Source organism: Brevibacterium iodinum ATCC 49514 (genome assembly GCF_900169265.1).
GTDB classification, from domain to species: Bacteria; Actinomycetota; Actinomycetes; order Actinomycetales; family Brevibacteriaceae; genus Brevibacterium; species Brevibacterium iodinum.
In genome coordinates this window covers 1-54,902 of record NZ_FXYX01000017.1, presented here as the reverse complement: position 1 = coordinate 54,902, position 54,902 = coordinate 1, and the positions used below count along the sequence as shown (strand labels likewise).

At 61.8% G+C, this 54,902-nt stretch carries 53 protein-coding genes, 4 tRNA genes, 1 other RNA gene and 5 pseudogenes; 27 read left to right on the top strand and 36 right to left on the bottom strand.

Annotation, left to right across the window (positions count from 1 at the left end; all coding sequences use genetic code 11):
• The first annotated feature begins 37 nt into the window (after positions 1-37).
• Positions 38-113, top strand: a tRNA-Asn gene (locus tag BI49514_RS11765).
• A 107-nt stretch (positions 114-220) separates the two neighbouring features.
• Positions 221-463, top strand: a complete 243-nt coding sequence (locus BI49514_RS11760) for an LLM class flavin-dependent oxidoreductase (RefSeq protein WP_101546721.1) — start codon at positions 221-223, stop codon at positions 461-463.
• A gap of 229 nt (positions 464-692) precedes the next feature.
• On the opposite strand, the gene BI49514_RS11750 is transcribed toward BI49514_RS11760, so the two are convergent.
• Positions 693-1,979, bottom strand: a complete 1,287-nt coding sequence (locus BI49514_RS11750; RefSeq protein WP_244195093.1) for an MFS transporter — start codon at positions 1,977-1,979, stop codon at positions 693-695.
• Between the two features lie 117 nt (positions 1,980-2,096).
• Here BI49514_RS11750 and BI49514_RS11745 point away from each other — a divergent pair, with 117 nt between their 5' ends.
• The gene (locus BI49514_RS11745) at positions 2,097-2,414 is read left to right on the top strand and encodes an ArsR/SmtB family transcription factor (RefSeq protein ID WP_101546719.1); all 318 of its coding nucleotides are present in this window, start codon (positions 2,097-2,099) and stop codon (positions 2,412-2,414) included.
• A gap of 78 nt (positions 2,415-2,492) precedes the next feature.
• On the opposite strand, the pseudogene BI49514_RS17400 reads toward BI49514_RS11745, so the two are convergent.
• The 7 genes and pseudogenes from BI49514_RS17400 to BI49514_RS11710 all read right to left on the bottom strand — a co-directional run bounded on the left by BI49514_RS17400 (position 2,493) and on the right by BI49514_RS11710 (position 8,727).
• Positions 2,493-3,396: pseudogene (locus tag BI49514_RS17400) on the bottom strand (hypothetical protein).
• 412 nt (positions 3,397-3,808) lie between these two features.
• Positions 3,809-4,270: pseudogene (locus tag BI49514_RS17395) on the bottom strand (relaxase/mobilization nuclease domain-containing protein); the annotation flags it as partial.
• Positions 4,267-4,857, bottom strand: a complete 591-nt coding sequence (locus BI49514_RS11730; protein WP_101546717.1) for a hypothetical protein — start codon at positions 4,855-4,857, stop codon at positions 4,267-4,269. The gene BI49514_RS11730 and the pseudogene BI49514_RS17395, both read right to left, overlap by 4 nt.
• Positions 4,854-6,266 carry a Rep family protein gene (locus BI49514_RS11725; RefSeq protein ID WP_180954382.1) on the bottom strand — a complete coding sequence of 471 codons (1,413 nt, stop codon included), beginning with the start codon at positions 6,264-6,266 and terminating at the stop codon, positions 4,854-4,856. Before BI49514_RS11725 ends, BI49514_RS11730 begins: the two co-directional genes overlap by 4 nt.
• A 382-nt stretch (positions 6,267-6,648) precedes the next feature.
• Positions 6,649-6,897 carry a hypothetical protein gene (locus BI49514_RS11720; protein WP_101546715.1) on the bottom strand — a complete coding sequence of 83 codons (249 nt, stop codon included), beginning with the start codon at positions 6,895-6,897 and terminating at the stop codon, positions 6,649-6,651.
• Entirely contained in the window at positions 6,897-7,109 is a 213-nt protein-coding gene (locus BI49514_RS11715; protein ID WP_101546714.1) for a hypothetical protein, read from the bottom strand. The genes BI49514_RS11720 and BI49514_RS11715 overlap by 1 nt, the downstream gene beginning before the upstream one ends.
• Positions 7,110-7,290: 181 nt before the next feature.
• The gene (locus BI49514_RS11710; RefSeq protein WP_101546713.1) at positions 7,291-8,727 is read right to left on the bottom strand and encodes a recombinase family protein; all 1,437 of its coding nucleotides are present in this window, start codon (positions 8,725-8,727) and stop codon (positions 7,291-7,293) included.
• A 38-nt stretch (positions 8,728-8,765) separates the two neighbouring features.
• On the opposite strand from BI49514_RS11710, the gene BI49514_RS11705 reads away from it, so the two are divergent.
• Positions 8,766-9,575 carry an LLM class flavin-dependent oxidoreductase gene (locus BI49514_RS11705; RefSeq protein ID WP_101546712.1) on the top strand — a complete coding sequence of 270 codons (810 nt, stop codon included), beginning with the start codon at positions 8,766-8,768 and terminating at the stop codon, positions 9,573-9,575.
• A 176-nt stretch (positions 9,576-9,751) separates the two neighbouring features.
• Here BI49514_RS11705 and BI49514_RS16575 read toward each other — a convergent pair whose 3' ends face one another.
• Together BI49514_RS16575 and BI49514_RS11695 are read right to left on the bottom strand one after the other, a co-directional pair.
• Complete coding sequence (locus BI49514_RS16575; RefSeq protein ID WP_101546711.1) at positions 9,752-10,273, bottom strand: hypothetical protein; 522 nt, start codon at positions 10,271-10,273, stop codon at positions 9,752-9,754.
• Positions 10,274-10,297: 24 nt separating this feature from the next.
• A complete protein-coding gene (locus BI49514_RS11695; protein WP_101546710.1) occupies positions 10,298-10,924 on the bottom strand; it encodes a hypothetical protein in 627 nt (208 codons plus the stop codon).
• Between the two features lie 196 nt (positions 10,925-11,120).
• Here BI49514_RS11695 and BI49514_RS11690 point away from each other — a divergent pair, with 196 nt between their 5' ends.
• The 3 genes from BI49514_RS11690 (at position 11,121) to BI49514_RS11680 (ending at position 15,878) form a co-directional block, all read left to right on the top strand.
• On the top strand, positions 11,121-12,200 hold the full coding sequence (locus tag BI49514_RS11690) for an MFS transporter (protein WP_101546709.1): 1,080 nt from the start codon (positions 11,121-11,123) through the stop codon (positions 12,198-12,200).
• Positions 12,201-12,449: 249 nt separating this feature from the next.
• The gene (locus BI49514_RS11685; RefSeq protein ID WP_101546708.1) at positions 12,450-14,945 is read left to right on the top strand and encodes an N-6 DNA methylase; all 2,496 of its coding nucleotides are present in this window, start codon (positions 12,450-12,452) and stop codon (positions 14,943-14,945) included.
• Between the two features lie 393 nt (positions 14,946-15,338).
• The gene (locus tag BI49514_RS11680) at positions 15,339-15,878 is read left to right on the top strand and encodes an NYN domain-containing protein (RefSeq protein WP_219618454.1); all 540 of its coding nucleotides are present in this window, start codon (positions 15,339-15,341) and stop codon (positions 15,876-15,878) included.
• A 162-nt stretch (positions 15,879-16,040) separates the two neighbouring features.
• On the opposite strand, the gene BI49514_RS11675 is transcribed toward BI49514_RS11680, so the two are convergent.
• Genes BI49514_RS11675 through BI49514_RS11665 form a run of 3 tightly spaced genes read right to left on the bottom strand, consistent with a single transcriptional unit; the run spans position 16,041 to position 17,310 of the window.
• A complete protein-coding gene (locus BI49514_RS11675; protein WP_101546706.1) occupies positions 16,041-16,361 on the bottom strand; it encodes a hypothetical protein in 321 nt (106 codons plus the stop codon).
• On the bottom strand, positions 16,358-16,642 hold the full coding sequence (locus BI49514_RS11670) for a hypothetical protein (protein WP_101546705.1): 285 nt from the start codon (positions 16,640-16,642) through the stop codon (positions 16,358-16,360). The genes BI49514_RS11675 and BI49514_RS11670 overlap by 4 nt, the downstream gene beginning before the upstream one ends.
• Positions 16,639-17,310, bottom strand: coding sequence for a recombinase family protein (locus BI49514_RS11665; RefSeq protein WP_101546704.1), 672 nt, complete (start codon positions 17,308-17,310; stop codon positions 16,639-16,641). Before BI49514_RS11665 ends, BI49514_RS11670 begins: the two co-directional genes overlap by 4 nt.
• Positions 17,311-17,531: 221 nt before the next feature.
• Between BI49514_RS11665 and BI49514_RS11660 the strand changes: the two genes are divergently transcribed.
• Positions 17,532-18,401, top strand: coding sequence for a hypothetical protein (locus tag BI49514_RS11660; RefSeq protein ID WP_101546703.1), 870 nt, complete (start codon positions 17,532-17,534; stop codon positions 18,399-18,401).
• A 64-nt stretch (positions 18,402-18,465) separates the two neighbouring features.
• Here the strand turns inward: BI49514_RS11660 and BI49514_RS11655 are convergent, their stop codons facing one another.
• From BI49514_RS11655 to BI49514_RS11640, 4 genes are all read right to left on the bottom strand, one after another.
• Entirely contained in the window at positions 18,466-20,151 is a 1,686-nt protein-coding gene (locus BI49514_RS11655) for an FtsK/SpoIIIE domain-containing protein (RefSeq protein WP_101546702.1), read from the bottom strand.
• Positions 20,152-20,205: 54 nt separating this feature from the next.
• Positions 20,206-21,279, bottom strand: a complete 1,074-nt coding sequence (locus BI49514_RS11650; protein WP_101546701.1) for a hypothetical protein — start codon at positions 21,277-21,279, stop codon at positions 20,206-20,208.
• 1,704 nt (positions 21,280-22,983) lie between these two features.
• Positions 22,984-23,193: a hypothetical protein gene (locus tag BI49514_RS11645; protein ID WP_101546700.1), complete on the bottom strand. Its 210-nt coding sequence runs from the start codon at positions 23,191-23,193 to the stop codon at positions 22,984-22,986.
• A 321-nt stretch (positions 23,194-23,514) separates the two neighbouring features.
• Positions 23,515-23,787: a hypothetical protein gene (locus BI49514_RS11640; protein ID WP_101546699.1), complete on the bottom strand. Its 273-nt coding sequence runs from the start codon at positions 23,785-23,787 to the stop codon at positions 23,515-23,517.
• Positions 23,788-23,911: 124 nt separating this feature from the next.
• On the opposite strand from BI49514_RS11640, the gene BI49514_RS11635 reads away from it, so the two are divergent.
• Complete coding sequence (locus BI49514_RS11635; RefSeq protein WP_101546698.1) at positions 23,912-24,154, top strand: hypothetical protein; 243 nt, start codon at positions 23,912-23,914, stop codon at positions 24,152-24,154.
• Between the two features lie 207 nt (positions 24,155-24,361).
• Here the strand turns inward: BI49514_RS11635 and BI49514_RS11630 are convergent, their stop codons facing one another.
• Positions 24,362-25,831 carry a recombinase family protein gene (locus tag BI49514_RS11630; protein WP_167443944.1) on the bottom strand — a complete coding sequence of 490 codons (1,470 nt, stop codon included), beginning with the start codon at positions 25,829-25,831 and terminating at the stop codon, positions 24,362-24,364.
• A gap of 44 nt (positions 25,832-25,875) precedes the next feature.
• Between BI49514_RS11630 and BI49514_RS17020 the strand changes: the two are divergent.
• From BI49514_RS17020 to BI49514_RS11615, 4 genes and pseudogenes are all read left to right on the top strand, one after another.
• Positions 25,876-25,971: pseudogene (locus BI49514_RS17020) on the top strand (LLM class flavin-dependent oxidoreductase); the annotation flags it as partial.
• 98 nt (positions 25,972-26,069) lie between these two features.
• Positions 26,070-27,491, top strand: a complete 1,422-nt coding sequence (locus BI49514_RS11625) for an MFS transporter (RefSeq protein ID WP_167444025.1) — start codon at positions 26,070-26,072, stop codon at positions 27,489-27,491.
• Between the two features lie 135 nt (positions 27,492-27,626).
• Positions 27,627-28,895 carry an EAL domain-containing protein gene (locus BI49514_RS11620; protein WP_257904125.1) on the top strand — a complete coding sequence of 423 codons (1,269 nt, stop codon included), beginning with the start codon at positions 27,627-27,629 and terminating at the stop codon, positions 28,893-28,895.
• Between the two features lie 93 nt (positions 28,896-28,988).
• Positions 28,989-29,062: transfer RNA gene (locus BI49514_RS11615), tRNA-Ile, on the top strand.
• Positions 29,063-29,134: 72 nt separating this feature from the next.
• Here the strand turns inward: BI49514_RS11615 and BI49514_RS11610 are convergent.
• Positions 29,135-29,662, bottom strand: coding sequence for a hypothetical protein (locus BI49514_RS11610; RefSeq protein WP_101546694.1), 528 nt, complete (start codon positions 29,660-29,662; stop codon positions 29,135-29,137).
• Between the two features lie 158 nt (positions 29,663-29,820).
• On the opposite strand from BI49514_RS11610, the gene BI49514_RS11605 reads away from it, so the two are divergent.
• Positions 29,821-30,312, top strand: coding sequence for a DUF3145 domain-containing protein (locus BI49514_RS11605; RefSeq protein ID WP_101546746.1), 492 nt, complete (start codon positions 29,821-29,823; stop codon positions 30,310-30,312).
• Between the two features lie 316 nt (positions 30,313-30,628).
• On the opposite strand, the gene BI49514_RS11600 is transcribed toward BI49514_RS11605, so the two are convergent.
• From BI49514_RS11600 to aceE, 6 genes are all read right to left on the bottom strand, one after another.
• Entirely contained in the window at positions 30,629-31,873 is a 1,245-nt protein-coding gene (locus BI49514_RS11600) for a beta-ketoacyl-[acyl-carrier-protein] synthase family protein (protein ID WP_101546693.1), read from the bottom strand.
• Positions 31,874-31,940: 67 nt separating this feature from the next.
• On the bottom strand, positions 31,941-32,192 hold the full coding sequence (locus BI49514_RS11595; protein WP_025776743.1) for an acyl carrier protein: 252 nt from the start codon (positions 32,190-32,192) through the stop codon (positions 31,941-31,943).
• A 119-nt stretch (positions 32,193-32,311) separates the two neighbouring features.
• Complete coding sequence (locus BI49514_RS11590) at positions 32,312-33,313, bottom strand: beta-ketoacyl-ACP synthase III (RefSeq protein ID WP_101546692.1); 1,002 nt, start codon at positions 33,311-33,313, stop codon at positions 32,312-32,314.
• A gap of 17 nt (positions 33,314-33,330) precedes the next feature.
• Entirely contained in the window at positions 33,331-34,236 is a 906-nt protein-coding gene (locus BI49514_RS11585) for an ACP S-malonyltransferase (RefSeq protein ID WP_101546691.1), read from the bottom strand.
• Positions 34,237-34,270: 34 nt separating this feature from the next.
• Complete coding sequence (locus tag BI49514_RS11580) at positions 34,271-35,491, bottom strand: PucR family transcriptional regulator (RefSeq protein WP_101546690.1); 1,221 nt, start codon at positions 35,489-35,491, stop codon at positions 34,271-34,273.
• Positions 35,492-35,617: 126 nt separating this feature from the next.
• Positions 35,618-38,380, bottom strand: a complete 2,763-nt coding sequence (aceE, locus tag BI49514_RS11575; RefSeq protein ID WP_101546689.1) for a pyruvate dehydrogenase (acetyl-transferring), homodimeric type — start codon at positions 38,378-38,380, stop codon at positions 35,618-35,620.
• A gap of 293 nt (positions 38,381-38,673) precedes the next feature.
• Between aceE and BI49514_RS11570 the strand changes: the two genes are divergently transcribed.
• The 3 genes from BI49514_RS11570 (at position 38,674) to BI49514_RS11560 (ending at position 40,050) form a co-directional block, all read left to right on the top strand.
• Complete coding sequence (locus tag BI49514_RS11570) at positions 38,674-39,117, top strand: DUF3052 domain-containing protein (RefSeq protein ID WP_101546688.1); 444 nt, start codon at positions 38,674-38,676, stop codon at positions 39,115-39,117.
• Positions 39,114-39,581 carry a redoxin domain-containing protein gene (locus BI49514_RS11565; protein ID WP_101546687.1) on the top strand — a complete coding sequence of 156 codons (468 nt, stop codon included), beginning with the start codon at positions 39,114-39,116 and terminating at the stop codon, positions 39,579-39,581. The genes BI49514_RS11570 and BI49514_RS11565 overlap by 4 nt, the downstream gene beginning before the upstream one ends.
• 64 nt (positions 39,582-39,645) lie before the next feature.
• Positions 39,646-40,050, top strand: a complete 405-nt coding sequence (locus BI49514_RS11560) for an HIT family protein (protein ID WP_101546686.1) — start codon at positions 39,646-39,648, stop codon at positions 40,048-40,050.
• Between the two features lie 95 nt (positions 40,051-40,145).
• Here the strand turns inward: BI49514_RS11560 and BI49514_RS11555 are convergent, their stop codons facing one another.
• The 3 genes from BI49514_RS11555 to BI49514_RS11550 form a co-directional block, all read right to left on the bottom strand.
• Positions 40,146-40,496, bottom strand: coding sequence for a TipAS antibiotic-recognition domain-containing protein (locus tag BI49514_RS11555; RefSeq protein WP_420808573.1), 351 nt, complete (start codon positions 40,494-40,496; stop codon positions 40,146-40,148).
• Positions 40,405-40,608, bottom strand: coding sequence for a MerR family transcriptional regulator (locus BI49514_RS17300; RefSeq protein ID WP_420808559.1), 204 nt, complete (start codon positions 40,606-40,608; stop codon positions 40,405-40,407). The genes BI49514_RS11555 and BI49514_RS17300 overlap by 92 nt, the downstream gene beginning before the upstream one ends.
• A 71-nt stretch (positions 40,609-40,679) precedes the next feature.
• A complete protein-coding gene (locus BI49514_RS11550) occupies positions 40,680-41,861 on the bottom strand; it encodes a trans-sulfuration enzyme family protein (RefSeq protein WP_101546685.1) in 1,182 nt (393 codons plus the stop codon).
• Between the two features lie 109 nt (positions 41,862-41,970).
• On the opposite strand from BI49514_RS11550, the gene BI49514_RS11545 reads away from it, so the two are divergent.
• Complete coding sequence (locus BI49514_RS11545; protein WP_101546684.1) at positions 41,971-42,447, top strand: Lrp/AsnC family transcriptional regulator; 477 nt, start codon at positions 41,971-41,973, stop codon at positions 42,445-42,447.
• A 74-nt stretch (positions 42,448-42,521) separates the two neighbouring features.
• On the top strand, positions 42,522-42,893 hold the full coding sequence (locus tag BI49514_RS11540) for a DUF1801 domain-containing protein (protein WP_338063775.1): 372 nt from the start codon (positions 42,522-42,524) through the stop codon (positions 42,891-42,893).
• 28 nt (positions 42,894-42,921) lie between these two features.
• Here the strand turns inward: BI49514_RS11540 and BI49514_RS11535 are convergent, their stop codons facing one another.
• Positions 42,922-43,512, bottom strand: a complete 591-nt coding sequence (locus BI49514_RS11535; protein ID WP_244195095.1) for a DUF2249 domain-containing protein — start codon at positions 43,510-43,512, stop codon at positions 42,922-42,924.
• Between the two features lie 122 nt (positions 43,513-43,634).
• Here BI49514_RS11535 and BI49514_RS11530 point away from each other — a divergent pair, with 122 nt between their 5' ends.
• Positions 43,635-43,982 carry a cupin domain-containing protein gene (locus BI49514_RS11530; protein WP_101546681.1) on the top strand — a complete coding sequence of 116 codons (348 nt, stop codon included), beginning with the start codon at positions 43,635-43,637 and terminating at the stop codon, positions 43,980-43,982.
• A 134-nt stretch (positions 43,983-44,116) separates the two neighbouring features.
• Here the strand turns inward: BI49514_RS11530 and BI49514_RS11525 are convergent.
• Together BI49514_RS11525 and BI49514_RS11520 are read right to left on the bottom strand one after the other, a co-directional pair.
• Positions 44,117-44,190: transfer RNA gene (locus tag BI49514_RS11525), tRNA-Val, on the bottom strand.
• Between the two features lie 94 nt (positions 44,191-44,284).
• A complete protein-coding gene (locus BI49514_RS11520; RefSeq protein WP_101546680.1) occupies positions 44,285-44,782 on the bottom strand; it encodes a TetR family transcriptional regulator in 498 nt (165 codons plus the stop codon).
• 82 nt (positions 44,783-44,864) lie between these two features.
• Between BI49514_RS11520 and BI49514_RS11515 the strand changes: the two genes are divergently transcribed.
• Positions 44,865-44,941, top strand: a tRNA-Pro gene (locus tag BI49514_RS11515).
• A gap of 310 nt (positions 44,942-45,251) precedes the next feature.
• Here the strand turns inward: BI49514_RS11515 and BI49514_RS11510 are convergent.
• Positions 45,252-46,718 carry a uracil-xanthine permease family protein gene (locus tag BI49514_RS11510; protein ID WP_244195096.1) on the bottom strand — a complete coding sequence of 489 codons (1,467 nt, stop codon included), beginning with the start codon at positions 46,716-46,718 and terminating at the stop codon, positions 45,252-45,254.
• 361 nt (positions 46,719-47,079) lie between these two features.
• Here BI49514_RS11510 and BI49514_RS16700 point away from each other — a divergent pair.
• Both BI49514_RS16700 and BI49514_RS11500 read left to right on the top strand, forming a co-directional pair.
• Positions 47,080-47,226: pseudogene (locus tag BI49514_RS16700) on the top strand (biotin synthase BioB); the annotation flags it as partial.
• Positions 47,220-47,495, top strand: a pseudogene (locus BI49514_RS11500) (biotin synthase BioB); the annotation flags it as partial. The pseudogenes BI49514_RS16700 and BI49514_RS11500, both read left to right, overlap by 7 nt.
• Before the next feature lie 14 nt (positions 47,496-47,509).
• Here the strand turns inward: BI49514_RS11500 and BI49514_RS11495 are convergent.
• Positions 47,510-49,051 carry a fatty acyl-CoA synthetase gene (locus BI49514_RS11495; protein WP_101546678.1) on the bottom strand — a complete coding sequence of 514 codons (1,542 nt, stop codon included), beginning with the start codon at positions 49,049-49,051 and terminating at the stop codon, positions 47,510-47,512.
• Between the two features lie 118 nt (positions 49,052-49,169).
• Between BI49514_RS11495 and BI49514_RS11490 the strand changes: the two genes are divergently transcribed.
• Both BI49514_RS11490 and BI49514_RS11485 read left to right on the top strand, forming a co-directional pair.
• Complete coding sequence (locus BI49514_RS11490) at positions 49,170-50,024, top strand: Nif3-like dinuclear metal center hexameric protein (RefSeq protein ID WP_101546677.1); 855 nt, start codon at positions 49,170-49,172, stop codon at positions 50,022-50,024.
• Between the two features lie 14 nt (positions 50,025-50,038).
• A complete protein-coding gene (locus BI49514_RS11485) occupies positions 50,039-50,767 on the top strand; it encodes a zinc ribbon domain-containing protein (protein WP_101546676.1) in 729 nt (242 codons plus the stop codon).
• Positions 50,768-50,824: 57 nt separating this feature from the next.
• Here the strand turns inward: BI49514_RS11485 and BI49514_RS11480 are convergent, their stop codons facing one another.
• A complete protein-coding gene (locus BI49514_RS11480) occupies positions 50,825-51,601 on the bottom strand; it encodes a YaaA family protein (RefSeq protein WP_101546745.1) in 777 nt (258 codons plus the stop codon).
• Positions 51,602-51,742: 141 nt separating this feature from the next.
• On the opposite strand from BI49514_RS11480, the gene rnpB reads away from it, so the two are divergent.
• Positions 51,743-52,110: RNase P RNA component class A (rnpB, locus tag BI49514_RS11475), an RNA gene on the top strand.
• A gap of 28 nt (positions 52,111-52,138) precedes the next feature.
• Here rnpB and ppgK read toward each other — a convergent pair.
• Positions 52,139-52,972, bottom strand: coding sequence for a polyphosphate--glucose phosphotransferase (ppgK, locus tag BI49514_RS11470; protein ID WP_101546675.1), 834 nt, complete (start codon positions 52,970-52,972; stop codon positions 52,139-52,141).
• 1 nt (position 52,973) lies between these two features.
• Positions 52,974-53,882 (bottom strand): type I methionyl aminopeptidase, encoded by a 909-nt coding sequence (gene map / locus BI49514_RS11465; protein ID WP_101546674.1) that lies wholly within the window; start codon positions 53,880-53,882, stop codon positions 52,974-52,976.
• 125 nt (positions 53,883-54,007) lie between these two features.
• Between map and BI49514_RS11460 the strand changes: the two genes are divergently transcribed.
• On the top strand, positions 54,008-54,748 hold the full coding sequence (locus tag BI49514_RS11460) for a FadR/GntR family transcriptional regulator (protein ID WP_101546673.1): 741 nt from the start codon (positions 54,008-54,010) through the stop codon (positions 54,746-54,748).
• Positions 54,749-54,902: the final 154 nt, after the last annotated feature.

Here is a 54,902-nt window from a genome sequence, read left to right as displayed (position 1 = left end):
CTAAGCTTGAACACACGTCCGCAGGAAACTGCGGCATTCCTCCGTAGCTCAGTTGGCAGAGCATTCGACTGTTAATCGAAGGGTCGCTGGTTCGAGCCCAGCCGGGGGAGCCACCAAGGCCCCGTCCGTTAGGACGGGGCCTTCGTCGTTGCCCGACACCACGCTCGGTGCCGTCGACGTGGCTGGGGAATAGGCTCTGCGCGCGGCGGGTTCATCTGGCATGAAGTCTTTCGGATTCCTCAGTTTCGGTCACTACGACATCGGCGGCGACCTCGACGCCGGGCGGATGCTGAGCGATGCGGTAGAGATCTCCGTCGGTGCCGACGAGCTCGGCGTCAACGGCGCCTACTTCCGAGTCCACCATTTCGCGACCCAGGCGGCCTCTCCCATTCCGCTGCTGTCGACGATCGCCGCGAAGACCAATTGGATCGAGGTAGGCACCGGGGTCATCGATATGAGGTAGCGCATGTCGTGGCTATGACACCGGCCACTTCCCTTGGCCGACAGCAGTGGTGAGCTGGAGGCTGCTGTCCCGAAGCGAGCTCGTGCCAACGGTGGTCAGCTTGACCGCCCTGGTCTGATGGATACGCTCCATCCAGCCGCGCGCGAAGAAGCCGTCGCCCAGTGCTTGGCCGAGCGGGCCAAATAGGTGAAACCGGCGCTCAGTCAAGTCCAAGGAGGTTGCCCTAACCTCAAGCTTTCATAGCGGTCTGGTCCTGAGTGGCAGCAGCGCTTTTGCTGGCAGACCGGCTGAAAACGAGGAACGCGACCCCCGCTGCCACAACAAGTGCGATCATCGCCCCAGCTGCTACGACGAGTCCGTCACGGTAGATCGATGGCTCACCTGCGCCCCCGGTGGCGATCAGTTCGCCGACTTTGCCGGGTAGGGCGGCGGTGATGACGGTTGTCAGGATCGTTGCGTAAACCGCGACGAACACCGCCTCGGAACCGATGCGGAAGAGGTTGATGACCCCGGATGCGGCTCCAGCCCGCTCGGCGGGTACGGCGGCGAGTGCTTCAGCGTCAACGAAGCCAAGTGGTAGACCGAATCCCAGGCCGAGCAGGATCATCGGTGCCACCCCAGCCATGACCGGCAGATCGGGCCGGAGCAGAAGGAGCACTCCAGTGCCGCCGAGGAGCAGGCAGGCAAACGAGGTGACGACCATGGCGGTCGGAGTGATCCGCGTTCGCTCCAGGATCCGGTGGACGATGATCGGAGCGATGAGCACCGGGATGGTCATGACCAGCATGAGTATGCCGGTGGTGCCAGCTGCGAGGCCGTGAATCGCGCCAAGCGCGCTGGGCAGGTAGGTCAGGAAAGTGACGAACCCGATCGCCCCCGCCACCGGAACGAGCGTCATGGCAAGGAACCCCGGTGCCTTGAGAGCGGAGAAGTCCAGAGTCTCTCGCAGCGAGGTGCCGCCGCGGCCGAGCAGGGGCAGTCTCACTGTCCCGATGAGTGCGACGAGCAGCACGATCGTGTGCGCAGCGAAGATGCCCCGCCACCCCCAGGCCGACAGCAGTAGTCCGGACAGGGCGGGGCCGGCGGCGAGTCCGAGGCCGTTGATGGTGCCGAACAGGGCGAACGCCTGCGCCTTGGCCTTGCCCTGGAACAAGTGGCTCAGGATCGGGGCCGCGCCGGTGAGCACCGCCGCCGAGCCGATGCCGGCAATGACGCGGCCGGCATCGAGCAGTCCGATCGTGGGGGCGAAGGCGCTGATCGCGCCGCCCGCCGCGGCGATGACGATACCAATTTGGAATGAACGGGTGTAGCCGATCTTGTCGGACCAGACACCCCAGGCGATCGTGCAGATGGCGAAGGCGACGTTGAAGCCGTTGACCACCCATTGCAGGGGAGTCGGATCGGACCCCAGTTCGCCCGCAATCGTGGGGAGTGCGACGGCGGTGCCGGAGATAGACAGCGGGATGACGAACTGGGCAAGCAGGATCACGGTGAGCAACAGTCTGGGGCGGGGCACGGGCACTCCCTAGGTTCGACGGGCCTCTTAGGTTCTATATGGAACGAACCTAGATTGTCATGCCGTTGAGGTACGATGCAAGTAGAACCTTAGGGTCGTGCTGAGTAGGAGGTCGAGATGACTAGCACAGCCAGCGGCGTGGAGCCGGGCGAGATCGAGCTCGGTGCGGTGTTATCAGCGCTTGCAGATCCGCATCGCCGTCGAGTCATTCGAGACCTGGTCAACGATGCGGACGGTATTGAGCGGTCCTGCACGAGTTTCGGGCTGGACTTGTCGAAGTCCACCCGCAGCCATCACTTCAAGGTGCTCCGGGAAGCGGGGCTGGTCCACCAGGTCGATCGGGGAAACCGCAGTGGAGTGACGCTGCGCAGAGATGATCTTGACCGTCGCTTCCCCGGTCTTCTCGCTCTCATCGGACGTCAGAGCAGCGACTGACTCGCATCTCACTGGACTGCATCACTCGTCGAGAAGCTACCCACCCGTAGTCTGCGCAACGTATGTCCACGCGCGTTGTCACCTCTTCCTGCGTGGCCACTTCGGCACCCCACAGTCCTTCCAGACTTCCACCAGACCTGCAACCCAGCGGAGGGACGCGAAGAGCCCGTAGCCGGCCCCGGCCAGGCCCACGGCGACGACGAGCCAGCGCCCGATCCCGAGCCACACGCTCCCGTCCCACGTCCAGCGCCCACTGAGCGCCCGTGATGAGCCCGGCGATGCCCATCCAGAGCCCGGCGACGACCACGACCACCGGCAGGAGGGCGAGGCACATCGCCGCAGCGGCCGACCAGAGCTGACGGGCCTCCAGCTTCGCCGTTGCGGCGATGATCCGCTCGGCGCGCTCGTTCGACGCGTCGATGTTCGCCGTCAACGTGGCTGAGGCCTCCCCGGCGACCTGCTCGGCGGCCTTCTCGACCCGCTCCTCGGTGCGCTTCTCGATCCGCTGCACCGCGCCGCCGACCCTGCTCACGAGCGCCCGGTTCTCGTCAGCCTGCGCCTTGAGCTTCTCAATCGCCGAAACCGTAGCCGCGCGATTCTTCTGCGACTCCGCGACCAAGCTCCGCGACGCGGCGTTCAAGCTCTCGCCGTTGAGACTCTGCGCGAACTCGCCGAGCGTGCTCGCGATCTCGTTCTGCCTGCTCGCGATACTCGCGATCCTCTCGGACACGTCGCTGGAGGGCGAGGAGGTCGACGGCGGGGCCGTGATCCGCTCCAGCCGCCTCGTCGTCTCCTCGTCCATGACCTTCACGAACCCCGCGAGCTTCTTCTGCTGCTCCGCCAACGTCGTGATCCTCGTGTTCTGTGCCTCGACGGCGGCGAGAATCGAGGTCAACGCCTCCATCGTCTCCGGACTGCCGAGCTGCTGCCGCTGCTCGTCCTGCGCGTTCTGCTGCTTCAGCCTGTCGAGCGCTGCGCTCATATTCCTGCTCCTTCTGCTGCTGGTGGTAGTCGAAGAACGCCTGCGCGCCCTCCGGTGTGAAGTCCGCCGAGAGGGCACTCGTGCGCTTGCGGCGCTCGGCGCGCCCGGACTCGCCACGGCGGTCCTCGATGTAGAGCGTCCACGTCTCCTTGCCGACGTTCTTCCCTCGCGTGCTGACTGCGGTGTGCAGGCGCATCCTCGGCACCCGCTCACCGTCGTCGCCGAGCTGCTGGTTCTGCTCCTCGATCACCGCTTCAAGGCAGGCCTTGTCCACCGTCCGGGGGTCGGCCAGGGCTGCGCTCATCCGGTCGCCCATCTCGCGGTCGAGCCCGCCCTGGGCGAAGTCCTCGCGGCGCAGCTCCCAGTCCCTCGACGCGTGCTCCAACCGCTTGACGACCGAGAGGCCGTGCTCGCGCATCAGCTCGTCGTTCGCCGACTGCACGCCCAGCTGGTTCCCGGCCTTGCGGTCGTGGAACGTGCGGTAGTCGCTGAGCGCCTTCCCCGTCCGGTTGGTGTGGTTGATCACGAGGATGTGGTTGTGCGGCTTCTTCCCGCGTCCATCCACATGGCTGACCACGAGGCAGTCCGAGTCGGGGTGCATCTTCTTCGCGAGCTGGTAGCCGAGATCGTTCACCCGTTGCACGTCCTCCGGGTACTTCGGGTCGAACTCCTCGTCGCTGAACGACTGCCGGTAGTGCAGCGCCTCGACGTCACGCTTTGTGTTCTGCGTCAGTGCCCGGGCACGCGCCGAGAACGCGCCGGGGCCTCCCGGGACATCGCACGTGATCGCGGCACCGCGCTCGTCATCCTTGCCGCGGATGTAGCTCTCGGTGTCCGCAGCGCTGGCACTCGGGCTGTAGTGGGTGGTGCTCATGAGGCCGTCCGATCTCCGAGCAGGGCGCGGATCTCGCGCAGCAGCTCGATCAGCTCGGGCACGTCTGCGGACAACGCGACTGCCTCACCGGCCCGCGCTCGGTGGTCCAGGTCGTTGATGTTGATGGCCAGCGGGCGGACCTGAGCGGCAAGCTCCCGAGCATCCGCCGATGCCTGCACGCGGCTCTCCACGTCGAGCAGGTGCGCGGCCACAGCGGCGTCCAGCTCCTCGGAACGCGAGGCGTGCAGCGCGTCGCGCACGACGGTCCGCACCCACGTGCTCGGAGCCAGCCCGAGCCGCTTCGCACGAGTGCGAAGCACGGCGAGCGTGGACTCGTCGAAGCGAGTATCGAGCCGCCCGCCGCTGTCACGACGACGCTTCGCGCCGCCGTGATCCATCCGCACGGCCTCCGCGGCGTCCCGACCGGTGTCCACCTTGGAATCGGGCCGCTGCCCCACCCGTACGGATGGATGGCAAGCAGTAGCCGTGTCGGACATTTCGCTGACGCTCATGTCCTCCCCGGCTGCTTGCGAGGGGCCTCCGGCCCCCTCGACCCCCTGGACGAACGGGTGCTGATCGGTGCTCATGCGGCACCTCCCGTGACCAGCACCGGCGGCTCGCTGAAGACGATGCCGCGAGCGGCCAGCGCCGCCGTGCTGTCATCGAGACGGCGCTGCGCCGAGGTCACGAGCCCCGCATCCGGCGACCGAAGAGCAACGGCGTCGAGCACCGCATCGAGCGCCTCGGCGTGCGTCAGCTCGGCGTCGGTCTCAGCCTTGTCGTAGCCGAGCCACACCGTCTCCCGGTTCACGTTCCCGTTCCGGTCCGCACCCGGGAGCCAGATCGTGCGCGTGTACGGCTCGACCTCACCAACCTGGCTGACCGAGTAGTGCGGCTCGCCGTCGATCTTCCTAGCCTCGATCATCAACGTGATCCGGCGCACGACCTGATCGAGGGAATCGCCCGTCGAGCGCTTCCCCGGTATGAAGAACCCGAACTCAACCGGATCGACCGACACCGCGATGAGGATCAGGCGCGGAGCCGCGTCCGGCTTGTTGTAGTAGCGCGCCGAGATCGGCCCGCCCTGCCGAGGATCGAGCAGCTGGAGGAAGTCCGCCCACTCCATGACCCGCGAGCTGGGCTCGTTCATCATGAAGATCGGCTCGCCGTTGTAAGCGTCCGGCCCGTTCTTCGCCGTGGCGCGAAACACCGGCCAGCCCAGCCGCGCCGAAAGTTCAGCGGCGACCGACTCGACCAGATAGCTCTTGCCCTGATCGCTCGCGCCCATCGCCCAGATGATCGTCTTCTGGAAGACACCGGCCCGGAGCTTCTCGACCTCGAACAGCATCTCGCGCTTGGCACGGTTCTTCAGTGCCAGGTTCACCTTGGCCTCGTTGCGCGTGTAGATGTCCATCAGCGTCTTGTCCCGCAGGATGTCCAGCTCATCGACTTCGCCGTCGAGCACCTTCTGCACGAGCGTGTCGCCCAGCTCGTTCCACTCCTTCATCGGGATCGCCGCCTTGCGGCCGATCACGGCGCGGCGAGCCCAGGCGTCGCGATGCTCGGCCTCGATCTCGGCGTAGTCCTTCCCGCGGAGCGTGACGACCTCGTCGACGCCGTACTGGTGCTTGTCCGGGTCCTTCGCGTGGATCAGGTAGGACCAGGCATTCTCGATCCGGCCTCCACGGGGCGGCCCCTTGACGACGCTCTTGTCGCCGAACCCGAACAGCTGATCCATCGCGGCGCACTGGAGCTTGCCCTCGACCTTGCGCCCTGCGCTCTGCTGGAGCACCACGTGCACGTGATCGTCCTTCGGGCATCCGTCCGCCAGCACGTCCTTGTCGTGCTTGATGATCCAGAACCCCTGGCAGTCGCCGCCCGCGGCTTCGTAGCGGCGCAGAGTCTCCTCGCCGATCGATCGCACATCGCCGGAGAGGATCACGGCCACGTCCCAGCCCGGCCAGAACTCCGGCTTGAGCTGCTGCGTGAACGTCACGTACGCAGACGGCTTCCGCCCACTGGGACCGCTCTGCTTCTTCGCTGCGGCGCTCACCGAGACCACCGCCCACAGTGCGCGCCATTAGAGGTGCGGCGCCTCAAATGGCGCGCGTAATGGCGCGCGTCGGAGGCCCTGCTGAGACGGGCATCGGAGCCCACCGATGGAGCACCCGGAAACACCGCGTGACCAGCGCTGTTGCAGCACGGGGGGCTATCGGCAAGCTTGAGCCCCCCGTGCGTAGGAACGCACGCTGCGCGCCATTTGGTGGCAAGAGTCCGGGAACTCTTCGAGGGAGCGACATGCTGGAGGCTCCCGCCCTCGCTCGCTTCGCGCGCTCGGTTGGGGGTCAGGGTGGTGGAGCGGGACAGGCGGGCACGCATCAGCGACCACCGCCCTTGCGGTAGCGCTTGATGACGGCCTGGTGCGTGACACCGAGGGCATCACCGATCCTGGCCCAGGTCACGCCCTCAGCGCGGGCATCGTAGACGGCGATCTCGACGGCCTCCTCCAGCACGGAGCGAAGCACGCCAAGGTCGCAGAGACGGGCCTCGGTGTCGGCGAGGGACGGATCGCCCTGACGCCAGCGGAAGCCGGTCAGGTGCTCGAAGGCGGCGGAGTTCGCGCTCATCAGCGATCACCGCCCATCACGGAGGCGACGGCGGCGCGCTGGCGCGGTGTCAGCGGCGTGAGAGCCAGGCGCTCACCGGCCCGGCGACCGGCGGCACGGGCTGCGGCGATGACGGGCTCGAGCCCATCAGGTTGCGAAACGGGGGTCGAGTCCTGGCCGAGGCCAGGACTGTCAAGCGCGGATGCGCGGGGAACGTCGATAACGACAGACATCGGAAGTCCTCAGACATGAGTATCTTCCGGTTCCCCGCCACGGTAGTTGGGCTGTTTGACCGGCTACTCATCCGGGAGCAGAACCCCGCGCTTCTAAGTCGCGGCCCCGGTGGGATCTTCTTGTCTGCAACGATTCTCCCATGAGTCGACTCACCATTGCAATGACGAGTCGAGTCATAAGTCAGTCGCGACGCGGCTCGATTCGAATGAGGTCAGGGTCGAACTTCACGTGACCAGGCACGATGGGCTCGATGGTCACTGTCACAAGCTCGTCCACGAGCAGCCGGCGGCGGTCCACGTCCAGAGCCTTCCACTTCGATTCGACCACCTCGCGGCGCTCCGCAGTGCCGACTGGCTCGTCAACACCAGCCAGCAGCTTCGCCGCTACCGACACCGAGCGGTCGAGCAGCTCCGTGTCGATCTCGTCGATCCGGGCCTTCCCGCCCCTGATCGCCTCCGTGATCTCCAGGACAGGCTGTTGCACGTCCAGCAGCAGCGGGCTCAGCTCTTTCACCCGCTCGACCAAGGCGTTCCGCTCGGTCAGCAACGCCTCGCGGTCCGGCCCGTCGTCCTCCTGTGGCATCACGAGGTCGTGCACGTCCACAGAGGACAGGCGGGTGAGTACTGCCTCGGTGACCATCGCATCGACGGGCTCGCGCTGGCGGGTGAGGTGGAACAGCTCGCCGCAACGGTACGTCGGCTGCTTCCGGCTGTTCGTCCCCGAAACTAGCGTCGCGCCGCATCTCCCGCACAGCCCGATAGTGGACAGGAGGTACTTCGGCTGGTTGCCCTGCCTGGCCGACCTCCGCACATTGTCCTCCAGCTTCGCCGCCGCGGCCCGCCACGTCTGCTCCCCGACGATGGGCGGGAACACCTCGCCCTGCACCGGGTACAACTCACCCGACGCGTGGTGCTTGATGTAGCCCGCGTAGAGCGGGTTCGCCAGCAAATACCGCACCGCATCGACGGAGAACTCGGACCCCCTGGCAGTGACGTGCCCGGCACCGTTCAGGTCTTCGCGGATACGCCGGATCGACAGCGACGGCTCGCCGAGGAACGCGTCGAAGGCCCGCCGGACGGCGTCGGCCTCCTCCTCGATCACTTCGCCCTCCCTCGTCCAGCCGAACGCTTTCCAGGCCGACGTCGGGATGCCCTCGGCGCGGCGGCGCTCGTTCGACCTGATCTGACGCTCTGCCTTGCGCCGTGCTTCGAACCGGGCAAGAGCGGCGAGCATCGTCGCCCGGAACTCGCCGTCCGCCGTAGAGAGGTCGATCTCGCCGTCCACAGTGACGACCCGCAGGCCGAGATCGATCAGCGTGTTGAGGTCCTTCGTGCTGCGCAGCAGCCGGTCCATGTCCACGGCGACCACCATCGAGAACCGGCCCGCGCGGGCGTCGTCCAGCATCTCGGCCCAGCGGGTGCCAGTGCGGCGCTTCTTCGTCGCCGACACCGCGTTGTCTTCGTAGACCTCGACGACGTTCCAGTCCTTGGCCTCGGCGAGAGCGTGAATCTTCCTCAGCTGCGTATCGACCGTCCAGCGGTCGCCCTTGCGGTCCATGGAGGCGCGGACGTACGCGGCCACCTCGTTCGTCTTCCTCAGCGCTACCAGTTCGACCATGCAACCAAGCTTACGTGAACGGGTGTTGCAACCGCGAGATGCACTATGAGAACCCGCTCTACCTCGCCGAGGAGGCCGCCGCCCTCGATCTGCTCTCCGACCAGCGAGTGGCGTTGGGTATCAGTCGCGGATCCCCGGAGCCGGCCCTGCGCGGTTGGGAAGCCTTCGGCTACGAGGATCCCATCGAGCCGAAGGCCGCGAACATGGCCAGAGAGAAGTTCGATCGGTTCCTCCGCGCCATCCGCGGCGAGGAACTTGCCCCGGCCGATCTGCAGCAGTTCGGTCCGGGGAAGCGCCTGCGCATCGAACCGCATTCCCCCGGGCTCGATCGACGCATCTGGTGGGGAGCTGGATCCGCCTTCACCGCAGAATGGGCGGCACAGCAGGGTGTGAACCTGATGAGTTCGACTCTGCTCACCGAGGCCACAGGTGCCGCATTCGGAGACCTGCAGGCCGAGCAGATCGCCAGGTACCGTCAGGCATGGAGCGTCGCGGGGCACGGATGGACTCCGAGAGTGTCCGTCAGCCGCAGCATCTTCCCCATTACCACCGACCTCGACGACCTCTACTTCGGTCGGCGTGGGGCGGGCCAAGGGGATCAGATCGGCATCATCGACGACACACGGTCGACGTTCGGCCGTACCTACGCGGGCGAACCGGACAAGCTGATCGACGAGCTCAAGGCCGACGCGGCGATCGCGGCAGCCGATACCATCATGCTCACCATCCCCAGTCAGTTGGGTATTGCTTATTCACTCCACATACTTGAGTCGTTCGCGGAGCACGTCGCACCGTCGTTGGGCTGGGTCCCGACCACTGAGAGCCCGGTAGAGGGATCTGCGGTCTAAGCGGTCGTCACCACAGCCTGCACATTCCCGCATGTGCGTGATGTTCTGCTGTTAGACCGCTGTCTACTGCCTCTGAGACACGATCTACGGCTGACATGAAGAAGCGGCGTTGACCCGATTGAGGTCAACGCCGCCTTTCCGTGCCTGCGGTCCGCGGTCTGCAACTTGAGCGCGAGTCACCCGCGCGGTTTCCACGGGTACCTATTTCCTCTGCGGTAGTGGGACCCAAGGTGTTCGAGCAGTTGATCAGTCGAATAGTACGAAGTCTGCACTGCGCGAAATAACGTGTCTCGGTCTTCCTGCGTCAGCGCACCAAAGACATACTCCGCGTCCTCGCTTGCCGCCGTCATCACAATTGTGTCCGGCAGTCCCTCAAATAGCGGCGGGTCGGTGGCAAGCAGGGAGTACAAGAGACAGGCCACCGCGAAGACGCCCAGGAGCATCCAAAATCCGATGTTTGACAGGTCGTGAAACCCAATCGGGAACACTAGTATGAACACGAGAATGACGAAGGGTATGAGAGCGTGCTTGAGAAACTCGTGTCGCCATTGAGCCCGCGCTTCGGAATCACCGCGAACAACTGCATCCCACGCTGAGCCCTGCGTAATTAAGTACCGATGCAGGCCTGCGGTGGGAACGCTAACCACCGTGTCATGACCGTTGATTCGGTAGCGACCTTGAAATTTTCTGTCTGCCATCTCGACACGAATTTCCTTCTGCGGTCACGGCTTGAACTTCGGCAATACGTCATCGGTCAGGTATTGCTCGCCTTTTGACTGGTCGACCAACTTATCCTTGGTCTTTTCCTGCATGCCTGACCCCGAACTGCTCGATGAGTCAATGCCCGCCGTCATACCGTCTGCATTCACGGTAAAGTCGGTGTTGCCTCTAGGTCCTTCTTCATTTGCCGTAATCGAGATGTTGAGGCGAACGTCAATTTCTTTACCTGAGTCATCCTCGTAGGATGCTGGGGCCTGGCACCGAATGGTTGCGTCTCCTGGCTCGTCTTCGTTGAGCAAATCTTCTGGGAAGTATTCGTCTCTCCATCCTCCGCCTTCGACATACCGGTCATCTGTGGAGCCGAATGTTGCATCTGAGGGGACGTCGACAGCCAATGTCTCGTATACGTCTGCAATCTCGCCGAGAGCCTGTTTGCATGTGCCCGCCACATTGTCTGCGTTGATTGACGCGATGCTGATCTGCTCGTCAGCCGATCCGCCTGCATCGTTGCCGTTCGATTGATCGGGCTGATCCGCGTCAACCTCCTTTGGAACTCCACCACATGCTGCGAGCGTTGATGTAAGAGCCAGTGCGCCAAAGACTGCGGCGATCCGTTTCGTGGCGTGCAAGTCTCGTCCTTTCGTCGGGTATCGTTGCCTGCCTCGACGCTACAAGGACGACTGTGGGTCCTGACCTGCTGTGACGCTGTCCGCACAAACCCGCACAAGCCCAAACGTGCCCGTTAAGTTGGTGCATCGCTCCGTGGGTCCGCATACAATGACGCCTAGTTCGATGCCGTAGATGAACGATGCAAGGAGTGGGTCGATGAACCGACAGCCTGGCGATGACTCGCACACCGAAGACACGTTTGACAGTCTTGTCGGCGATCTTCGAACCCTTCGAGTGAACGCAGGCGTTCTCCCGTACGCCGAAATCGCTAGGCGAATCGGGCGGCATCGTGGGCAGATCAATGGTGATGGTGTTACCGATGCTCCTGCGCGTTCAACGGTCTATGACGCATTTCGTTTAGGTCGCAGCAGGCTCAATGCTGAATTGGTCGGTGAAATCGTGCGTGCGTTGGGCGAGGATGAACATTCCATACAGCAGTGGAAGATTCGTTGCTATCGGGTGCAATCAACCGCCGAGCACGACTGCGAGCGCGAACTTGTCCGCGTTGAAAATCACGTTGAGTCGAATACGGAGACTGAGCCAGCTAAGCCTCATCGTCCGCGCTACATCTACGTTGGCGCGGTCATGCTTCTATGTGCACTTCTGAATGCCCTCGGCTACGCGCTGGTCGGCGAGTTGCATCTTGCTCTGTACCTCGACATGGTCGGGACGGCAACAGGAGCGATCCTACTTGGCCCTTGGTGCGGTGTCGCAATTGCGATACTGGGCAACGCGTTCGGGATATTGATTCATGGACCTATGGCGCTCGTGTTCGCGCTAGTTAACGTCGCCGGCGCGCTTGTATGGGGCTACGGAGTACGACGGCCTGCTTGGACTGCAACGTTCACGCAATTCTTCCGGTTAAACCTTCTGGTCGCTGCTGTATGCACGCTCGTCGCGGTCCCACTTCTGATGTTCGGCTATCACGGCGGCACTGGCCACGAATCGGATCAGTTGACTTACACGTTCACAGCATCAGGCCAAAACCTGTTGAGCGCGGTGCTTCTTTCGAACGGGATCACCTCGATCCTCGACAAGCTCGCAACTGGGTTCATCGCGCTTGCCGTCATCCACGCCTGTACTTCTCGAATCAAAGCCGTCGATCCAGACTTCAGCAGCCCAGCGGACAATTTCCTCCGTTTCGATCTGCATTCGACCATTCGGCGTCTGTCTCCGGTACGCATCTACTCTGCGGTTCAAGCACGTATGCCTCGCACCCGCACAAATCACGCATAGTCGTTGTGTTGTGCTGTGAGTCTGCGGTCTGCTGCCGACTCTGACCCCATCTGAGTGCATTGCCCGCGCTGGAACAACCTCAGTATCAACACGTTGAAGACGACATGTGCCTACACCTCTCAATTATGTGATTAGATGGATCCATGCCTAGAATCACGTATTTATCCCTGACGATGCACCCCATCCGGACTAGACAGTCCACCTGGAAGTCGAGTACGCTAGCCTCACGACGAATGAAAAGAGGCAAAAATGGGTGTACTGACGAACGAGGGCGACGTAACGGGGTACGAGCTGCCCCAGCTCGTGAAAGACCTCGACGATCGCGGCTTCGATCCAGATGCTGTAGCGTACAAGCACTCGATCTCTGTGCAGCAGGGACGCAAGAAGCGCGTCATAGAAGCGGACGCGGTCATGTTCGAAGAGAAGTCCCGACAGACCGCTCTGGTCGTGATCGAAACGAAGCCGCCCGAACCATTCAAGAAGGACGACGCGGCGCAAGCGATTTCCTACGCACGTCTGCTGGACAATGTAGCCCCATTCGCAATTCTGACCAATGGATTGGACACACGTGCCTACGACACTCTGAGCAAGAAGCAGGTCCCGCTCAAGTCGGTTACAAAAGCGGCTGCGAAGGCCAAACTGAATCAGCTTATGGGGTCAGGCGACCTCGTTGCCGAAGCACGTCACGAACTCTTCAGGGTTGAAAACGTGCAGGACTACAAGAGGATCCTCCGCGCGTGCCACAATGCCATTCGTAACAACGAGGGCTTCGATCCTACAAAGGCCTTCGACGAGCTCTCAAAGGTGATGTTCACAAAGCTCTACGAGGAGAAACATCACGGTGAACGCTTTAACCTAAAAAAGTATGATTCGATGGCTGCGGACGGTGTCAACATTATCCACAGCATTTTCGAGCAGACAAAGTCCGATCCTGATTTCAAGGGCCTCTTTGATCCTGACGCTACGATCGAGTTGAATGCTCGCACTGTTAGGCAGCTCGTCGCCCAATTTGAAAACTACGATCTCTCCCTGACTGAATTTGACGTAAAGGGCGAGGCTTTCGAACACTTCCTGGGTGATACTTTCACCGGTGGCCTGGGTCAGTATTTTACGCCGAGGAACGTGGTCGATTTCATGATTGAGGCCTCTGACCCCAAAATCGGTGAGACTGTTGTTGATCCATTCTGCGGGACTGGAGGATTCCTGATTGCTTGGCACAGTGTGGTGTCCTCGATGATTGACGGCTTGCCGGTCGCGAACGCCGAGAAAGAGACTAGGCGTAAGACGTTAGATGAGTCCAGTATCTTTGGCATCGACTGGAACGAACGGACAGCGCAAGCTTGCCGAATGAACCTTTCGATGCATGGTGATGGTGAGTCGAGCCAGAACGTTTTCAAGCAGTCAGGATTTAGTGACGCTGTCACAAGAAAGTCTGACGGCAGTGAAGAGACCCGGATCGGCGGCGCGATGTTTGACAAGTGCCTCACCAATCCGCCATTTGGCGCGACTGAGAGCGATCCCGAGATACTCGCCTCCCACGACTTAGGGCGGGGCCGGAACAGCATCGAAAGAGCTGCTCTTGCGATGGAGCGCGCGATTAGTCTCACGAATCCAGGAGGACTTGTCGCAATCGTCATAATGGACGGCATACTCGCCAATCCGTCCATGAAGTTCGTACGTGACTGGATGCGAAAGCACGCGAAGGTCAATGCGATGGTAAGCCTGAATCCAGAAACCTTTGAGGGCTACGGTGGGCGGGCGAATACGTCTATCCTATTACTAGAAAAGCGTGACTCTCCTCTAGACTCCGTACCTGAAGACGAAGGCCCTGTTTTCATGGCGATGTGTCACAACTCGGGTTACGCTCCGAACGGGCGGGAAGTCGACGGCAACGATCTCATAGAGATTCTCGACGCGTACAAGAAGTGGCGCGATGGCGAGACTTTCGAGAGTGAACTTGCATGGGCTGAGCCACTGCGCGAGCGACTAGATCCGAGGCACTACTGGCGACCAGCAAGCATCGCTGCTACCACGGCAGATCTTTCAGTCGCACTTCGGACGGCGAGCAGTAACCTACGTGTGTTGGTCAGCGAGGTTGACAGGATCCAATCCGATTATGAAGAGTCTAAGATTCATGATCCTAGCCAGTTCGTAGCAACAAAGATCGAGGATCTTCTCGAAGAGATCACATGGAAGGAAAACAAGATTCGGCTTAAGGACGATGAGACTTATGCCGAGGTTGGTGTTCGGTGGTGGGGCGGCGGCACATACGTACGGTCTCGTCGCCGAGGGTCTGAGATCAAAGCAAACTACATGATGCCTGTCGAAGGTGGCACGCTTATCTACAATAGGATGTTTGCGTTCCGTGCATCTTTCGCGATTGCTGGAGATGAAGTGTCCGGTGGCTACGTTTCAAACGAATTTCCGATGTTTCGTGCAAAGGACTCGGAGTTCCAGGACGACCTGTTGCTTCGGTGGATCGTTCATGTTTTGACGGCTCCTACCTCAGTGGGATTGATCGACGCCGAGTCTCAAGGCTCAACTAAAACAAGTCGGAATAGGTTGAACCAAAGCAGTCTGATGGAGCTGAAGATTCCTATACCGAATACGCCTGAGATCATGGAAGAGGCTGTGAGGCTACTTGACAGAGCTGACGCGCTACGTGATGAACTTAAGGATTTGGGTGACGGCGCACAGTCCCTCCGCGACAGCTTCAGTGGCTTCATTCCCCAGCCATCAAGGTGATGAGGACGTGTCTGATTCCTGGAGCTGGACCAATCTATTTCTAGGGGTCTGCAGCGCATCTGGACGTAGCTGAGTCAGAGATTGAGTGGGATAACGCTGAACAGATGCGCATTCGAAAGCAGCTGCGCGCATAGCCTGCACGTTCCCGCACCAAGGAAGTGTTCGCGCGGGAGACGGCGGTCTACTGCCGTCCACGTACATGCCCTAGTCTGCGTCAGACATTCCCCCATGCTCCGGTTTCCTTTCGAGAATCGCACGCCTTCCATAATCAAGTCGCTTGATGGTGCTTGATCATGCACTCTGAGAGATACAGTGAACCTACACAGGCACGGTGCGTGTCAGCGATGTATTGGCACTCTATAGACGGGGTATGGAATGACATTCTATGTGTACGTGGACAACTCAAACGTCTGGATCGAAGGAATGCGAATCAGCGCAGTCCGCAAGGGTCTAGCTAAGTCGACAACGGATGCGATGAACCGAAAGATTACTGACCACGATTGGAGCTACGACTTCGGCAAGCTATACGAGTTGATCTGCCCACCCGATCAGATGATTGGCCGTTCCAGCCTGTTTGGCTCACGTCCTCCGGCAAATGACTCCATTTGGAACCTTGCACGCGCACATGGGTTCGAAGTATTCCTTTTCGATAGGAACGCGGCCAACAAGGAAAAGCAGGTAGATGTAGCGATCTCTACGCAGATCATGGAGGACTCATTTCAACACATGAAGGATGGCGACCGCCTGCTTCTCGTTTCAGGCGACAGGGACTACCTCCCCACAATTGAGTCGCTTCGTAACCGGGGCTTTCCCGCGAGAGTGGCCTTTTGGGAGCACGCCACGGGGAACGAACTCAAGCAAGCGCCAATCGACTACATACCCCTTGATCCCGCCTTTGATTACATCACTCGGACTTCGGAAGTCGATGAGTAGTTTGCGATCTAAGTGCGCGAATAGTAGACATCGGGCGTTACCGCACCGTATACACTTCGTACCGAGGGTTTGCGGTGTGCTGCTGTCCATGCACATGCCTCAGCCGGCATGAAGAAGCGGCGTTGACCTCAATCGTGTCAACGCCGCTTCGCTGTGTTGTCGTCAGGCTTCTTGTTGTTCCTTTTTCGCCTTGAAGTCCCCCAGCGGTGTGATGTTGCGGAAGGCCGGGAAGCACATCGTGACGATCAAGATGAGCACGATGGCGAGTACCCACCCGTTGGGCATCACGAGTGCGCCGTATGCGCCTATTGCCGCCCAGATGAATGTTCGCGGTAGGGCACGCAGTGCGAGTCCTGCAACCAGCATGAGGGGTGCGAGCAGGATGAAGTAGTCGATGCCCGTCATAGCCCACAGTCCGCAACCGATGATTGTGAGGGCGACGGCAAGCTTGTGTGCCTTGATCCACTTTCTGACCTTGTTCATCCCGCATCATCCTCCTCGGATTGCGTCAGTTCACGCATGCTACGAACCTTGAATCCCTTTGAGCTTGCGTAAACGACTGCTTGCACTCGTGTTCCGACGGGAAATAGTTGCGCGCCGTTTGCTTCGACCATGGAGAACACCTGTTCGCCATCGTCGATCTCGTGAATCAACCAGACTAGGTCGCCAAAACTCTTCGAGCGTTTAGCGATCTTGACTACGCCAATGATGTTCTGGTCGTATTCCCTAAGGCTGTGCGCTTCATAGAATTCATCAACGCTCATTGCGTACCACCGTTCTCGATTGCCTTCACGGCCTTGACGATGAGTGACTTGCTGACGGTTTCCGGCTTGCCAGCCTTGCTGAAGCGATTCTTAGACAGCTCCTTGGCAATTCGCCCGTAGCCCCACTTCTTGCTTCGCATGTCTCGGATGCGCATGAAGTCGGTGTCCGTGAGCTTGCGTGGGCGTCCCAGCTGAACGCCCTCAACCTCCTTGAGATACTTCAGCTTCGCTTTTGTTGCACTGCGCACTCGTTCGCGGTACAGCGATGCTCCGAGGGCCTCGGCCGCGATCTGGAACAGTTGCATGGTGTCGGTAGCGATGAACCGGCTGTAACGACCGTCGGTTGTCGTGAATCCGATGCCCTGCTTGTTGAGTGCGTCGAGACCGTTTTGTAGCCCGAGGAAGTCTCGTGAAATTCGGGATGCGTCAACGACCACTAGTTCGAGGTTGTCCTTTTCGGGCTGTTGCGCGATGAAGTCCTGTAACGCGAGCCAGCCTTCACCCTTCACAAGGTTGATTGATCCTGAGACACCGCGGTCAATGAAGATGTTGTCGTGCTCCACTCCACACTTGGTCAGGGCCTCAATCTGCTGTTCGATGGTCTGTTCCTTACCCGATTCCTTTTTGTCGGTGCTCACGCGTGCGTAACCGATTTTGATTGTTTCCATGGTTGTCTCCCGTGCCGTTTTAAGGTGCGTGATTTGCGCACCGTTTTTAATATCGGTTTGGGCGTTTGCTCACCGTTTGCACGAGACGTATCCATAAACGAGCGTTAGATACACGGTCCACTCTCCGCGCAAGAAACAGATCACTTGCGAAGGACACAAGCACCACAACCCGGTGTAGCGTGAAGGTCCGATGCGGGTCCGACTCGTCGTAGGATCGAACCATGAGCGAAGACCTGCCGGAGCACGAGTGGCGCACTATCGCCGACTACGTTGAGGGACAGAGCAACAAGGGAATCGTGGAAGATGAGGAGAGAACCGAAGTCACGCTCGTTCAGAGGGTGCGAAGCTACAGGCTGTTGGGATCTGACTACGAGATTTTTGATGTACACACGAACCTAGACGAACGATGGTGGGTGATTACGAACCCGACTAATCTCTATTTGCAGGGGAGGTTCCCCAGCTACGACGAAACGTTTTCTTTCCACCTGGGCTTAGGTCTGCGAATCATGAACCAGGAACGTGTAGAAACGGATGACGACCGTCTCGAACACATTGGGGGTGCTTGGCGACGGTATGACGATGCCGTCAATGCGCTCAATACAGCTCGCGAAGCCGAGGACTTTCAAAGTATTGGCATAAAGTGCCGAGACGCACTAATCGCGTTCGGAAAACAGCATCAAGCAGACGAATGGGTAATTGAGGACGGGGAGCGACCCAAAGCAAACGATTTCAAACAATGGGCTGATCTGTATGCAAAGAGTCTTGCGACCGGGCGAGTGCGACGCTATCTGAAGGAAATCTCGCATAAGACTTGGGATATTGCTGTCGAACTGCAGCACTACAGCAATGCGACGAGCTGGGATGCCGAATTGGTCCTCGATGCAACTCATAACGTCTTTGACGGGCTCTCCACGGCTATGGTCAAGAGGGCGCGAAAGGAACCGGATCGCTGTCCGAATTGTGGCTCGTACCGATTCAGCCTGACTGGACACGTTGATGTCAGAAGCGGCACTCGCGGTTGGCTCTCCTTTGAGGCCTGTAGTGCCTGCTCGTATCGAAGCGAAGAATCGTTTGACCCGTGGGACGACTGAGCACTCGAATGCTGAGGCCGTCCATGCAGGACATGGACGGCCTCATCGTTGGTGTTTGGTTAGGTCAGACGTTAACCTCCTCGTCGTCGTTCAGGTCGGGCAGTGAACCGAGTCCATCGAGTTGCGGCAGATTCCCAGGTGTCGACTGAGCGCCGTCCTCGTTGTAGAGGAAGTCATCGCTCTCGTCGGGTCGCTCCATAATTTCCCTGAAATCTTCGAGTTGATCGGCTTCGATGTCTCCACGTCCGTGCTCGCGTTCGAAGTCACGGATGAGTCTTGCAAGGTCGTCGTCTCCGAGATAGGCGAAACGGACCTTTACGGGGTCGCCGCTTTCCTCTTGAACATAGCCGATGCCCGCGGTGGCGTATCCGTTGGATTTGGTGCTGGTGGGTATTGCGGTTGAATCGAACCCCCTTGCTTTGGCGTCGTCGCCCAAAAATAGGTCGTTTATGTATGGGCTCTTTTGGCGCAAAAGAACCACGTTGGAGATGTTGTCGCGGATTTCGCCCAGCACCTCTTTATCTGCACGCTGTGTTGCGGCCACAATGTAAACCCCATAGGATCGTCCGGTTGCAATGAGTTGCTCTATGTTTGAAAGGTGGGTTGCCCCCTCGCGTCCGAGCTTTTTGAGCCCTCGATAGAGCGTGAGGTACTCGTCGATGATGAGGATGACCATGGGGTTTTCCTTTGTGGCGGGCAAGTCACGTTGCAGGTTGACGTTCCCTTCGTCGACTGACACTTTAAGGTTGTTCATGCGGTAGTCGAGGATGTCGATGATTTCTGCGATGTGGTCGCCGTGCTCGCGCATGTCATCGTCTTTCAATCCGGATGTAATGCGCTTGAAGATGCTTGACTTGAAGTACTCGTAAGCCTTAAGTTCTGCCTTTTTGGGGTCAATCCCGTGGAATTCTACGAGCCCCTGCGCGACGAAGGGAGAGTATTGGTAGATAGTCCCCTGAATGTATGCCCCCTTTCCTGATCCCGATGCGCCATTGATGAGAGTGTGATGAAGGGGGGACTGCCACACGGCTCCGGTTTCTGTGAATGCCAACGCACATTGGTAGGGAGTCTTCGCGGGGTTTTCCTTGAAAAATTCAACTCCGGCCTTGCGCTCCGTCAAGATGTCGACTGGCTCTTCCTTGTGTGCGATCACGTTCAGTGTGTAGTTGTCGCTCGTTTTGATGACCTCAACTGAGTGAAGTCCCAATTGGGACTCGATCCGTCCCGCCATTCGCTTCAATTGCTCCTCGTCGTTACCGTCGAGCTTCATGTCGATTCGGTAATGCTTGTCAAGGTCTCCGGCCACGTTGTCGGCCGGGTGCGGTGCGCGTACCTTGATGCACTTGGCAGCCGCAGCAACCTGAGCGCGAGCGTTGAACTTCTTGTTTCGTGACACTGGATTGCGCTTGATTGAAGCCTTCACCGCACGAGGGAACGGTGACAGCCACGCGAACTGTGCATGTCCCCTCTTGCCTTCTTCACGGTCAGTGACGTATTGATTCGCGGGTGCGTACATCTCGCAGATGGCATCGTTAGTTAGCAGTTCCGCCTTCGCCTTGAACAGCGCACGCGGCGTTCGTGTGACAAGTCGGCGCACGAGTGCAAGCACGAATGGAGTGCCGTAGCGAACGACACTGGCAAGAATCACAAGACCGATCATGATGAATGGAACGTATGGCTTAACGGCCTGCAAGTACGGTACGAGTGGGCCGAATAGTCCTCCGAGTAGTGTTTCGAGTAGATCAATCATTGTTCAGTTCCTCCAATGGCAACGCGGGTTGTTTGCCTAGTGAGTGTGTTTGGGTCAGTGTGTTTGCACTCGCACGCGGTTGGCTGGACGCAACGGGTCGCCGTCGCGGTTGCAGATGGGGAGAACAGTCAGCTTCCCGGAGCTAAACAGCTTGTAGTCACCTGCTGCATCAACCTTGCGAAGCAACGTTTCGACGCCTGAGCCGATCGTGAAGTACACGGCTCGCGCGTACACATATGGCTTGTCCAGTTCGGACTTCAACGTGGCGAGGATCGAGTCGTATTGGTCCCACGACTTCTTGTTCAGTTCGACTTCAACGAGGATGTTCTGCGACTTTTGCTTGCGATCCTTGTCGAGGTTGATGACAAGATCGGGCTGGTGAACGTACTTGAGCTTTGAATTCTCACGGCGTGGATAACCGATTGTGTACAAGACCGGATGCGCTTCGAGCAGGTTGCTCCATTCGATTCGCCCATCTTGTGCATCGGTCAGTGCGCGCTTTAGGAGTTCGAGCCTCAGCTTGCCGTAATCGTTGCTTTTGCCTTGCTTTTTGTTCTCGACGAGCTGTCGTTGCACCGGTGTGAATGCTGCTCGCATTTCGTGCTCGCTGATGAGCTGGTCAAGTCCAACAGGTTCTACACCTAGCGAGCCTTTGAAAAATCCGGCTGGTGACGCGAACTGTGCGGCGACACGAGCGATCATCCGGTAATGTTTGAGTCGTTCGATGCTAATGCCGTCGAGTGATGCTGCATGTGTCATGTCGTAGTCGAACTCGTGTGCATAAGCGATGCCGAGCTTTGACAGTCCGTATGATGTGACTCCTGAGACTGCGTCGCGGAACTTTTCGAGCGCGTCGAGGTTGTACAGCTTGCGAAGATACTGCTCAGTGCCTCTCACGGTCATGAGTTCACCGCCTGCGCTGATGCGACTCGGTTGGCTTCGGTTGAGGACGGACAGTGATTCACTGTCGACTCCTGGGAACATTCCGGCGAATGCGAGCAGTCGTGCATTGCTTGCGGTTACGCGCCCTCGCGGTGTTCCAAGTCGTATGCTCTTGGGCTTCTCAGGTGTCTTGTTCTCGTCGAGATCGGGAAGCTTGAAGGTGTTTTCGGTTCGTGGAATCGCCATGGTTCCTCCTGCGGTTGTTGTGGGTTGGTTGCAGGATGCATATCGGAACGATGCGATGTTGAGCGCGATGCAAAGTGTGATGCAGTGGTTGATGCACAGTGGGACATGGAAAGTGGCATCGAGATTGCATCGACCTAGTGCGATGCAGAGTCATTTCGGCGCAAAAGACGAATGTTGGTTTTCCTCATAAAGGAAACCCCAACCGTTACTAGCCCTAACTTTGGACCACCGCGCGCCGCCGTCGTGATGGCTGCCCGAAGTCCCCGAAGTCTTGGCGAAGCCTTCCAAGGATGGAGTCAACGGTTCTCCGGTAGACCAGTAGCAAAGTAGACCACTTCCAGAAAGCCCTCCAGAAGACTACTAGAAAGCCCTCCAGAAAGCCCCAGCAGACCTCTAGCAGTCCTCTAGCGGAACTCCGGCGCAGACGGTGGTGGGGTCGCGGTTCGACTCCCGATATGATGCGCTCGTTGCGAATCATCCCTACCTTTGCAACTGTTGAATGCCGTCCTCCAACTTTTTGGCATTCGCGTGGGACAACGGCCTGCAAGTAGCAATCACCAGTTGCTTGCGGGCCGTTCTTTTGCGAGAGCACGGGGCAGAGTCTGCGCCTGCCGTCGATATGATCCATCGAATGTTTTTCACACGAGATGGAGGGGTCATGGCGCGCCAAGAACGCAAGCCGCGTAAGCCACGACAGCGGCGACGAACGCACGGTACACGAAGGCCAGTTGAACGCGACTGGTTGAGTCGGATTTCGCATCACATCGCTATGAAGCATGCTGGGCGTGAACTTCATCCGAAGCATGTTTGGGTGCGACCGACGGAGGCCGAGGGCTACCGCTGGTACAACGTGTGTTACCGACTGTCGCAAGACGGTTCAGTGATCGTGTTGGACAATCCGCTCGATGTCAACAGTAAGGATTGGGCGGCATACTGTCGGTATCAAGAACAGTTTCAGCCTGGGTTTCGCAAGCGAGTTGAGGCTCGTCAATGGCGGTGATCTGTGAGATTGGTCTCAATTGAGCATGAGATTGCTCACATTTGAGCCGTCAATCGCAACTTCGCTTTCGTGTTTCGATATAACAACCCCATGACGCCCTGCCCGGTGTCGAGACTATCTCGGGCAGGAGATGGTTTCGGCACTGGGTGGGGCGTCATTTCAGTTGGCGAACGTATGAGTTTTGGCCCGTCAGGGCGTTTTGGGATTTGAGCCGCACGTCTACGCTGGTTGCTTTGCAATCGGCGGTTCGTCCTTCGTTGAGGTGGAGGCCTCGGCGATTGTAGGTAGGGATAGAGTTGGGCAATGCAACTCGATTCGAAGCAACACATTGCTGGGAGGAGCCCTCCCGCGGGCCGCACACATTTTCCCGCTGATCGCTGATCAGGCATCGTTTGTGTGTTGGTAAATGCCGCAACAAGGTCGGGCATTTCCGGAGTGGTGAACCGGGACGTTGGATATCTCGTGGCCAATACGTGTTGAAGTTGGCTACCTCGTTTGATCGGGGCGGAGGCGCTGGACCGGATACAGGTGCTCTCCCGCAGGCTTCGCGGCTTGTGGGGGGTAGGGGGGAGAGTCAAGGGTGGTTACTCCTCCTTACCTGTTGTAGGCCGGAGGCTAAGTCGCTGACTCTCTTCTAGATTTGAGGCTCGTGCTCGTTGTTGAGTGCGGGCCTTTTGTGTGCGCTCCTTTGGGTTGCTCTGGTGTCACTCCTTTTTGATGCTGGTAGTCCATCGTGTGTAAATCTGATTCATCACCTCTTGAGCCTTTTCGTAGGTCTCGGGCAGATCATTGTTGGTCATTAGAGCTCCCCACCATCCGCTCACGTAGATACCGAGTGAACTCATTTGTGCTTCGGTGAGGTCAGGTTCGACGGCCTCGTACATTTCGAGCATCGCCAGCTTGGGATCTTTCATCGGTATGTATTCCTCTCCCTTGGTAGCGTTGGCGCTACTTGTTGATTGCATCGGTATGTGAGACGACAGTTGTGTCGGAGTCATGGTGCGCTACTCGGCGCGTGTTTGCCTCGGACACTTGCCCTCTCCATTTGCGCTTAGTCTCAAGAATCGCGGTGAGTTGATGAGCGCGTCAGGAGTGACGGTTTCGACGGGTTTCGGTCTCTAGACCTCTAGAACGGCAGCTACGGGCCGCGTGGGAGCGATGCTCATAGCTTCCGTTCTCAGGATGCAGTTTCGCTCACTCGGAGGTCTGCAATTTCCGTCGTCTTGGAGTCGGGTTCAGTCGTGGAGCGGCGCCGCTGCTTCGAGCGCCTTGGCGATCACGCTGTCGTACTCGTCGGGATCGACTGCCTGGCCGTTTGCCTCGAGACCGGCGATGTAGCCGAAGACGAATGTTTGCTCGAACGTGTTGGGCTCTCGGCCCTTGGTGCGCTGGACGTTCTCGTTGAGGCGCTGGGAGATAAGCGTGATTTTGACTGCAGCGGGGTGGACGTCCTCGGGTGCGCCCGGCTGGGGTCCGTCTGGAATGTTGAACTCTGTGTTATCTGCCATGTTGTGACGCTACCTTCGACCACGTTCATAGTAAAGACATGTTCAGCATGTGATCTTGCCTCCACTTGTCAGCACTACGTCAGGGTGGGTTGACACTACTAGTAGTCCGGCAATGATGCCATCCATGACGAACACACCGAAAACCCAGTCCACCACCCCTGCTACTGACGATGTTGTCTTCGACCCTGCGGAAGTCTCGCGTGTCGTGTCGCTCGTCCGTCACGAGTTGTCTGTCCTCGCGCAGGATGCGAAGCGTAAGCGTCCTCTGTATGCGAAGTCGGTCGATGAGGCTGTCGCTCGTCGTAACGCTTCGTTCAAGGCGTTGACTGAATTCGCGTCACACCTCGATTCGATGAAGCGCACCTGACGACTCCCCGCTTCTTGCACTCAAGCCGATCGTGTTTGCGGTCGGCTTTTGTGTTGTCGCGGTAGTCGTGACGCTCACATGCCTCTCAACGGCCATGTGCGGCGTGCTAAGCGGTTTTCGTGTGTCATGTGTGGGTATCTTCACCAGGACAGCGTGAACCGCTTAGAGCGCGTTCTACTGCGTTTGAGGTTTGTCTGTTGGAACGCCTTAACCGCGCCACACGATTTCGATCCGTTTTGCTCCTGCATCGCCCCATCCCGCGCGCCCTCGTAGTCCCTTCTTGACGATGACAGTCTCAACGACCTGTCGCATGGCGAGCGTTTTACGGTCGAAGCTGTCGGGTTCTTCGTTCGGGACGATTGCTGCCATTTCCTCGAGTAGGAATTTGTCGTACCAGGTTTCGAGGTCGAGTGGTGTTTTGGGTTCGGCGCGTTGTGCTAGAAAGTCGTCCCGTTCCTTACGTAGTTGCTGCCTGATTTGTTCTTGCGTGTCGATCATCGGGAACGCCACGCTCGATGGTAGTTCGTTCGAGTGGTAGGCGGTCATGAGTTCTTCGATCTTTGCGTTGGCGGCATCGAGCTCGTTCTGCTTCGGCCATTCCTCGTCTTGTTGCGGGGCTGCATCTTTGTCCCTGCCTTGTGTGCGTCGGTCGACGTAGTGGTTGATGACCTCCCATTGCACCTCGGATTCGAGTGTGTCTGCCGTGATGACGTTGTGTCCTTTGCCGGGTTTGCATGTGTAAGTGCGAGTCTTGCCGAGTTGGCCGTACATTTTTCCGCCACATACGCCGCATTTAACCATTCCGGACAAATACCACTTGCCTTGTCTGACCTTCTTTAGACCGCGTTTGCGGAGCATGGCGAGCGCGTCCTCTCGGTCTTTGAGCGAGATGATCGGCTCCCATGTGCCCATGACGAGTTCGCCGGTGGAGTCGCGGAGTGGTTCGCGTTTGTAGGTGCGGACTCCTGCTGTGCGCCAGCCGACGAGTACGCGATGCAATGTCTGCCAGGGCCATTCATCTTTTCCTGCAGCAGTCTTGATCCCCTGCCGTTCCCAATCCCGTGCGATTGTCGTGACAGATTCGCCTTGTTTGAGCCGTTCGACGCCTGCTCTGATGAGGGCTGCTTCTTCGGGGTTGACAGTGATTCCGTCGCGCTCCCAGCCGAACGCCCTTTGGTGTTGGAGTTTGGGTTTGCCTTGGAGCGCGTTGTGGAGGAACGCCGCCTTTTGTCGTTCTGCGATCCTGTCCGATTCGGCAGCGTCGACTGAGGCTTTGATGCGTGCGACCATGCGCCCGTCACTCGTGGAGAGGTCATCGTCACCTGATGCGACCGTGTGGATGATGACGTCGGATTGCTCGTGGAGCTGGATGAGGTCTTCGAGTTCGAGCATGCGCCTGGTGAGGCGTGAGTTCGAGTAGGCGAGGATGTGATGAAACCTGCCCGAGCGTGCGTCTTTGATCAGCCGTGCGTATGCGTCGCGTTGTTTGGTGGTCGATGTTCGATCGGATGCGCCGATGTCGTTGTCGGTGTACACGTCGACCACATTGAGTCCGAGACGCGTCGCCAGCTCGCGGCAGAGTCGTTCTTGCCGCTCGACACCTTCTCCGTCTCCTTCGGCGTCTCGACTGATGCGGCAGTAGATGGCGGCATGTGTGTCTGTTGACCGGGCCTGCACTGTCGGGTCCCTTCCTCGGTTGGGACCGATTATATACCCAGGCAATCCCGAACCAGCTCGGCGTCGACTACAACCTGCATATCCTCGAGTCCTTTGCCCAGCACGTTGCGCCGGCGCTGGGCTGGGTTCCTGCCGGATAATGCTGAGAAGCGGGGTTGAACCAGACTGCATGAACGTAGGATGAGACGAGGCAGAGGCGACGAATAGCTGAGGGGGCCGCGTGAGCGAGAGCACGAAGATGACGCAGACGCAGAAGCGCATCCTCCTCATCGGCCTCGTTCCCCTCTTCATGTCCCTGCTGTCGGTGTCCAGCATCAACGTCGTCCTGCCCTCGATCGCTGCTGATATCGACGCCTCCACTTCGGCGCTGCAATGGGTGCTCACCGGTTATGCGCTGTCCTTCGGCGTTGTCCTCGTCGCCGCCGGACGTGCCGGAGACGTCTTCGGACGCGGACAGCTGTTCGTCATCGGAGTCGGCCTGTTCGGGCTGTCCTCGCTGGTGGCCGGAATCGCCCCTGACCCGCTGACGCTCAACATCTCCCGAGTGACCATGGGGCTGGGCTCCGGATTCCTCAACCCGCAGGTCGTGGGCCTGCTGCAGCAGTACTTCCAAGGGCCGCCGCGCGGTCGTGCATTCGGACTGATGGGCACCACCGTCGGCTTGTCGGTGGCCATCGGCCCTGTGCTCGGCGGTGCCCTCATCGCACTGTTCGGCAGCGAGCTCGGATGGAGAGCGACCTTCCTGGTCAATGTGCCCTTCGCCATCGCCTCGCTCATCCTCGCCCGGGCCTGGCTGCCTGCCGGAGCATGGCGACCCGCCGTCGACCAGGATGCGAAGAATTCCGATGGCGGCAAGGATCTCGACCCCGTGGGGGTCATCCTCCTCGGCGGCGGCGTCCTCCTGATCCTCCTGCCCTTCGTCGAATCATCGCTGGGCTGGTTCATCTGGCTGTCCCTGCCGATCGGCATCGGCATGATCTGGGTGTGGGCCCGGTGGGAACGTCGGTACGCGCGTCTGGGCCGTCCCCCGATGGTCGATCTCGATCTCTTCCGCATCCGCAGCTTCAGCAACGGTTCGATCATCATCGCCCTCTACTTCCTCGGCGTCACCAGCGTCTGGGTCCTCGTCGCCATGTACATGCAACAGGGGCTGGGACACACCGCCTTGGCCGCGGGAATGATCGGTCTGCCTGCCGCGCTGTGCTCGGCGGTCTCAGCCGATGTGTCCGGACGGTTCGTCTTCCAGATCGGACGCCGCCTCGTTGTCTGGGGAATCGCGCTGTGCCTCGTCGGTCTGGTGGCCACGATCGCCGTCGTCGCGCTGCTGTCCCAGGGCATCGGCAGCGAATGGTGGATGCTGCTGACCCTGGCGTTCATCGGCTCCGCGCAGGGCATGGTCATCAGCCCCAACCAGACTCTCACCCTGCAGGAGGTCCCCCTGAGGTACGCCGGGTCCTCGGGAGGAGTGCTCCAGACCGGGCAGCGCATCGGCACTTCGATGGGGCTGGCGATCATGACCGCGCTGGCGTTCTCGATCACCGCGGTGAGCAATTGGCATTGGGGGATGATGGGGGCGTTCGTCGCGATCGCCGTCATCGTCATCCTCGCCGGTATCGTCGGTCTCATCGAGGTTCGCCGAGGCGGCCCCCGCCGGGCTTGAGTGCCGCTCGCGCCGCGCCCGGCCGAGTCAGGCAATCGTCAGCTGTCAGCGCAATAATGTTACGGAATTTAGACAATCCGCTGTGTCCGAATGTGGAAGACTGTGAACGCACATCAGCCCATGGAAGGAAACACAGTGGTCGAGGCCGTACCCGATGACGAGCTGGAGCTCGAGGAACTCGTGCGCTCGGGCGGGATAGAAACCTATTTCGCCCCCGTCGTCGACGCACTGACCTTCCAGCGGGTCGGCCACCAGATTCTGCAGGCTCCCACGGGTTCCCCGGAGTTGGGTCGTGCCGAGTCGGAGAACCTGCGTCACGCCATGCGCGCCTCGACGATCACGGGTGATATCGACGCCTCTCTGCGTGACTCTGCGCTGCGCACGGCAGAAGGGGCCGGTCTGCCGAAGTCGAACCGCCTGTTCCTCCACGCCGAAGCTGAGTCTTTTGCGACCCTCGAGGACCGCACCGGAGAACCCGACCGCTCGGTCATCCTCCAACTCGACGCCACCCGGGTCGCCTCGTCCCCGGCCTCAGTGCTGCGCTCGGTGCGCTCCGCACGCGCCATGGGATGGGGAGTCGGCATGTCTTCCGTGGGTGCCGACCTGCGCAGCACCGCCTTCGTCCCGCTGGTCAACCCTTCGGTCGTCGGACTCCACCCGGACGTTCTGCGCATCGACTGCGACTCTCATCTCGCAGAACTCAACCGTCTTCTCCACGCGCATCTCGAGCGCACCGGTGCGGTCATCCTCGCCGACGGTGTCGAGACCGAGGACGACCTGGACCGCGTGCGGGCGCTCGGGGCGAGGTTCATGTCCGGACCCTACTTCGGTGAGGCCACGAAGGAGCCGCAGGCGTTCTCCGAGCCGAGCGAAGACGCCCTCGTCTCTCACTACTCTCGCAATCTGCCGGCACTGGGCACCCCGTATTCGATCTCTCAGGGACTGCGGCGGGAGCCTCTGGTGATGAACCGCGAACTCCTCGTCGCTCAGATCGCTGCCTTGGAGGAACGTGCTCTCGCATCGGGTACCGCAACCATCACTCTCGGTGTGTTCGGGGAGGACGACGAGTTCTCCGAGGCGACGCGGCTCCGCTATGAGAAGATCCGGGACACCGTGGGGCTCACGGCGATGTTCTCCGGTGGCTTCGACGGACCGCCGATTCCCGGAGTGCGCACCGGACTCGTCGACGCGTCCGATCCCATTCGCAATGAGCACGGCGTCGTCGTGGTCGGGCCGGACTGGTCGGGCATGGTTGCCGCGTCGAAGCGCAACGACCCGGGCAGCGACGGACAGACCGTCTTCGATGTCTACATCACGACCGACCGCTACACATGCGTCGACGCGGCACGCAGCGTTCTCACTCGCGTCGCACCTCTTACCGCAACGGCGAAGCTGCGGGCCTGAGCGGAGCGAGTCCGGGTGTCTCGACTCCGCAGAACCCACGTGTGATCCGAATGGGGGAAGCGGACTCCGATGGTGCTAATGTTGTCTCGGCTGGCCCCCGTAGCTCAGCTGGTTAGAGCAGGGAACTCATAATTCCTTGGTCGTCGGTTCAAGTCCGACCGGGGGCACCGCAGAGCCATTCGTTGACTCGGTCAGACGCATCAATTGCTTTCACTGTCGTTGAACTCTGACTTCCGCCGTCACCGCTCGTCGGACTCAGTCTCTGTCTGATTGTTCGGGCTCAGATCGAGCACTGCGCCGGACAGGGGAGCGTAGGCGATCCATTCCCCGTCCGGATTGTTCTTCCTGCGTTCTTGAGCTTCGCGCCATTCGGCCTCGTCCTCGTCGAAGAGCCGGGCGAAAGCTGCTTCCGCTGCAGGGTTCTGGGCAGGATGCTCCGCTCGTATATGCACCGTCTCTGCTCCGTCCTCATACGAGGAGAATTCCACTTCGAACTGCGGGCCGACTTCGGCAGCGACCAGACGTGCGAGGCGCACCCCTTCCTCGGTGAAGGTGCGTGCCGCGCTCTCCGGGACCCAATTGAAGTCGGAGTCGAGTGAGTCGTAGTAGAACTCCTCCCAGTCCACCAGCTCCGCGACGAGCCCGCCGGACAGCCCCGTGTCCTCGTACTCGATCGGCATGCTGATCCACAGCACCGTACCCGCATAGTCGGGGAACATGCGGATGGTCCGCGGCGGTCGTTCGTCGGTCATCTGCTCCTCGGTCATGGCGCCAGCCTAACGCCGGTCATTCGCTCGGCACAGACACCCGACGCCACCAGCATCTTTGATGCTTGGCTGCACGCCGAACATCGACTATCATGTGGTCAGCACCTCCTTTCGGATCGTAGGGGAAGACGTATCCGAGGTAGGAGGCAGAAATGGATATGACTCAGGGCGTACTCTTCGTCCACTCAGCACCTCGTGCGCTGTGCCCTCACATCGAGTGGGCAGCGGGCGGGGCCATCGGCGCACAGGCACGCTTCGACTGGACACCCCAGCCGGCAGCACCAGGTCTCGTGCGCGCAGAAGTCTGCTGGCGCGCGCCCGCAGGCTCCGGAGCTCGCATCGCATCCGCCCTGCGCGGCTGGGACTCACTCCGCTACGAAGTCACCGAGGAGCCCTCGGCCGGAGTCGACGGCGGTCGATGGAGCCACACACCTGATCTGGGCATCTACCACGCTGTCACCGACACGGCCGGCAACATCCTCGTCCCTGAAGACCGCATCCGCTCCGTGATGGAACGCGCTGCCGGGGACCCGGCGAAGTTCTCCTCGGAGATGGCGACCGCCCTCGGAGAAGCCTGGGATGAGGAACTCGACGCGTTCCGCCACGCAGGTGAAGGCGCACCGGTGCGCTGGCTGACGAAGGTCGGCTGAACCGCTCCGTTCACCGCCGAACTGCACGAAGCTGCGAGAGTTCGAGCGTTCACAAATGCCGATGGGCACACTTTCCTACCTCGGGGGTGCCCATTTCGCACGCTCTCGTGCCTGAGCGCCTTATGCCGGGAGGCTCTGCACCGACCACCCTCCTGGGCGCCTTGAGCAGATTGCTCTGCGCAAGCCACCTTCCCAGGCACAGATCGCGTCCTGCGCCCTCATGGAAACGGCCCACTCCGAGTCGGAAAGCACAGTTTCAAAACCGTGCTTTTCGGCTCAGAGTGGGCCGTAGCGCTGTCTGAGTTCGCTCAGGATCTCAGACTGAGCGGAACGCGACGACGGCGTTGTGACCGCCGAAGCCGAACGAGTTCGTGATCGCCGCGATATCGCCGGCAGGCAGATCCGCAGGAGTGTCACGGACGATGTTGATCCCCTTGACCTTCGGATCGACCTCGTCGACGTTGATGGTCGGGGGAGCGGTGCGAGTCTGCAGCGCCTTGACCGTGAGGATCGCCTCCACGGCCCCCGTACCTCCGAGGAGGTGCCCGGTCATCGACTTCGTGGCCGAGACCAGTGCATCGGAGACGTTGTCACCGAGGAGTTCGCTGATGGCCAGCGATTCCGGGATGTCTCCGACCGGAGTCGACGTGGCATGCGCGTTGACGTGTTTGATATCGGCGGCGGTCAGTCCACCGGCGTCGAGCGCCTGCTGCATGGCAGCGAGAGCGTGCTTACCTTCGGGCTCCCCGCCGGTGATGTGGTAGGCATCGTTCGAGATGCCCCAGCTGGCCACCTCGGCGTAGATCTTCGCTCCACGGGCCTTCGCGTGCTCCTCGGTCTCGAGGATGAGCGTGCCAGCGCCTTCACCCATGACGAAGCCGTCGCGGTCGACGTCATAAGGTCGCGAGGCGGTCTCGGGGGAGTCAGTGCGACGCGAGAGCGCCTGCATCGAATTGAACGCGGCGAGAGTGATCGGGTGGATCGCGGCCTCGGATCCGCCGGCGATGATGATGTCGGCCTTGCCCGAAGCGAGAACGTCATAGGCATGACCGAGGCTCTCGGTCGAAGACGCGCACGCAGAGACCAGGGTCTGCACTCCGGCGCGAGCCTTGAATTCCATTCCGATGGCAGCCGCAGGGCCATTCGGCATGAGCATGGGAACCGTCAGGGGCATGACCCGTCGCGGGCCTTCCTCCTGCAGGGTGTCCCAGGCGTCGAGCAGAGTCCAGACTCCGCCGATTCCGCTGGCCCATGAGACGGCAGTGCGTTCCGGATCGGTCTCCTCGAGACCGGCGTCGGCCATGGCTTCACGGGCAGAGATGAGAGCGAACTGGCTCGAAGGATCGAGGCGTTTGGCCTGAACCCGTTTGAGATTGTCGGGCACGACCTGTGGGTCGACCTGCGCTGCGAAGTCCACGGCGAGGCCGTACTTCTCTGACCAATCGTTGTCCATTGTGTGGACGCCGGACTGACCGGCCAGAATGGCTTCCCAAGTGGCATCGACAGTCGCGCCCAAGGGGGTTACCGCACCGATTCCGGTGACGACAACTTTAGATGTCATGGTACAAACCTCGTCGATAGTGTGGACACGGCCCGTCTGTGGACGGGCCGTGTTCGGCTGCTGTGTGTCAGGCTTCCTGAGCTTTGTTGATGTAGTCGACAGCGTCCTGAACGGTGACGAGGTCCTTGACGTCGTCATCGGGGATCTTCACGCCGAACTTCTTCTCAGCGTTGACGACGATGGTCATCATCGAGATGGAGTCGATGTCGAGGTCATCGGTGAACGACTTGTCGGCTTCGACTGCTTCGACAGCCAGGCCGGTCTCTTCGTTGACGATCTCTGCCAGCCCAGCGAGGACTTCAGCTTCGGTGAATGCCATTTCTTTCCTACTTTCTGATTTCGGTCGAGGGTCTTTCGACCGTTTGAGGAACTTTTCGACGAGTGTCCCGCCGAATATCTTAGGACATTCACGGAGAGTTTTCCGTGAATGGGTGTGTCTCAGGGCAGGCGCACGACCTGAGCACCGTAGACGAGGCCCGCACCGAAGCCCATCTGCAGGGCGAGACCGCCGCTGAGTTCGGGCTGTTCGCGCAGGAGCCGTTCGGTGGCCAGTGGGATCGACGCCGCCGAGGTGTTCCCGTTGTCGGCGATGTCACGTGCGATGACAACGGACTCGGGGAGCTTCAGCTGCTTGGCGAGTTCGTCGATGATGCGCATGTTCGCCTGGTGCGGGATGAATGCAGCGAGATCCTCGGCCTCGATGCCGGAAGCAGCGAGAGCCTCTTTAGCCACCTCGGCGCCGTCCCACACGGCCCAGCGGAAGACGGTGGGTCCGTCCTGACGCAGGGTCGGGAACGGCAGGTCGCGGTCATCGCGGATGTCGTAGAGCGAATCGGTCATCCGGATGGTCGACCAGTTCTCGCCCTTCGAACCCCACACGGTCTTCGAGATGCCCGGCTCATCGGCCGAGGTCACCACCACTGCGCCGGCGCCGTCACCGAGGATGAACGAGATCGAACGGTCCTCGGGATCGATGACCTCGGAGAGCTTCTCGGCACCGATGACCAGCACGTTGTCCATGGTTCCGGCCCGCACCAGGGCATCGGCCTGCGAGATGCCGTAGCAGTACCCGGCGCAGGCGGCGCTGATGTCCCATGCCGGGATCGGGCCGGTGCCCAGTCGAGCGGTGAGAGCCGTCGCCGCAGACGGAGTGAAGTACTCGAAGGTGACGGTGGAGATGATGATTCCGCCGATGTCCTCAGGCTTCAGGCCGGACGAGGCGATGGCCTCCAGCGCGGCTTCCTCGCACATGTCGAGCACGCCGACGTCCTTGCTGGCCCGACGCCGTGTGATGATTCCCGTGCGCTGCCGGATCCACTCGTCCGAGGAGTTGATCGGACCGGCGATATCGTCATTGGTGACGAGGTTCTCAGCTCGGTAGGCGCCGATCCCGGCGATGCGGGAGAAAGTGCCGAGTTCGGCTGTTTTGAGTGTAGGCATTGGTCTTCCTTCGATTCTCAGGCGTGGGCTGCCGCGAACTCACGCGCGCCGTCGAGGTCGGCGGCTGACTTGATGGCGAATGTCTCCACGCCCTTCATGGCACGTCGAGCGATCCCGGCGAGTGTGCCGCCGGGGACGAGTTCGATCATTCCGGTGACGCCGGAGCTCAGCAGGGTCTCCTGGCACAGATCCCACCGGACCGGGTTCGTGACCTGTTTGACCAGGCGGTCGACGTATTCACGGCCGTCTGACACTGCGCTTCCATCGGAATTGCTGAGGATGGAGACGGCGGGATCTGAGGCCTCCATCGCCGAGGCGGCGGCGGAGAGATCAGCCGTGGCCGCAGCCATGAACTCGGTGTGGAAGGCACCGGCCACAGCCAGCGGAATGACCCGAGCCCGCTCCGGCGGGTTCTTTGCCAGGGTCTCGAGCGCCTCGAGTGAGCCGGCTGCCACGGTCTGGCCTCCGCCGTTGACATTGGCGGGGCTGGCCCCGGCGGCCTCGATGGCGGCGAAAACATCCTCGGACTGGCCGCCGACCACGGCGGACATGCCGGTCGGAGTGGCGGCGGCAGCGGCGGCCATTCCATCGGCACGGACCTTGACGAAGGCCATGGCGTCACCCGGAGTGAAGATGCCTGCGATCTGTGCGGCTGCGATCTCTCCCACGGAGTGGCCGGCGACCACGGCAGGGCTGACGCCGAGCTCTGCGGCGCAGGCGATGGCGGAGGCGACGAGCAGAGGCTGTGCCACTGCGGTGTCCTTGATCGTCTCGTCATCGGATTCGGTTCCGTGCAGACGCAGATCGATTCCCGAGGCGGTCGAGAGTTCGTCGATCTGTGCCGAGAAGGTGTCGAGTTCGAGGAACGAACTCAGGAAACCGGTCTTCTGGGCTCCCTGGCCCGGACAGGTGATTGCAAGCACTCAGTTCTCTTTTCGTTGGGTTCCGTTGATCAATCTAATGGACACTGGACCGATCTCGTTGAGATTTGTCGCTGTTCGACAATACGCCGTCCTCGGACAGTCGCCCATACACCAAGGCGATGTGGATGACGAAGGCATCGCGTGAGGTTGTCGGGTCGAGTCCGATGGCATCGGCGATCTTCCGCAGTCGGTAGCGCACAGTATTCGGGTGCACGGACAGCGCCTTGGCCGTGGCTTCGAGGGAGGACCCGAATTCGACATAGGCACTCACGGTCTTCAGCAGCTGGCCCGTTCCCGAGGTCAGCGGTTCGTAAAAGCGCTCGATGAGTTCGGTCAAGGCGCTCCGGTCGCCAGACAGGGCCCGTTCGGGCAGCAGGTCATCGGCCTTGACCGGGCGGGGGGAGTCCGGACGGGCGGTCGCGGCCTTGAGTGCCCGGATCGCTGCCTTCGCCGAGGTGGCCGCTTCGGCAAGTCCCGGCACTGCCGGTCCGACGATGACCTCGGAGGGCCCGAAGCAGTCCGAGAGGTCCTCGACGGCATCGTCGAGTTCCGTTACCCCGCCGAGGACGATGAACAGTCGGTTGTCGTGGATTCCGACGAGCGCATCATCGGCCCACCGGCCGGCCTTGCGGCGGATGCCGTCCAATCCCTTCTTCGCCGAGCGCTGCGGGGCGCGGCCGACGATGACGCACACGGGGCCCTCTGACTGCCAGCCGAAAGCAGCGGTCCTGCTGGCGAGTTCGTCGACGGAATCTCCGCGGACGAGAGCGTCGACGACCATCGCCTCGAGGCGCGCGTCCCAGTTGCCTCTGGCCTCTGCTGCCCGGGCGTAGACATCGGCCGCGGCGAACGCGATCTCCCGTGAGTAGATGAGCACGGCCTCGCGGAGCGCCGGCTGCTCGACAGGACGAGCGATGTCCGGAACGCGTTCCTCGACGACCTCGACGACGATCTTGAGCAGCTGCAGGGTCTGCTGCAGGCTGATGGCGCGGATGAGGTCGCGGGGCGCGGTTTTGAAGATGTCGGCGACCACACGCAGATTCGTATCGGGCTTGCGGTACCAATCGACGAACGAGGAGATGCCCGATTGGGCGAGCAGCCCCACCCAGGAGCGATCGGACGACGACATCGAGCGGTACCAGGGCAGCTGAGCCTCCAGCCGCTGCAGAGTCACCGATGACAGGACACCGACTCCGGCGCGCAGTCTGCGGGCGGTTTCGGCACGGCGGCGGAGGGCCTCGGCATCAGACGTCATGAGCACGAGTTTAGACGAAACCGAACAAGTCGGTTGTCAGCGACATACAAACAGATCGAGAAGATGACAAATATGGCCGGAGTCTTGGTGACTCCGGCCATATCAGTGCTCAGCGAGCAGGCGAGATCAGGCGCCCGCTCCTTCGGTCGAACCCGAGTTGCCGGCGCGGACATCGTTGAGCTGGTACCTCTCAGCCGCCTCGGCGGCTTTGTCGATCGAGATCTTACCGGTGTCGGCAAGCGAGATGAGTGCCTGCGTGACCACGGACGGACCGTCGACGAGGTAGTACCGACGTGCGGCAGGTCGGGTGTCCGAGATGCCGTAGCCGTCGGTGCCCAGCGAGGTGAAGTGGCTGGGCACGTACTGCCGGATCTGGTCGGGAACCGCGCGCATATAGTCTGAGGTCGCGATGACAGGGCCTTCGGTCTCGGCCATCTTCTCGGTCACGTACGGCACACGCGGTTCGGCGTTCGGGTTCTTCAGACGCTCGTTCTCAGCGTCGAGGCCGTCCCGGCGCAGCTCGGTCCAGGAGGTCACAGACCACACATCGGCCGAGACGCCCCAGTCCTGATCGAGCAGCTCCTGTGCTTCGAGCACCCACGGCACACCGACGCCGGAGGCCATGAGCTGAACCTTCGGTCCACCGTTGTCCGGGCCCTTCTTCAGCAGGTAGAGACCCTTGAGCACTCCTTCGACGTCGAGGCCCTCCGGCTCGGCCGGCTGGACCATCGGCTCGTTGTACATCGTGATGTAGTAGAGCACATCGGGGTCGCGCTCATCGGCCGGGTCGTACATCCGGTGGATGCCGTCCTTGACGATATGGGCGATCTCGTAGCTGTAGGCCGGGTCGTAGGAGACCACGGACGGATAGGTCGAGGCCAGCACGTGGGAGTGGCCGTCACCGTGCTGCAGACCTTCGGCCACGAGTGTGGTGCGTCCTGCCGTGGCGCCGAGGACGAATCCGCGGGCCATCTGGTCACCGGCGGCCCAGAAGAAGTCACCGGTGCGCTGGAAGCCGAACATCGAGTAGAAGATGTAGAACGGGATCATCGGCTCACCGTGCGTGGCATACGAGGTGCCGGCCGCGGTCAGCGCCGCGGTCGCTCCAGCCTCGTTGATGCCGACGTGGAGCAGCTGACCGTCCGTAGCCTCCTTGTAGGCCAGGAACAGGTCACGGTCGACGGAGATGTAGTTCTGCCCGTGGGGATTGTAGATCTTCGCCGTCGGGAAGAACGAGTCCATGCCGAAGGTGCGAGCCTCATCGGGGATGATCGGCACGATCCGGTGACCGAACTCCTTCTCCCGCATGAGGTCCTTGAGCACGCGCACGAAGCCCATCGTGGTGGCGATCTCCTGTTTGCCTGATCCACGACGACCGGCCTGGTAGGCCTTGTCCGAGGGCATCTTGAGATCGATATGGGTAGATCGACGCTCGGGGGAGTAGCCGCCGAGCTCCGCGCGGCGCTCCTGCATGTACTTGATCTCGGGTGCGTCGACGCCCGGGTGGTAGTACGGAGGCAGCTTCGGGTTGTCTTCGAGTTCCTTGTCCGAGATCGGGATCTGGAAGTGGTCGCGGGCGAGCTTGAGATCGTCGACCGTGAGCTTCTTCATCTGGTGCGTGGCGTTGCGGGCCTCGAAGTGCGGTCCGAGGGAGTAGCCCTTGACCGTCTTGACGAGGATGACGGTGGGCTGTCCGGTGTGCTCCATCGCGGCCTTGTAGGCGGCGAAGACCTTTCGGTAGTCGTGGCCGCCGCGCTTGAGGTTCCAGATCTGCTCGTCGCTGTAGTCCTCGACCATCGCTTTCGTCCGCGGGTCGCGGCCGAAGAAGTTGTCGCGCACGAAGCCGCCGGACTCACCCTTGTAGGTCTGGTAGTCGCCGTCGGGGGTGGTGTTCATGAGGTTGACGAGTGCGCCGTCGCGGTCCTTGGCCAGCAGCGCGTCCCATTCGCGTCCCCAGACGACCTTGATGACGTTCCAGCCGGCACCGCGGAAGTAGGACTCGAGCTCCTGCATGATCTTGCCGTTGCCGCGGACGGGTCCGTCGAGGCGCTGCAGGTTGCAGTTGATGACGAAGTTGAGGTTGTCGAGCTCTTCGAAGGCCGCGACGTGGAGCATGCCGCGGCTCTCCGGCTCGTCGAGCTCACCGTCGCCGAGGAAAGCCCAGGTCTGCTGCTGCGAGGTGTCCTTGATCCCACGATTGTGCAGGTACTTGTCGAACTGTGCCTGCGCGATCGCGTTCATCGGGCCCAGACCCATGGACACCGTCGGGTGCTCCCAGAAGTCGGGCAGCTGGTGGGGGTGCGGGTAAGAGGGCAGTCCCTGCGGCTTGCCGTCGATGAAGTGCGACTGCTGCTGACGGAAGCCGTCGAGCTGATTGGCGCTCATCCGGCCCTCGAGGTAGGCGCGGGCGTACATGCCGGGGGAGGCGTGGCCCTGATAGAAGATGTGGTCGCCGCCGCCTGGATGGTCCTTGCCGCGGAAGAAGTGGTTGAGACCGACCTCGTAGAGGGTCGCCGAGGAGGCGTAGGTGGAGATGTGCCCGCCGACCTCGACGCCGGGACGCTGGGCCCGGTGGACGAGCATGGCGGCATTCCAGCGGTTCCAGCGACGGTAGCGGCGTTCGACCTCTTCATCTCCGGGGAACCAGGGTTCGTTCTCCGGACCGATGGTGTTGACATAGTCGGTGGCAGTGAGGCTGGGCACGCCGATCTGCTTCTGGCGAGAGCGCTCGAGCATGCGCAGCATGACATAGCGTGCTCGAGTCCGACCGCCCTCGTCGATGAGGCCATCGAGGGAGGCCAGCCATTCAGCGGTCTCCTCCGGGTCGATGTCGGGCACCTGGCTGGGCAGCCCGTTGAGGATGGGCCCGCTCTGATTCCGATTGTCCACGATGTGGTCCTCTCTTCAGCTCCACGATCTTCTTTGGTGTAGAGATCATGACCATCGGATGGTGTGTGCTCCGCAGGTTGTCTGAGCCCAGAGGCCACCCGATCTACTTGTCAGCCTAGTACTCCCAGTCGAACTTCGCGCTCCCGCGAAGTTGTGATCTCTCTGACGCATCTGCGCACTGTGCTGACAGGCTCACAGTCCGGTGTGCTGATTGAGTGCCGTTTGAGTGCGCTTGCGGCGCGCGGGCGCGCCGATATTTGCACCTTGACCACTGTTGGCGGAAGAATACAGGCATGAGCAACTCCGCTTCTGAAAGGACATCCTCCATTTCGACCCTCGCAACCGAGCTGGGACACAACCTCGGCTTGAAAAAGGGCGACTATGTGCAAGAGGTCGGCTATGACGACGACGTCGATCAGGCACTCTGCGAGGCGATCGAGAACATCATCGGAGACAAGATCGCCGATGGCGAAGAGGATGACGTCTACGACGTGATCCTCATGTGGTGGCGGTCGGACGACGATGACCTCGTCGACGGTCTCGTCGACGCCCAGACCACACTGAGGGAGGGCGGAGTCGTGTGGCTGCTCAGCCCGAAGGCGAACCGTCCGGGACACATCAGCCCCGCAGACATCTCCGAGGCGGCTCCCACCGCCGGAATGCACGTGACCTCCACGGTCAGCGCCGCCGACGATTGGGCCGGATTCCGGCTCGTGGGCAAGAAGAACTATTCATGATCCTGCGGCCCGGTGATCGGGCCCCGGATCTCACCCTTCCGGATCACCTCGGATCGGTCATCACCCTCATCGAGGCGGCCCCACTTACCGCTCGTGTGCTCGCATTCGTTCCGTTCGCCTTCTCTCCGATCTGCGGAGACGAACTCGCCGCTCTCGAACAGTGGCAGGAACAGATGCGAAAGGGCTCCCATGCCGTCGACGTCGTGGTCGTCTCAACCGACTCCAAGTACACCTTGGCAGCGTGGGCCCGGCAGACGAGGGTCGACGTCACTCTCGCATCGGACTTCTGGCCCCACGGTGAAGCGGCTCGCGCGTTCGGCGTCTTCGACGAGATCCACGGTGTCGCCGAACGAGGAGTCTTCGTCATCTCACCTGGGGGTACGATCGTGAGTGGCAGGCATGTCGCACGCACCGAGACTCGGGACTTCTCCGAGGATTTCGCCGCGGCGCTTTCCAGCCTCTGAGAATCGAGCCCCCGCCGAAGAACCGATTGAAGCCACCTTCGGCGCCTGTTGAGGAGGACACCTTATGGCCACGCTGTTCACGAAGATCATCAACGGAGAGATCCCCGGCACCTTCGTCCATCAGGATGACAAGTGCGTCGCACTCCTCGATGTCGCTCCGATGACCGAGGGCCATGTGATGGTCGTCCCGCGCGACGAGATCTCCCACTGGATCGACGCCGACGCAGAGCTTCTCGCCCACCTCACCGCAGTGGCGAAGAGGATCGGAGAAGCCCAGAAAGCGGCCTTCGACTGCGAGCGTATCGGCCTCCTCATAGTCGGCTACGAAGTGCCCCACATGCACATCCATGTCCTGCCGACGAACTCCATGGAAGACTTCGACATCTCCGACCGTGCTCCGATGCAGACACCGGAGCAGCTGGAGGCGCCCGCCGAGAAGATTCGGCAGGCGCTCTCCGAACTGTCCTGATCCGGTGCTGCCCGGCTCAGATCGACTCAGAGGCCTTTGGCCTCGAGGTAGTGGTCGAGTGAGTCTCTGACGAGCTCGGCTCCCGCGGTTCCGCCTTAGTTCGCGCAGAACCGCGGGTCGTCGACATACATCTGCCCGAGACCGCGAACGTATCCTCCGAGGTCTCCGTCGGGATTATCTGCGGGCGTGCCCGGAACTGCTCGCAGCCATTCGATATGGCGTCGGGCGAGGTCCTGGCAGCGGTCCGATTCGGGACGCGCCCCCGCCTCGGCGGCGGCGATCCAGTCCTCGGAGAGGGTGGAAACGAGGGCTTTCCACTCCTTCTTCCCCTCAGGCGATCGGCTGGACCACCATTCATCTCCTCGTCGGTAGGCGTCGGCTCCCCAGCTCCTTGAGCAGCAGGATGCGCTGGAGGCGCACCAGGGCTGCTTCGTCGTAGCAGCGATAGCCGTTGGCGGCGATGGAGGTCGGAGGCAGCAGACCGATGGCGTCATAATGACGCAGGGTTCGGCTCGTCGTTCCCGTCAGCCGTGCGACTTCCTGAATGGACCAGTCCATGCCTGACAGCTTAGAAGTTGACGCTGCGTCAAGGTCAAGAGTCGGTTGAGACGTTCGACGTGTGAGCGGTGTCAGGCCGCGTCGCGGATAGCGTCCAGCGCTGTGAACAGGTCGCGGGCGAGGTCGTCGACATGTTCGAGCCCGACCGACAGGCGGACGAGGCCGTCTCCGGGCTTCGCCGTCGCGGTTACGGGCCGGTGTGTGAGCGAGGCCGGATGCTGGACGAGGGTATCGGCGCCGCCGAGCGAGACCGCGTGCACGATGAGGTCGCAGTGTTCGACGAAGGTGCGTGCCGCTTCGAATCCACCGGCAAGTTCGATGGCGATCATCGCCCCTCCGCCGCGCATCTGCGAACCGACCAAGCCTCGCGGATCGGACCCGGCGAGACCTGGGTAGTGGACCTGGCCGACCTCGGGGCGCGTCTGAAGACGACGAGCGAGCTCACCTGCGGTGGCCTGAGCTGCGCGCATCCGCACGGCCAGCGTCCGCAGCCCGCGATGGAGGAGATAGGCGCCCATCGGGTGCAGGAGGGCCCCTGTGATGGCGCGGACCCGGCGCAGACACATGGTCCATTCGGTGTTCGTCGCGATGATTCCGCCCATGGCGTCGCCGTGACCACCGAGGTATTTCGTGGCGCTGTGGAGAACGAGCGCGGCCCCGTGGTCGATCGGCCGTTGGAGCACCGGGGTGCAGAAGGTGTTGTCGACCAGCACCGGCACATCTCCCGCTGCGGTGACGACCGAGCCGATGTCGACGAGGTCGAGGCTGGGGTTCGCCGGTGTCTCGACGATGACGAGCCCGGTGTCGTCACGAATCGCCTCGGCGATCTGGTCCTCCTCCGCCCAGGTCACCGACGTGCCGAGAAGGCCTGACTCGAGCAGGTGGTCACTGCCGCCGTAGAGGGGGCGGACGGCGACGATATGGGGAGTTCCGGCTTCGACTGCAGCGAGTAGTGCGGCGGTCATGGCGGCCATTCCCGTGGAGAAGGCGACAGCAGATTCGGCGTTCTCCAATTCGGCGAGCGCGGATTCGAACCGCGCCACACCAGGTTGCCACAGACGTTGGTAGACGGGGGAGTCCCCTTCTTTCAGAGGATGTCCGCCGGCGAGGCTCTCATAGGAATCTCCTCCCGTGCGGACGTCGTTGACCGGGTTGGTGGTGGAGAGGTCGATGGCGGGGACGTGGACGCCTGCGGCCGCGAGACCGGCCATTCCGCCGTGAACCATACGGGTCTCAGGGTGCATAGAAGTCATAAGCGCATTCAATACACTTCTCCCGGTCTGTGCAATGAACGCGCAATATCCTCCAAGTATTCGGCCGTTTCGGCAATAGTCTGCGAACAGATATGGGAGACTGTGACTCATGTCGCAGAACGTCTCACTCGATGACACCGATCTTCGCCTTCTGCAGGAGCTCAACGCTGATGCGCGGGCCTCAGGTGCGGTCTTGGCTGCAGCCGTCGGGATCTCCGAATCGACGGTCTCCCTGCGTCTCAAGAGACTGAAGTCGCTCGGCGTCATCCGCGGCTTCCATATCGACGTCGATCCGACTGCGCTCGGGGTCGGACTGCAGGCGCTCGTGTCGATCCGGCTGGCCAAACACGATCGGGCCGAAATCGACGCATTCACGGCGGCTGCGCCGAAGTTCCCGGGGGTGGTGCGGATGTACCACATGGCCGGAGCCGATGACTACCTGCTGCATATCGTCGCCACTGACACCGCTGCGGTGCAGTCCTTCGTCCTCGACTACCTCACCCGATACCCCGCTGTCGCACATACGCGCACGAACCTCATCTATCGGGTCGAAGACGGTTCTGCCTGGATTCCTTCGGAGGCCTGAATTGCCATACTGGCTTCATTGCAGAGAACAAGACCCAGCCGACCGATGCCGATGTCACCGCATACCTCGATTCGGTGACTCCAGAGAAGCGTCGCGAGGACGGGATCGCTCTCGATGCGATCTTCCGAGACGTCACCGGTGAGGATCCTGTGATGTGGGGACCCTCGATCGTCGGCTACGGTCGGTACCACTATCGGTCGCCCGTGAACCCGCGCAACCACGGTGAGTGGCCGGCCACGGGATTCTCCCCGCGCAAGAGCCAACTCTCGCTGTACGGACTCAAGGACCTTCCCGAAGGAGCAAAGCTGCTCCCGCAGCTCGGAAAATACACCGAGGGGGCCGGTTGCGTCTACGTGCGTCGTCTGGAGCACATCGACGAGGCGGTGCTGCGCAGGCTCATCGCGATCGCCGCTGCCCGTCCGGATGATCCGGAGCCGGGAAGCTGATCACCGATCCGGGTGTCCAGCCCATTCATCAGCTGCGAGCCGTGATACTCAGCCCCTGTTTGCGCTGATGGACCGAGAAGTACTGCAGTCCCGCCTCGGCGTCGGCCAGGAAGCGACGGCGGGAGCGACGGGGCAGCCACACGATCTGGCCGGGGGACAGGTCGATCGTCCCGGTTTCAGTCTCAAGGGTGCCCCCTCCGGCGAGGACGTGGATGAGGACGTCGAGAGACGGGCCGGTGTGTTCGCGGATCTCGCCACCCGGAGCGAGCGCGATGACATTCGCATCGAGGTCACGGTGCTGCGTCGGCAGCTGCCAGACGGACCCGGAATCCTCGACAGTCTCGCTGAGTTCGGCGACGTTGAGGACGACGCGAGGCGCAGGGGTGGACGCACGGCGGACGATGCGCACCCGGACCTCATCCTCGGTGCCCTCCAGCGGCTCCCATCCGACCGACTCGGCGAACTCGCGTGCCAACTCCGCACGCAGACCCTCGGGCGGGTGGTCATTGATGAGGATCAGGCCTGTGCCGACTTCGAGATCTTCATAAGCTTTGATGATGAGGGGATGTCTCTCCGGCTTCGGTATGGTCCGGACGTCGATGACGGGTTCGTCTGCCACAGCATGTCCTCTCACTTGCTTCTCTGATTCCTCTTCGAAGCTATCACCACAGATCGAAAACTAGGCTACCCTGAGGCGAGGAGCAAGCATCAGGACTGCAGGCAACTCAGGAGGAGCTTACGATGACCAATCAGGTATCCGCACAGAACCTGGAGACCCTCAGCGCAGAGCTGTTGGAGAAGGCGCGAGGGGCACGCGGCGGAAGGGCCGCCAAGGGTGTTTTCGCCGGAACCTATCTCCGGCAGGCCCTGCTGACTATGCGAGCGGGTGCAGAACTCGCAGAACATGATGCTCCACCGGAAGCGACGTTGCACATCGTCACGGGCCAGTTGCGGATGGTGACTGCCGACGAATCGTGGGAACTGGGTGCGGGAGAACTCATCGCTATTCCCCCGCAGAAGCACTCGGTGGAGGCGTTGACCGATGCGGCGTTCCTGCTCACGATCCGCACAGAGATCGACAGGGGGTGATCGACCCCGTGGCCGCCTCGGCGAGTTTCGGGGCGGCGGGCTCGGACCTGCGTGGATCGGACCTGCCGATCTGGGCTGGTGAGTTGGGTCGGAACACGGAAAAGGCACCCCGTGAACATGGGATGCCTTGACGGTGGGCCCAGAGGGACTCGAACCCCCGACCCTCTCGGTGTAAACGAGATGCTCTAGCCAACTGAGCTATAGGCCCCACCTGCGTCGTCGACCACTGCGACAGCGCTTGATCAGTATGCCACATCCCGAGGTGAGCGGCGAAACGGGATCGACGGCGATGAGTGTGCCGGTCAAGGCAGTCTCCGGGAAGATCGCAGCAGGAGCGAGGCATTGGCAGCGAAATTCTCTGCCGCATCGGCGGGATCGATCGCGAAGAGTCTGCGGTTCTGTTCGACGGCCACGGCACCGAGTGTGAGCGTGAGGATTCCGTGAGAGAGTTCGGCACCCAGGCGATCGGCTCCCAGAGCCTGAGGGGCAACGTCTGGAGGAGTGATCGAATACCCCAGCAGCACGATCTCTGCTCCATCACGGTATTTGAGCAGCACCTCGCGCAGAGACATGGCCGCAGCGAGCGGGTCGGCAGTGGCGGGGCACAGGGCGTCGACTTCGGCTTTGAGCGAACGTGAAATGAGGATGAGCAGTGACTGCTTGTCCTTGACGTGCCAGTACAGTGCAGAGGGCTGAACGTCGAGTTCACGGGCGAGCCGGCGCATGGACAGATCGCCCAGTCCGTACTGCGAAAGGATGCTCAGCGCAGTGCTGGTGATGCTTTCGGCTGTCAGTGCCAATGAGACATACCTTTCATTCTCGAGCAGAGGTCCTTTCCGATTTTTCAGATCGCGTTCCCATCGCTATAGTAGTTCCTGGTCACGGGATATAGCGCAGCTTGGTAGCGCGCCTCGTTCGGGACGAGGAGGTCGTGGGTTCGAATCCCGCTATCCCGACCAGGGGAGAGTGCCGCAGCATCGCTCAGGCGAGGCTGCGGCACTTCTGCATTCCCGGACCGTTGCACGCCGGCCGGAGACCACTCTGCGTCCAAACCATCAAGACGCGAGCAGACGCCTAGGACGAGAAGCAGCGCACGGCAGCACCGAAAGTGGTGCGGTGCGTTCTCGCCGTGGTGCAGGACCAATCGAGTTCTGACCAGATGATCGAGTTTGAACCCGATGACTGGTCCAAAACTCGATGCTGAAATGCACAAAGGCGATGGGGCGCACTGCTCGAAACGGCAGCACGCCCCATCGCCTCAACTGGTGCTCAGGCGGGTGAGCCCGGCTCTTGGGAGGAGCCATCCGTCACGTCGGAAGTGAACGGGTGGGTCGCCCGGCCCCGTCGAGGAGCCTGCGGCGCATCGGTTCGGTCGGCCGCCTCGGCGAAGTTCTCTGTCACGTTGTCAGGGTCTGTGCCCCGCCATCGGGCGATCGCCTTCATCACCTGATAGATGATGATCGCCGAGGCGGTTCCCAGGGCGATGCCTTCGAACTGCAGTCCGCCCGGGGTCCATGTGAAGTTCGCGATGGCGACGATGAGTGAGACCGCGGCAGTGTTGAGATTGATCGGATTGGAGAAGTCGACCTTGTTCTCCACCCAGATGCGCACACCGAGCATGCCGATCATTCCATAGAGCACGGTCGCCGCTCCGCCGAGGACTCCGGGAGGGATCGTCGCAATGATCTCGCCGAACTTCGGCAGCATGCTGAGGATGAGGGCGATGACCGCCGCGCACAGGTAGGCGGCAGTGGAGAAGATGCGCGTGGCTGCCATGACGCCGATGTTCTCGGCATAGGTCGTCGTTCCCGAACCGCCGCCGGATCCGGCGAGGATGGTGGAGAACCCGTCGGCGAAGAGCGTCCGGCCCGTCAAATGATCGAGGTCGCGGCCGGTCATTGCGGCGACCGATTTCACATGGCCGATGTTCTCGGCGATGAGGACGAGGACGACGGGCAGGAACAGCCCGAGGTGGCCGAGATCGAACGCCGGTGCGTGGAACGCGGGCAGCCCCACCCAGTCGGCTTTCGCGACAGTGGAGAAGTCGAGCTCACCCTGCAGCCATGCCGCACCATAGCCGACCAGGACGCCGATGAGGATCGAGAGTCGGCCGAGCATCCCGCGGAAGAGCACCGTGGTCAGCAGGATCGCGACGATCGTGATCACGGCGGTCAGGGGAGCGGCCTTGACCCAATCCCAGGCGGCCGGGGCCAGATTGAGGCCGATGAGGGCCACGATGGCCCCGGTCACCACCGGTGGCATTGTCACTTCGATCCATCGGACGCCGACGAAATGAACAACGAGCCCGACGAGCGCCAAGGTGACTCCCACCGAAACGATTCCGCCCTGGGCCAAAGCCATGGCATGAGGCTCGAGAGCCTCCCCCGACGTCGCCGAGAACCCCGTGACCGCCCCGATCGGAGCGAGCAGCCCGAACGATGAACCGAGATACGAGGGCATCATGCCCTTCGTGATGAGCAGGAACAGCAGCGTGCCGATGGCGGTGAAGAACAGCGTCGTCGACGGCGGGAACCCGGTGAGAAGGGGTACGAGGAACGTTGCGCCGAACATCGCCACGACGTGCTGTGCGCCGATGCTGATGGTCCGCGGCCAGCTCAGACGCTCCTCCGGCAGAACCCTCTCGCCGGGAGCGATCGTCCGCCCGTCTCCGTGCAGACGCCAGCCGCGGCGATTGCCTGTTCGTTTGTGGGTGTCCGTGGGTGCCGACTCCGCCATTGTGTTCCTCGTTCCGTTCTTCCCTGTACTGGGTCGTTTGCCGGCGGTCGGGCAGCGTTCCGGGCCAGCGAAAGAATTCTATGCTCCAGCTCGTCCGCACGCCGACTCGACGACTGACGAACTGGTTTCGACTGCATGGGATCCGAGCCTGCCCCAACGACTCGGGGCAGTGTTCTGATAGCGCACTGAGCAGTGTTCAGGAGATCTGACCGGGACCGACTCTGACCATGTCCAATCGCACGGAAACGAAGGACCAATCGGTGACGACTGTGAACCTTGACCAGCACGTGAACCCAGACCGACTCGCGGAGTCCCTCTGAATGGCCCCGGGGAATACGGCCACTGAAACCAACGCCCCGCGCTCCTGGCTACGACGGACGAGGAGCTGTTCGGTCTCGTCCATGCAGGGTCGCGACTCCGCCGAGAGCACTTCGGCATGACGATCAAGTTGAACTATCTCGTCAACCTCAAATCGGGAATGTGCCCGGAAAGCTGCACCTGCTGCAGCTGGCCAACTCGATCTTCCTCGGCGACTACCTCACCGCCGAGGGCCAAGCCGCCGCCGACGACCTCGCCATGATCCGCGACAACGGATTCACTATCCTCGGCCAGGAGACCGGGGAGGGAGGGGAGGCCCGAACCGACGGATCCGCTGAAAGACGCGGCCGGGAAGCCGGCTGCTGTTCCGATTCGCAGACCAACGCCGAGGCGGCCACCCAAACCGATCCCGTCATCCGCAGGCGCGGTGCAGGCACCACTGAAGTCGCCAACGCTTGAGCGGCCGCATGCCCTCAGGCTTGGCGCAGGCTCCGCTTAAGGATCTTCCCGGCCGAGTTCTTCGGCAGTTCGGCAACGAACTCCACCCGCTTGGGCACCTTGAATCCGGCCAAACGGGACTTGACGTGACCGATGACCTCTTCGGCCGACAACGGCGGCTGGCCGTCCTTGAGGACGACGTAGGCGGAGACCGCCTCGATCCACTTATCATCGGCAATCCCGACCACTGCCACCTCGGCGACCTGGGGCAGTTCGAAGACGGCGTCCTCGACTTGGCGGCTGGCGACCAGCACGCCACCCGTGTTGATCACGTCCTTGACCCGGTCGACGACCTCGACGAAACCGTCCTCGTCGACCTTGACGAGGTCCCCGGAATGGAACCAGCCATTATCGAACGCCTCGGCGGTGGCCTCCGGCCGGTTCCAATAGCCTTCGCACAGCTGCGGCGACCGGTAGAGGATCTCGCCCTCCTCGCCTGGGCCGACGTCGTCACCGTCGGCGTCGACGACGCGGGTCTCGACAAACATGACCGGGCGACCGGCCGAACCCGGATGATCGTCATGCTCTTCGGGACGCAGCACAGTGCACAACGGGCCGAGCTCCGACTGGCCGAAGCAGTTGTAGAAGCCCAGTTGCGGAAGCCGCTGGCGCAGGCGCTCGAGGATCGGTCCGGGCATGATCGAAGCACCGTAGTAGGCCTTGTGGAGGCTGTCGAGGTTGCGGGTTTCGAGGTCGGGGCTGTTCGCCAGCGCCACCCAGACGGTGGGGGCGGCGAAGAACGAATTGATCTCCCGTTCCTCGAAGATGGCGAGCAGCTGCTCGGGCACGGGAGCGGGGACGATGATGTTGTGCGCGCCGATCGACAGAAGCGGCAGCAGGAAGACGTGCATCTGCGCTGAGTGATAGAGCGGCAGGGCGTGGACGGTGCGATCTGTCGCAGCGAAGTCGAGGGACATGAGGGACGACAGGTACTCGTGCAGAAGGGCGCGATGGGTCATCACCGCACCTTTCGGCGCCGAGGTGGTGCCGGAGGTGTAGAGCAGCTGAGCCACGTCCGTGTCGTCCACGGAGAATTCTGCGCTGCCTGCAGGGGCGATCTCCTCTGCGGTGGCGACCGGAACGAGATCGGCGAAGTCGATCACCTGCGCCTCGGCTCCGGTCGGGGTTGAGGTGACGGCGGACATGAGGTCGGAATCGGAGAAGACGATCTCGGCACCGGAGTTGCTGAGGGTGTAGTCGAGTTCGTCGTTCTTCAGCTGATAGTTGACCGGCACGTGGATGAATCCGGCGCGTGCGCAGCCGAGATAGAGGAGGACGAAGAGGTCGGAGTTCTTTCCATAGGCGGCGACACGGTCGCCCTTCGTCACACCGAGACGGACGAGTTCGCGGGCCACCGCGGTCACGGCAGAGTCAAGTTCTGCATAGGTCCAGGTTCGGTCCCCGAATTCGAGGGCTGTGTCGGTGGGGAAACGGCCGGCGCTGCGGCGGATGAGATCCGAGACCGTGGACGAGCTTCTGATGACGGGTGATTCGGAAGCGATGCGTGTAGATGTCATGATCCAAATATATGGGTCACATCACGTTCTCCGAAAATCGTCCGTCGATCTCTGGACAGGGTCCTCGGCCCCGCGGCGCTGGCGAAGTGCCCCGGTCCGGATGTAATAGTGTGGGGGCATGAGACATCCGAAGGTGAGTGACTGCGTAGAGGTGTTCGACTCACTGTGGCCACCGGCCTTGGCCGAGCCCTGGGATTCCGTGGGCCTGGCCGTCGGCGACCCCGACGCCGAGGTCCAGTCGATCCTCTTGGCTCTCGACCCGATGGACGCCGTGATCGCCGAGGCCGTCGTTCTCGGCGCAGACCTGGTGTTCAATCATCATCCGCTCATGCTCAAACCCGTGAAGTCGGTGAACGCCGCGACTTTGAAAGGTGGAGCCGTCCACACACTCATCAGCAACGATATTGCGCTGTTCAATGCGCATACGAACGCCGATTCGGCCCGCGGCGGAGTCTCCGATGTGTTCATCTCACTCCTGGGCATCGAGGGCGCGCAGCCACTGTCCCCACATGACGAGGCTGATGATTCGAGACGCGGCTCGCTGCCGACCGGAATCGGCCGCGTCGGCGACCTCGACCGGCCCACACCGGTCCGGGACCTTGCCAGGCGACTGGCTGCGCAGCTGCCGCGCACCACGACCGGTGTGCGCATCGCCGGCGACCCCGCTGCGACAGCGACCCGTGTCGCGGTCTGCGGCGGCGCCGGCGACTCGCTGTTCGACGAGGTCCGGGCCAGCGGCGCCGACGTCTACGTGACCGCCGACCTCCGCCATCACCCGGCTACCGAGGCGCTTGATGCGGCGAATCGTCGAGAGAGCGGACTCTCGCTCATCGACGTCTCCCACTGGGGGTCTGAGACAGTCTGGCTGAGTGCGGCAGCCGAGGCACTCGAGGCCGAATTCGCGCGGCGCGGGTTCACTGTCTCGCTGCAGCACTCGGCAGTCAACACCGACCCCTGGGTCGAACGGTACTGACAAGGAGACCGACGATGCTCATCACCGACAGCCAGAGAACTGCGCTGCAGACCCTCATCGAGCTCACCGCCCAAGGGCGCGCCCTCCAGTTCGAACATGACAACCCGAAGAGGACAGAGGAGCTGCAGGACCTCATCTCCCGCCACAAGGAGCTCGGAGAGAAGCGGACCGAGGCCGCCGCTGTCGTCGACGGCCATCAGGACGCCATCACCGAAGCCACCGGACTCATCGAAGCACAGCGATCGAAGATCGAGAAGAAGACCGCCGAGCTCAACGACGGAACCGGTCTGACCAGCAAAGATATGGTGAATCTGCAAGAGGAGATCGTCGGTCACGAAGCTCGGGTCGCCGAACTCGAAGAATCGCAGCTGGAGGAGATGGAGAAGCTCGAATCCGCTGAAGACGAACTCGCGGCAGTCGATGACCGAATCGCCGAAATCACGGCCTCCGGCAAAGAGGTGCAGACCGCGGTGAAGGACAGGAAGACCGAACTGCGGGAACTCATCACCGAGAACGAGGCCGCGGCGTCGGGTGCGAGGAGCGAGCTGCCGCAGCAGCTGCTCACGACATTCGACGCCAATGTCCGGCAGGGCGGTCCCGGTGCCGCCCTGCTCAACGGCCCGAACTGTCAAGCGTGCGGACAGGAGATCGGCGGAGCAGTCTGGCACGGAATGCTCGGCGCCGATGTCAACGAAACCTATGAATGCGAAGAATGCGAGGCGGTGCTGCTGCGTCGCAGCTGATCCTGTCTCGACTGATCTCGTCAAGCTTGGAGGACAGGGTCGTTGTTGACGCGCATCTCAGTCGCGGAGGACGATCATGAGGTTCGCCGGCTTCGAGCTCCTAGAGGCTGTGAATTCAACCTCATAGAATTCCTCGGCCCGGGACACAAGGTCTTCCGCGGTCTCCGGCAGGGCCCGATCATCGGAGAGCAGCCGACCGGCGAACTCGCCTCGGTAGAATTTCGCCCAGTGGGAGACGACGCGACGTTTCCCGCCGCTGACGGACACGGCACCCATGGTGACGACCTGATCGGTGGGACCCGGCCACACGGACCGGTAATCGCTCGAGCGGCAGTCGAGGGCCACCTCGGCAGGGTCGAGAGAGCAGGACTTCGCCAGAACCGGCTTCCAATAGGAGGTCAGCTTTCCCAAGGTCCCCAGATCGGTCTTCATCGCCAGTCGGTAAGCGGGGATCTCATCGAGTCCGTGCACCCGGCCGAACAGGGCCGAGAATACGTGGACGTCGTGGAGGCGGTCCCGCAGCTGATCGTCATCGTTCGACTGCGCCACCAGCTCGCTGGCGCCCATCGCCTCATAGAGCACACCGGAATAGGTGAGCAGCGCGGGGGCACAGGGGATCTCCTCGAGGACGGTATTCCGTTCGACGTCAGCGGCGAGTGACGCGCCGACGCCGAGCTTCTCGAGGGCATCTCGGCGCTGAGAGACCTTCTTCAGGGCAGCGAGCACACGCTTGCGCTTCGTAGTGAGCTCCGGAGCCGAGAGACCGTCGAGATCGAGCGTGGGACCGGTCGGCGACGGAGTCTTGCCCTCGGAGGGCGGCAGCAGGATCTTCACCACCCCATCGTATGATCACGCAGTGACGCGGCTGGGACCGGGTGCGGATGAGGTTGATCACGTTCGGTCTCCGGCCGCCGCTGCGTGTGGGGGCTGTGTGCGTGGGGGAGTCGCTGAGCGACTACACTGGGATGCTTGAGGACAGGTCACCAGACGGTCGCGGCTCTCATCCGAGGGCTGAGGAACGTCCGGGCTCCACAGAGCAGGGATGGTGGGTAACACCCACCCGGGGCGACCCGCGGGCCAGTGCAACAGAAAGCAGACCGCCCAGTTCCGACTGGGTAAGGGTGAAACGGTGGTGTAAGAGACCACCAGGGCGGCAGGTGACTGTCGCCGCTGGGTAAACCCCATCCGGAGCAAGATCAGACAGACGACGTTCGAGGCTGCTCGCCGAGTCGTCGGGTGGATTGCTTGAGGCCGGTGGCAACATCGGTCCCAGATAGATGACCGTCAGGCGAGAAGGGCAACCGACTCGTCGACAGAACCCGGCTTATCGGTGGCCTGTCCTCACCTTCGTCCTCCGCCGCGATGCGTCTTTCAGGACGGACTGCGACGAACCTTCGCCTTACCGCCGTTGACCGCGATCATCGCAGCTCCCACGGTTCCGGCGTTGTTGTACAGCTTCGCCGGCTTGAGTTTCGCCCGCGTCTCGATGAGCGGCAGGAACTGGTCATGGGACTTCGAGACTCCGCCGCCGACGATGATGACGTCGGGTGCGACCAGCAGTTCGATCTGCGAATAGTACTGCTGCAGACGAGCCGCCCACTCCGGATAGGTCAACCCCAGCCGAGTCCTGACCGATTCCGCGGCCTGCGTCTCGGCATCGGCGCCGTTCATTTCGATATGGCCGAGTTCGGTGTAGGGAACCATCCGGCCCTGAGTGAACAGGGCGGTTCCGATTCCCGTGCCCAGCGTCGTCAGCAGCACCGTCTTCTTCCGGTGCTTGCGTCCGGCCCCGAAGGTCATCTCGGCCAGTCCGGCGGCATCGGCATCGTTGAGGAAATACACGGTGCGGCCCGTGCTCTCGCCGATGATGTCGGCGATGGGCGAACCGATCCAACTCTGGTCGAGGTTCGCCGTGTATTCGACGAGTCCTTTGCGGATGACACCGGGGAATCCGCAGCCGACTGGAAGAGAGTCGATAGCGGCACGGTCGGCGACGAGTTCGAGTTCGACGGCACGTTCGCTCAGCGCATCCAACAGCGTGGCGATCGTCGCAGCCACGGCATCCGGGGTGCTCGGCTTCGGGGTGAGCTCGCGCAGCCGCTTGAACGGCAACTTGCCCGTCACCGTATCGACAAGTGCCGCTTTGATCCCGGTGCCGCCGATGTCGATTCCGATGGCAAAGCGTGGTGAGGTCTCCGCGCTCATCTCAGCTCTCCTCATGTGCGGGTCCGGCGGCGATCGCGGTATCGGCATCGGGCAGAGTCAGGATATCGGCGCCGGACTCGGTCACCACCAGCGTGTGCTCGAACTGAGCGGAGCGCTTGCGATCCTTCGTCACCACGGTCCATGAATCATCCCAGACGTCCCAGTCGATCGTACCGAGGTTGAGCATCGGTTCGATCGTGAAGATCATTCCCGGTTCCATCGTCTCCGCGTGGGCGGGAGCCGCGTCATAGTGCGGGATGATGAGCCCGGAGTGGAATTCGCGTCCGACTCCGTGCCCGCTGTAGTCGCGCACGACTCCGTAGTCGAAGCGCTTCGCGTACTTCTCGATCACTCGTCCGATGACGTTGATCTGACGGCCCGGTTTGACCGCCTTGATTCCTCGCATCATCGATTCGTAGGTGCGCTCGATGAGGAGGCGGGACTCCTCATCGGCGTCACCGGCGGTGAATGTGTAGTTCGTGTCTCCGTGCATGCCCTGGTAGTAGGCGGTGATATCGACATTGATGATGTCGCCGTCTTCGATGACGGTTGAATCGGGGATGCCGTGGCAGATCACCTCGTTGACGGAGGTGCACACGGATTTCGGGAACCCGCGATAGCTCAGCGTCGACGGGTACGCTCCGTGATCGCACATGAACTCGTGCGCCACCCTGTCGATGTCATCGGTCGTGATGCCGGGGGCGATCATCTCGCCGACGGCGGCCAGGGCATTGGCTGCGATCCGACCGGCCGCCCGGACCACCTCGATTTCCTCGGGGCTGTAGAAATTGTTTCCCCGGCCTTCATCGGCGTCGGCGCGACCGACGTACTCCGGGCGGGGGATGTCCTTCGGCACACCGCGTTCGGGCGAAATGGTGCCGGGCGTGAGCAGGCGAGTGTGAACAGTCATGATGGTGTCGATCCTATGCTGGAAACGCGGCTTTGTCCCGTTGCCCGGTCGCCTGTCGATGCCGCTGTGCAGGACCTGTGGAGTCTAGAATCGGAAGCAGCCGTGCCAAGGAAGCGGGAGGCAGATTGAGCGACGACACGACATCGGCGGGCCACGAGTTCGCTGGACTGGGCGAAGTGGTGAGCCTGACGAGCGCACCGCAGCAGATCGCCGACCACATCCTCTCCGGAATCGCCGTCGGAGCGCTGCCGGAAGGCACCCTGTTGCCGGGCGAACGGACGTTGGCCGCAGATCTGCAGGTGTCCCGCTCGAGCGTGCGCGCAGCCCTGCTGCGGTTAGAGCGTCTCGGAGTCGTCGAGCGCCGCCGCGGCCGCGGGGGAGGGACGTTCGTCAAGACCGCCCGCCCCGAGGCGCTGGCTCCCATGGCCGGCAGAATCGACGAGTTCCATGCCGAGAGGCGGAACCTGCTTGACGCCCGCGCCGTCTTCCAGAATTCCCTGGCGGCGACCGCGGCCCTGCGACGCACCGAGGAGGAGCTGAGCGAGCTCCGGGAACTGGCCGAAGTCTATTCCCAACGCGCCGAGGCGGCTGCCGCGCGCACCGCGGACGCGCAGTTCCACTTCGCCATCGCCCGTGCCGGACACAACCCGGAACTCGTGCGCATGGCCATCGACCTCGATACGAAGATCAACGCCGGTTTCCGTCACGACCCGTTCTCTGCCGAGCTCTTCGATCACGCCGTGGACGACCACGCCGCGATCGTCGAGGCGATCGCGGCCGGAGACGAAGAAGCTGCGGGAAGACTCTGTGAGGAGCACTTCAGGTACACGACCATCGTCCCCGCCCCTAACCCAATTACTACCTGACGGCGGCCCAGCAACCTCGCGCTGGAGTGGTCCCCAAAAGTTGGACTGTGATCAACACAAGCCAACTTGAAGGGACCATTCCATGCGTAAGGACTGTCTGATCACAGACGAACAAGCCAAAGCCGCGATCGAACTCTTCGACCAAGGGCACGGC

What these genes read in the sequence shown, in the direction of transcription:
- BI49514_RS11705 (WP_101546712.1), top strand. Translation starts at nt 8,766, where the DNA reads ATGCACTATGAGAACCCGCTCTACCTCGCCGAGGAGGCCGCCGCCCTC.
- ppgK (WP_101546675.1), bottom strand. Translation starts at nt 52,972, where the DNA reads ATGAGCGCGGAGACCTCACCACGCTTTGCCATCGGAATCGACATCGGC.
- map (WP_101546674.1), bottom strand. Translation starts at nt 53,882, where the DNA reads ATGACTGTTCACACTCGCCTGCTCACGCCCGGCACCATTTCGCCCGAA.
- BI49514_RS11610 (WP_101546694.1), bottom strand. Translation starts at nt 29,662, where the DNA reads ATGACCGAGGAGCAGATGACCGACGAACGACCGCCGCGGACCATCCGC.
- BI49514_RS17300 (WP_420808559.1), bottom strand. Translation starts at nt 40,608, where the DNA reads ATGGACTGGTCCATTCAGGAAGTCGCACGGCTGACGGGAACGACGAGC.
- BI49514_RS11720 (WP_101546715.1), bottom strand. Translation starts at nt 6,897, where the DNA reads ATGAGCGCGAACTCCGCCGCCTTCGAGCACCTGACCGGCTTCCGCTGG.
- BI49514_RS11675 (WP_101546706.1), bottom strand. Translation starts at nt 16,361, where the DNA reads ATGAACAAGGTCAGAAAGTGGATCAAGGCACACAAGCTTGCCGTCGCC.
- BI49514_RS11650 (WP_101546701.1), bottom strand. Translation starts at nt 21,279, where the DNA reads ATGGCGATTCCACGAACCGAAAACACCTTCAAGCTTCCCGATCTCGAC.
- BI49514_RS11645 (WP_101546700.1), bottom strand. Translation starts at nt 23,193, where the DNA reads ATGAAAGATCCCAAGCTGGCGATGCTCGAAATGTACGAGGCCGTCGAA.
- BI49514_RS11565 (WP_101546687.1), top strand. Translation starts at nt 39,114, where the DNA reads ATGATCCTGCGGCCCGGTGATCGGGCCCCGGATCTCACCCTTCCGGAT.
- BI49514_RS11495 (WP_101546678.1), bottom strand. Translation starts at nt 49,051, where the DNA reads ATGACATCTACACGCATCGCTTCCGAATCACCCGTCATCAGAAGCTCG.
- BI49514_RS11490 (WP_101546677.1), top strand. Translation starts at nt 49,170, where the DNA reads ATGAGACATCCGAAGGTGAGTGACTGCGTAGAGGTGTTCGACTCACTG.
- BI49514_RS11545 (WP_101546684.1), top strand. Translation starts at nt 41,971, where the DNA reads ATGTCGCAGAACGTCTCACTCGATGACACCGATCTTCGCCTTCTGCAG.
- BI49514_RS11660 (WP_101546703.1), top strand. Translation starts at nt 17,532, where the DNA reads ATGAGCGAAGACCTGCCGGAGCACGAGTGGCGCACTATCGCCGACTAC.
- BI49514_RS11685 (WP_101546708.1), top strand. Translation starts at nt 12,450, where the DNA reads ATGGGTGTACTGACGAACGAGGGCGACGTAACGGGGTACGAGCTGCCC.
- BI49514_RS11625 (WP_167444025.1), top strand. Translation starts at nt 26,070, where the DNA reads ATGACGCAGACGCAGAAGCGCATCCTCCTCATCGGCCTCGTTCCCCTC.
- BI49514_RS11665 (WP_101546704.1), bottom strand. Translation starts at nt 17,310, where the DNA reads ATGGAAACAATCAAAATCGGTTACGCACGCGTGAGCACCGACAAAAAG.
- BI49514_RS11715 (WP_101546714.1), bottom strand. Translation starts at nt 7,109, where the DNA reads ATGTCTGTCGTTATCGACGTTCCCCGCGCATCCGCGCTTGACAGTCCT.
- BI49514_RS16575 (WP_101546711.1), bottom strand. Translation starts at nt 10,273, where the DNA reads ATGGCAGACAGAAAATTTCAAGGTCGCTACCGAATCAACGGTCATGAC.
- BI49514_RS11730 (WP_101546717.1), bottom strand. Translation starts at nt 4,857, where the DNA reads ATGAGCACCGATCAGCACCCGTTCGTCCAGGGGGTCGAGGGGGCCGGA.
- BI49514_RS11710 (WP_101546713.1), bottom strand. Translation starts at nt 8,727, where the DNA reads ATGGTCGAACTGGTAGCGCTGAGGAAGACGAACGAGGTGGCCGCGTAC.
- BI49514_RS11595 (WP_025776743.1), bottom strand. Translation starts at nt 32,192, where the DNA reads ATGGCATTCACCGAAGCTGAAGTCCTCGCTGGGCTGGCAGAGATCGTC.
- BI49514_RS11530 (WP_101546681.1), top strand. Translation starts at nt 43,635, where the DNA reads ATGACCAATCAGGTATCCGCACAGAACCTGGAGACCCTCAGCGCAGAG.
- BI49514_RS11485 (WP_101546676.1), top strand. Translation starts at nt 50,039, where the DNA reads ATGCTCATCACCGACAGCCAGAGAACTGCGCTGCAGACCCTCATCGAG.
- BI49514_RS11655 (WP_101546702.1), bottom strand. Translation starts at nt 20,151, where the DNA reads ATGATTGATCTACTCGAAACACTACTCGGAGGACTATTCGGCCCACTC.
- BI49514_RS11550 (WP_101546685.1), bottom strand. Translation starts at nt 41,861, where the DNA reads ATGACTTCTATGCACCCTGAGACCCGTATGGTTCACGGCGGAATGGCC.
- BI49514_RS11510 (WP_244195096.1), bottom strand. Translation starts at nt 46,718, where the DNA reads ATGGCGGAGTCGGCACCCACGGACACCCACAAACGAACAGGCAATCGC.
- BI49514_RS11560 (WP_101546686.1), top strand. Translation starts at nt 39,646, where the DNA reads ATGGCCACGCTGTTCACGAAGATCATCAACGGAGAGATCCCCGGCACC.
- BI49514_RS11640 (WP_101546699.1), bottom strand. Translation starts at nt 23,787, where the DNA reads ATGGCAGATAACACAGAGTTCAACATTCCAGACGGACCCCAGCCGGGC.
- BI49514_RS11670 (WP_101546705.1), bottom strand. Translation starts at nt 16,642, where the DNA reads ATGAGCGTTGATGAATTCTATGAAGCGCACAGCCTTAGGGAATACGAC.
- BI49514_RS11690 (WP_101546709.1), top strand. Translation starts at nt 11,121, where the DNA reads ATGAACCGACAGCCTGGCGATGACTCGCACACCGAAGACACGTTTGAC.
- BI49514_RS11745 (WP_101546719.1), top strand. Translation starts at nt 2,097, where the DNA reads ATGACTAGCACAGCCAGCGGCGTGGAGCCGGGCGAGATCGAGCTCGGT.
- BI49514_RS11605 (WP_101546746.1), top strand. Translation starts at nt 29,821, where the DNA reads ATGACTCAGGGCGTACTCTTCGTCCACTCAGCACCTCGTGCGCTGTGC.
- BI49514_RS11635 (WP_101546698.1), top strand. Translation starts at nt 23,912, where the DNA reads ATGACGAACACACCGAAAACCCAGTCCACCACCCCTGCTACTGACGAT.
- BI49514_RS11590 (WP_101546692.1), bottom strand. Translation starts at nt 33,313, where the DNA reads ATGCCTACACTCAAAACAGCCGAACTCGGCACTTTCTCCCGCATCGCC.
- BI49514_RS11580 (WP_101546690.1), bottom strand. Translation starts at nt 35,491, where the DNA reads ATGACGTCTGATGCCGAGGCCCTCCGCCGCCGTGCCGAAACCGCCCGC.
- BI49514_RS11570 (WP_101546688.1), top strand. Translation starts at nt 38,674, where the DNA reads ATGAGCAACTCCGCTTCTGAAAGGACATCCTCCATTTCGACCCTCGCA.
- BI49514_RS11760 (WP_101546721.1), top strand. Translation starts at nt 221, where the DNA reads ATGAAGTCTTTCGGATTCCTCAGTTTCGGTCACTACGACATCGGCGGC.
- BI49514_RS11600 (WP_101546693.1), bottom strand. Translation starts at nt 31,873, where the DNA reads ATGACATCTAAAGTTGTCGTCACCGGAATCGGTGCGGTAACCCCCTTG.